Annotated in this window: 49 protein-coding genes, 6 tRNA genes, 3 pseudogenes and 1 riboswitch (2 of these 59 running past the window's edge); of the genes and pseudogenes, 39 read left to right on the top strand and 19 right to left on the bottom strand. The window is 67.1% G+C overall.

Annotated features, from left to right (window positions below):
* The 10 genes and pseudogenes from QF031_RS11870 to QF031_RS11825 form a co-directional block, all read left to right on the top strand.
* Positions 1-9 carry the final stretch of a class I SAM-dependent RNA methyltransferase gene (locus tag QF031_RS11870; RefSeq protein ID WP_307428093.1) on the top strand. It extends 1,374 nt beyond the left edge of the window, so the window shows 9 of its 1,383 coding nt (coding positions 1,375-1,383); its start codon lies beyond the left edge, outside the window; the stop codon is at positions 7-9.
* Between the two features lie 166 nt (positions 10-175).
* A complete protein-coding gene (locus QF031_RS11865; RefSeq protein WP_307428090.1) occupies positions 176-3,001 on the top strand; it encodes an aconitate hydratase in 2,826 nt (941 codons plus the stop codon).
* Between the two features lie 142 nt (positions 3,002-3,143).
* Positions 3,144-5,117: a 1-deoxy-D-xylulose-5-phosphate synthase gene (dxs, locus tag QF031_RS11860; RefSeq protein ID WP_307428087.1), complete on the top strand. Its 1,974-nt coding sequence runs from the start codon at positions 3,144-3,146 to the stop codon at positions 5,115-5,117.
* Entirely contained in the window at positions 5,114-5,734 is a 621-nt protein-coding gene (locus QF031_RS11855; protein ID WP_307428084.1) for a DUF402 domain-containing protein, read from the top strand. The genes dxs and QF031_RS11855 overlap by 4 nt, the downstream gene beginning before the upstream one ends.
* Positions 5,731-6,291 carry a hypothetical protein gene (locus QF031_RS11850; protein ID WP_307428081.1) on the top strand — a complete coding sequence of 187 codons (561 nt, stop codon included), beginning with the start codon at positions 5,731-5,733 and terminating at the stop codon, positions 6,289-6,291. Before QF031_RS11855 ends, QF031_RS11850 begins: the two co-directional genes overlap by 4 nt.
* Before the next feature lie 9 nt (positions 6,292-6,300).
* Positions 6,301-7,278 (top strand): aldo/keto reductase, encoded by a 978-nt coding sequence (locus tag QF031_RS11845; RefSeq protein ID WP_307428077.1) that lies wholly within the window; start codon positions 6,301-6,303, stop codon positions 7,276-7,278.
* Positions 7,279-7,284: 6 nt separating this feature from the next.
* A pseudogene (locus tag QF031_RS11840) lies at positions 7,285-8,317 on the top strand (nucleoside hydrolase).
* Between the two features lie 199 nt (positions 8,318-8,516).
* Positions 8,517-9,323 (top strand): annotated as a pseudogene (locus QF031_RS11835) (ECF transporter S component); the annotation flags it as partial.
* Between the two features lie 147 nt (positions 9,324-9,470).
* Positions 9,471-10,256, top strand: a complete 786-nt coding sequence (locus QF031_RS11830) for an energy-coupling factor transporter transmembrane component T (RefSeq protein WP_307428070.1) — start codon at positions 9,471-9,473, stop codon at positions 10,254-10,256.
* Between the two features lie 211 nt (positions 10,257-10,467).
* The gene (locus QF031_RS11825) at positions 10,468-11,988 is read left to right on the top strand and encodes an ABC transporter ATP-binding protein (RefSeq protein ID WP_307428067.1); all 1,521 of its coding nucleotides are present in this window, start codon (positions 10,468-10,470) and stop codon (positions 11,986-11,988) included.
* Positions 11,989-12,034: 46 nt separating this feature from the next.
* Here QF031_RS11825 and QF031_RS11820 read toward each other — a convergent pair whose 3' ends face one another.
* From QF031_RS11820 to QF031_RS11780, 9 genes are all read right to left on the bottom strand, one after another.
* Entirely contained in the window at positions 12,035-14,209 is a 2,175-nt protein-coding gene (locus QF031_RS11820) for a 3-hydroxyacyl-CoA dehydrogenase NAD-binding domain-containing protein (protein ID WP_307428065.1), read from the bottom strand.
* Entirely contained in the window at positions 14,206-15,501 is a 1,296-nt protein-coding gene (locus tag QF031_RS11815) for a thiolase family protein (RefSeq protein ID WP_307428060.1), read from the bottom strand. Before QF031_RS11815 ends, QF031_RS11820 begins: the two co-directional genes overlap by 4 nt.
* 121 nt (positions 15,502-15,622) lie before the next feature.
* Complete coding sequence (locus QF031_RS11810; protein ID WP_307428058.1) at positions 15,623-16,957, bottom strand: HRDC domain-containing protein; 1,335 nt, start codon at positions 16,955-16,957, stop codon at positions 15,623-15,625.
* Between the two features lie 12 nt (positions 16,958-16,969).
* Positions 16,970-17,659, bottom strand: a complete 690-nt coding sequence (locus QF031_RS11805; protein ID WP_307428055.1) for a DUF3000 domain-containing protein — start codon at positions 17,657-17,659, stop codon at positions 16,970-16,972.
* A gap of 58 nt (positions 17,660-17,717) precedes the next feature.
* Entirely contained in the window at positions 17,718-18,815 is a 1,098-nt protein-coding gene (locus QF031_RS11800) for a threonine aldolase family protein (RefSeq protein WP_307433318.1), read from the bottom strand.
* A 40-nt stretch (positions 18,816-18,855) separates the two neighbouring features.
* Positions 18,856-19,575, bottom strand: coding sequence for an SDR family oxidoreductase (locus tag QF031_RS11795; RefSeq protein WP_307428052.1), 720 nt, complete (start codon positions 19,573-19,575; stop codon positions 18,856-18,858).
* Positions 19,576-19,583: 8 nt separating this feature from the next.
* Positions 19,584-20,951 carry a DUF6421 family protein gene (locus QF031_RS11790; RefSeq protein ID WP_307428049.1) on the bottom strand — a complete coding sequence of 456 codons (1,368 nt, stop codon included), beginning with the start codon at positions 20,949-20,951 and terminating at the stop codon, positions 19,584-19,586.
* A gap of 195 nt (positions 20,952-21,146) precedes the next feature.
* Positions 21,147-21,662: a peptide-methionine (R)-S-oxide reductase MsrB gene (gene msrB / locus QF031_RS11785; protein WP_307428047.1), complete on the bottom strand. Its 516-nt coding sequence runs from the start codon at positions 21,660-21,662 to the stop codon at positions 21,147-21,149.
* Positions 21,663-21,676: 14 nt separating this feature from the next.
* Positions 21,677-22,168: a hypothetical protein gene (locus QF031_RS11780; RefSeq protein ID WP_307428044.1), complete on the bottom strand. Its 492-nt coding sequence runs from the start codon at positions 22,166-22,168 to the stop codon at positions 21,677-21,679.
* Positions 22,169-22,327: 159 nt separating this feature from the next.
* Here QF031_RS11780 and QF031_RS11775 point away from each other — a divergent pair, with 159 nt between their 5' ends.
* From QF031_RS11775 to QF031_RS11765, 3 genes are all read left to right on the top strand, one after another.
* Entirely contained in the window at positions 22,328-23,599 is a 1,272-nt protein-coding gene (locus QF031_RS11775) for an alpha/beta hydrolase family protein (protein ID WP_307428041.1), read from the top strand.
* Between the two features lies 1 nt (position 23,600).
* On the top strand, positions 23,601-25,175 hold the full coding sequence (locus QF031_RS11770; RefSeq protein WP_307428038.1) for a succinic semialdehyde dehydrogenase: 1,575 nt from the start codon (positions 23,601-23,603) through the stop codon (positions 25,173-25,175).
* A gap of 132 nt (positions 25,176-25,307) precedes the next feature.
* Positions 25,308-26,117: an SDR family oxidoreductase gene (locus QF031_RS11765; RefSeq protein WP_307428034.1), complete on the top strand. Its 810-nt coding sequence runs from the start codon at positions 25,308-25,310 to the stop codon at positions 26,115-26,117.
* A 14-nt stretch (positions 26,118-26,131) separates the two neighbouring features.
* Here QF031_RS11765 and ybaK read toward each other — a convergent pair whose 3' ends face one another.
* Genes ybaK through QF031_RS11750 form a run of 3 tightly spaced genes read right to left on the bottom strand, consistent with a single transcriptional unit; the run spans position 26,132 to position 28,063 of the window.
* Positions 26,132-26,644: a Cys-tRNA(Pro) deacylase gene (gene ybaK, locus QF031_RS11760; protein WP_307428031.1), complete on the bottom strand. Its 513-nt coding sequence runs from the start codon at positions 26,642-26,644 to the stop codon at positions 26,132-26,134.
* Between the two features lie 9 nt (positions 26,645-26,653).
* Positions 26,654-27,106: a SufE family protein gene (locus tag QF031_RS11755; RefSeq protein WP_307428028.1), complete on the bottom strand. Its 453-nt coding sequence runs from the start codon at positions 27,104-27,106 to the stop codon at positions 26,654-26,656.
* 30 nt (positions 27,107-27,136) lie between these two features.
* Entirely contained in the window at positions 27,137-28,063 is a 927-nt protein-coding gene (locus QF031_RS11750; protein WP_307428025.1) for a sulfurtransferase, read from the bottom strand.
* 215 nt (positions 28,064-28,278) lie between these two features.
* Here QF031_RS11750 and zapE point away from each other — a divergent pair, with 215 nt between their 5' ends.
* On the top strand, positions 28,279-29,316 hold the full coding sequence (zapE, locus tag QF031_RS11745) for a cell division protein ZapE (RefSeq protein ID WP_307428021.1): 1,038 nt from the start codon (positions 28,279-28,281) through the stop codon (positions 29,314-29,316).
* Positions 29,317-29,441: 125 nt separating this feature from the next.
* On the opposite strand, the gene QF031_RS11740 is transcribed toward zapE, so the two are convergent.
* From QF031_RS11740 to QF031_RS11715, 6 genes are all read right to left on the bottom strand, one after another.
* On the bottom strand, positions 29,442-29,705 hold the full coding sequence (locus tag QF031_RS11740; protein ID WP_307428018.1) for an antitoxin: 264 nt from the start codon (positions 29,703-29,705) through the stop codon (positions 29,442-29,444).
* Between the two features lie 144 nt (positions 29,706-29,849).
* Positions 29,850-29,924, bottom strand: a tRNA-Val gene (locus QF031_RS11735).
* A gap of 34 nt (positions 29,925-29,958) precedes the next feature.
* Positions 29,959-30,031 (bottom strand) — tRNA-Gly (locus QF031_RS11730).
* Positions 30,032-30,085: 54 nt separating this feature from the next.
* Positions 30,086-30,157 (bottom strand) — tRNA-Val (locus QF031_RS11725).
* Between the two features lie 36 nt (positions 30,158-30,193).
* Positions 30,194-30,264: transfer RNA gene (locus QF031_RS11720), tRNA-Cys, on the bottom strand.
* Between the two features lie 47 nt (positions 30,265-30,311).
* Positions 30,312-30,384: transfer RNA gene (locus QF031_RS11715), tRNA-Gly, on the bottom strand.
* Between the two features lie 305 nt (positions 30,385-30,689).
* Between QF031_RS11715 and QF031_RS11710 the strand changes: the two genes are divergently transcribed.
* The 14 genes and pseudogenes from QF031_RS11710 (at position 30,690) to hisF (ending at position 42,162) form a co-directional block, all read left to right on the top strand.
* Positions 30,690-30,761 (top strand) — tRNA-Val (locus tag QF031_RS11710).
* Between the two features lie 104 nt (positions 30,762-30,865).
* Positions 30,866-31,726, top strand: a complete 861-nt coding sequence (locus tag QF031_RS11705) for a cytochrome (RefSeq protein WP_307428015.1) — start codon at positions 30,866-30,868, stop codon at positions 31,724-31,726.
* An 88-nt stretch (positions 31,727-31,814) separates the two neighbouring features.
* Positions 31,815-32,418: pseudogene (gene def, locus QF031_RS11700) on the top strand (peptide deformylase).
* A complete protein-coding gene (gene fmt, locus QF031_RS11695; RefSeq protein ID WP_307428012.1) occupies positions 32,415-33,335 on the top strand; it encodes a methionyl-tRNA formyltransferase in 921 nt (306 codons plus the stop codon). The pseudogene def and the gene fmt overlap by 4 nt, the downstream one beginning before the upstream one ends.
* Complete coding sequence (locus QF031_RS11690) at positions 33,332-34,987, top strand: RsmB/NOP family class I SAM-dependent RNA methyltransferase (protein WP_307428008.1); 1,656 nt, start codon at positions 33,332-33,334, stop codon at positions 34,985-34,987. Before fmt ends, QF031_RS11690 begins: the two co-directional genes overlap by 4 nt.
* Positions 34,988-35,110: 123 nt before the next feature.
* Positions 35,111-35,788 carry a ribulose-phosphate 3-epimerase gene (rpe, locus tag QF031_RS11685; RefSeq protein ID WP_307433315.1) on the top strand — a complete coding sequence of 226 codons (678 nt, stop codon included), beginning with the start codon at positions 35,111-35,113 and terminating at the stop codon, positions 35,786-35,788.
* A gap of 39 nt (positions 35,789-35,827) precedes the next feature.
* Positions 35,828-35,977: riboswitch (FMN riboswitch) on the top strand.
* A 190-nt stretch (positions 35,978-36,167) separates the two neighbouring features.
* A complete protein-coding gene (gene ribD / locus QF031_RS11680) occupies positions 36,168-37,307 on the top strand; it encodes a bifunctional diaminohydroxyphosphoribosylaminopyrimidine deaminase/5-amino-6-(5-phosphoribosylamino)uracil reductase RibD (RefSeq protein ID WP_307428005.1) in 1,140 nt (379 codons plus the stop codon).
* Entirely contained in the window at positions 37,307-37,981 is a 675-nt protein-coding gene (locus QF031_RS11675) for a riboflavin synthase (RefSeq protein ID WP_307428002.1), read from the top strand. Before ribD ends, QF031_RS11675 begins: the two co-directional genes overlap by 1 nt.
* Complete coding sequence (ribB, locus tag QF031_RS11670; protein ID WP_307427999.1) at positions 37,978-38,778, top strand: 3,4-dihydroxy-2-butanone-4-phosphate synthase; 801 nt, start codon at positions 37,978-37,980, stop codon at positions 38,776-38,778. The genes QF031_RS11675 and ribB overlap by 4 nt, the downstream gene beginning before the upstream one ends.
* Entirely contained in the window at positions 38,775-39,509 is a 735-nt protein-coding gene (gene ribA / locus QF031_RS11665; protein ID WP_307427995.1) for a GTP cyclohydrolase II, read from the top strand. Before ribB ends, ribA begins: the two co-directional genes overlap by 4 nt.
* A 33-nt stretch (positions 39,510-39,542) precedes the next feature.
* Positions 39,543-40,031, top strand: coding sequence for a 6,7-dimethyl-8-ribityllumazine synthase (gene ribH / locus QF031_RS11660; RefSeq protein ID WP_018770776.1), 489 nt, complete (start codon positions 39,543-39,545; stop codon positions 40,029-40,031).
* Between the two features lie 104 nt (positions 40,032-40,135).
* Positions 40,136-40,399, top strand: a complete 264-nt coding sequence (locus QF031_RS11655) for a phosphoribosyl-ATP diphosphatase (RefSeq protein WP_009358176.1) — start codon at positions 40,136-40,138, stop codon at positions 40,397-40,399.
* Between the two features lie 84 nt (positions 40,400-40,483).
* Positions 40,484-41,344 (top strand): ATP phosphoribosyltransferase, encoded by an 861-nt coding sequence (gene hisG, locus QF031_RS11650; protein WP_307427993.1) that lies wholly within the window; start codon positions 40,484-40,486, stop codon positions 41,342-41,344.
* A gap of 41 nt (positions 41,345-41,385) precedes the next feature.
* The gene (gene hisF, locus QF031_RS11645) at positions 41,386-42,162 is read left to right on the top strand and encodes an imidazole glycerol phosphate synthase subunit HisF (RefSeq protein ID WP_307427989.1); all 777 of its coding nucleotides are present in this window, start codon (positions 41,386-41,388) and stop codon (positions 42,160-42,162) included.
* 69 nt (positions 42,163-42,231) lie between these two features.
* On the opposite strand, the gene QF031_RS11640 is transcribed toward hisF, so the two are convergent.
* Positions 42,232-42,876, bottom strand: a complete 645-nt coding sequence (locus QF031_RS11640) for a TIGR03085 family metal-binding protein (protein WP_307427986.1) — start codon at positions 42,874-42,876, stop codon at positions 42,232-42,234.
* 112 nt (positions 42,877-42,988) lie between these two features.
* Between QF031_RS11640 and hisI the strand changes: the two genes are divergently transcribed.
* The 11 genes from hisI to pyk all read left to right on the top strand — a co-directional run.
* On the top strand, positions 42,989-43,465 hold the full coding sequence (gene hisI / locus QF031_RS11635) for a phosphoribosyl-AMP cyclohydrolase (RefSeq protein WP_307427983.1): 477 nt from the start codon (positions 42,989-42,991) through the stop codon (positions 43,463-43,465).
* A 110-nt stretch (positions 43,466-43,575) separates the two neighbouring features.
* Positions 43,576-45,138: an anthranilate synthase component I gene (locus QF031_RS11630; RefSeq protein WP_307427980.1), complete on the top strand. Its 1,563-nt coding sequence runs from the start codon at positions 43,576-43,578 to the stop codon at positions 45,136-45,138.
* Positions 45,138-45,818: a Trp biosynthesis-associated membrane protein gene (locus tag QF031_RS11625; RefSeq protein WP_307427978.1), complete on the top strand. Its 681-nt coding sequence runs from the start codon at positions 45,138-45,140 to the stop codon at positions 45,816-45,818. Before QF031_RS11630 ends, QF031_RS11625 begins: the two co-directional genes overlap by 1 nt.
* A 104-nt stretch (positions 45,819-45,922) precedes the next feature.
* Complete coding sequence (locus tag QF031_RS11620; RefSeq protein WP_056333411.1) at positions 45,923-46,210, top strand: HGxxPAAW family protein; 288 nt, start codon at positions 45,923-45,925, stop codon at positions 46,208-46,210.
* Positions 46,210-47,031 (top strand): indole-3-glycerol phosphate synthase TrpC, encoded by an 822-nt coding sequence (gene trpC, locus QF031_RS11615; protein ID WP_307427976.1) that lies wholly within the window; start codon positions 46,210-46,212, stop codon positions 47,029-47,031. Before QF031_RS11620 ends, trpC begins: the two co-directional genes overlap by 1 nt.
* Positions 47,032-47,137: 106 nt before the next feature.
* Positions 47,138-48,469 (top strand): tryptophan synthase subunit beta, encoded by a 1,332-nt coding sequence (gene trpB, locus QF031_RS11610; RefSeq protein ID WP_307427973.1) that lies wholly within the window; start codon positions 47,138-47,140, stop codon positions 48,467-48,469.
* An 11-nt stretch (positions 48,470-48,480) separates the two neighbouring features.
* The gene (gene trpA, locus QF031_RS11605) at positions 48,481-49,332 is read left to right on the top strand and encodes a tryptophan synthase subunit alpha (RefSeq protein ID WP_307433313.1); all 852 of its coding nucleotides are present in this window, start codon (positions 48,481-48,483) and stop codon (positions 49,330-49,332) included.
* A 3-nt stretch (positions 49,333-49,335) separates the two neighbouring features.
* A complete protein-coding gene (gene lgt, locus QF031_RS11600; protein WP_307427970.1) occupies positions 49,336-50,502 on the top strand; it encodes a prolipoprotein diacylglyceryl transferase in 1,167 nt (388 codons plus the stop codon).
* Positions 50,503-50,763: 261 nt separating this feature from the next.
* A complete protein-coding gene (gene gltB, locus QF031_RS11595) occupies positions 50,764-55,377 on the top strand; it encodes a glutamate synthase large subunit (RefSeq protein ID WP_307427968.1) in 4,614 nt (1,537 codons plus the stop codon).
* A complete protein-coding gene (locus tag QF031_RS11590; protein ID WP_307427965.1) occupies positions 55,370-56,827 on the top strand; it encodes a glutamate synthase subunit beta in 1,458 nt (485 codons plus the stop codon). The genes gltB and QF031_RS11590 overlap by 8 nt, the downstream gene beginning before the upstream one ends.
* A gap of 64 nt (positions 56,828-56,891) precedes the next feature.
* On the top strand, positions 56,892-57,447 hold the 5' end (the start) of the coding sequence (gene pyk / locus QF031_RS11585; protein ID WP_307427961.1) for a pyruvate kinase. It continues 950 nt past the right edge of the window; the window shows 556 of its 1,506 coding nt (coding positions 1-556); the start codon lies at positions 56,892-56,894; the stop codon falls past the right edge of the window.

Raw genomic sequence — 57,447 nt, 5'->3', positions numbered from 1 at the left:
GGTCCGTGATGCCGCCGGGGTTTTCGACTACGATGGCGGTAGTAGTCCCACGTCGCGCCCGAATTCTCGGCCGGCCGTGTGCAATTTTCGGGCCCTGGAAACTACTTAGGGCGTCCTAACTAGCAGGCGGTCAACCGCGCGACAAAGATGAAACTGTTGCGAGAGGAGTCCTGCGATGAGCACTGTGGACAGCTTCGGTTCAAAAGGCAAACTTAATGTAGCCGGAACCGAATACGAAATTTTCCGGTTGAACTCCGTTGAAGGTGCAGAAAACCTTCCGTTCAGCCTCAAGGTATTGCTTGAAAACCTGTTGAGGACCGAGGACGGCGCGAACATCACTGCCGATCACGTTCGCGCTTTGGCAGGCTGGGATCCCAATGCGGAGCCCGATACAGAAATCCAGTTCACGCCGGCACGCGTGATCATGCAGGACTTCACCGGCGTTCCCTGCGTGGTTGACCTTGCCACCATGCGTGAAGCGGTCAAGGAACTGGGCGGTGACCCCAAGCGGGTCAACCCGCTGGCACCGGCCGAAATGGTCATCGACCACTCCGTCCAGATCGACGCCTTCGGCAACGCCGGCGCACTGGAACGCAACATGGAGATCGAATACCAGCGCAACGGTGAGCGTTACCAGTTCCTGCGGTGGGGCCAGACTGCGTTCGACGACTTCAAGGTCGTTCCGCCGGGAACCGGCATCGTGCACCAGGTCAACATCGAATACCTGGCCCGCACCGTGATGACCCGCGAAGTGGACGGCGCCCTCCGGGCCTACCCTGACACCTGCGTGGGCACCGACTCGCACACCACCATGGTCAACGGCCTGGGCGTCCTGGGCTGGGGCGTAGGCGGCATCGAAGCCGAAGCCGCCATGCTCGGCCAGCCCGTCTCCATGCTGATCCCGCGTGTTGTCGGTTTCAAGCTGAGCGGCAGCATCCCCGCCGGCGCCACCGCCACCGATGTCGTCCTGACCATCACCGAAATGCTGCGCAAGCATGGTGTCGTGGGCAAGTTCGTCGAGTTCTACGGCGAAGGCGTGGCTGCGGTGCCGCTGGCCAACCGCGCCACCATCGGCAACATGAGCCCGGAATTCGGCTCCACCGCTGCGATGTTCCCCATCGACGACGTCACGCTCGAATACCTGCGGCTCACCGGCCGTTCAGAGCAAAGTGTTGCCCTTGTCGAGGCGTACGCCAAGGAACAGGGCCTCTGGCACGATCCTTCCCGCGAGATCAAGTTCTCCGAGTACCTTGAGCTGGACCTCTCCACCGTTGTGCCCTCCATTTCCGGTCCGAAGCGGCCCCAGGACCGCATCGTGCTCACGGAGGCCAAGGACGAGTTCCGCCACGACCTGCTGAACTACGTTGCCCACGATGCCGACGCCGGCACGGTCGACGAATCGCTGGAGGAGTCGTTCCCCGCTTCAGACGCGCCTTCGTTCACACAGCCTGATTCGCACGTCACGGACACGGACCGGATTCCGCCCGTCTACTCCGCCGCCCATGGCGCTGCCGGCCGCACCTCCAACGCCGTGACAGTGAAGACCGAAGATGGCCGTGAATTCGAACTGGACCACGGTGCCGTTTCGATCGCCTCGATCACCTCCTGCACCAACACGTCCAACCCGTCCGTGATGCTGGCCGCCGCACTGCTGGCCCGCAACGCCGTGGACAAGGGCCTGACCTCGAAGCCGTGGGTCAAGACCTCCGTCGCCCCCGGCTCCAAGGTTGTCACCGACTACTACAACAAGTCCGGCCTGACCCCGTACCTGGAGAAGCTTGGCTTCTACATCGTCGGTTACGGCTGCGCCACCTGCATCGGCAACTCCGGCCCGCTTGACGCCGAGATCTCCGAGGCCATCCAGGCCAACGACCTTTCGGTCACCGCTGTCCTGTCCGGCAACCGCAACTTCGAAGGCCGGATCAACCCGGACGTCAAGATGAACTACCTGGCGTCCCCGCCGCTGGTCATCGCGTACGCCCTGGCTGGCACCATGGACTTCGACTTCGAAAACGATGCCCTGGGCCAGGACGAAGCCGGCAACGACGTGTTCCTGAGGGACATCTGGCCGAACCCGACAGAGGTCCAGCAGGTCATCGATTCCTCGATTGACAAGGAAATGTTCGCCCGCGGCTACGAAGGCGTCTTCGAAGGTGACGACCGCTGGAAGGCGCTCGACACGCCGGCCGGCGACACCTTCGCCTGGGACGAGAAGTCCACCTACGTCCGGAAACCCCCGTACTTCGAGGGCATGCAGGCTCAGCCGGAGCCGGTCAAGGACATCACCGGTGCCCGCGTGCTCCTGAAGCTCGGCGACTCCGTCACCACCGACCACATCTCCCCGGCCGGTTCCTTCAAGTCCGACACCCCCGCCGGCCAGTATCTGCTGGCCAACGGCGTGGAGCGCAAGGACTTCAACTCCTACGGCTCCCGCCGTGGCAACCACGAAGTGATGATCCGCGGCACGTTCGCGAACATCCGCATCAAGAACCAGCTCCTGGACGGCGTTGAAGGCGGCTTCACCCGCGACTTCACCCAGGCCGATGGCCCGCAGGCCTACGTCTACGACGCCGCCCAGAACTACCAGGAAGCCGGCACCCCGCTGGTGGTCCTGGCAGGCAAGGAGTACGGTTCCGGTTCGTCCCGCGACTGGGCCGCCAAGGGCACGGCGCTGCTGGGCGTCAAGGCCGTCATCGCCGAGAGCTACGAGCGCATCCACCGCTCCAACCTCATTGGCATGGGCGTCCTCCCGTTGCAGTTCCCGGCAGGCGAGAACGCCGCCAGCCTGGGCCTGACCGGTACGGAAACCTTCTCGGTTGAGGGCGTTACCGCCCTGAATGAGGGCACCACGCCCAAGACCCTGAAGGTCACCGCCACCGCCGAGGACGGCTCCTCGAAGTCGTTCGACGCCGTCCTGCGCATCGATACCCCGGGCGAAGCGGACTACTACCGCAACGGCGGCATCCTGCAGTACGTGCTGCGCCAGATCTCCGCCAACTAGCGGGCTCTGCCAGCAGGCAGCATCCTCCCCGAAGCCCCGGCCGGTCACCGACCAGCCGGGGCTTCGGCTTTGCAAGTAAGCTTTGCTTTTGAGGCGAGGCGTTAGAGTTAAACGGCACGTCTACCACCCGAAGGAGGGGTCATTGGGAATCTTGGACACCATCCGGAATCCGCAGGACCTGAACGAGTTGACCGAGGAACAGCTGGAACAGCTGGCTTCGGAGATCAGGGATTTCCTGATCACGAACGTCTCCCAAACGGGCGGCCACCTCGGACCCAACCTCGGCGTCGTCGAACTGACGCTGGCCGTGCACCGCATCTTCGAATCTCCCCGTGACAGCATCGTCTTCGATACCGGACACCAGTCCTACGTCCACAAGCTCCTCACCGGGCGCCAGGACTTCAGCACCCTCCGCCAGGAGGGCGGACTCTCCGGCTACCCCGCCCGGGCCGAGTCCGAACACGACATCGTGGAGAGCTCGCACGCGTCGTCGTCCCTGTCCTGGGCCGACGGCATCTCCCGCGCCCGCCAGCTCACGGGCGAAAGCGACCGCCACGTGGTGGCCATCGTGGGTGACGGTGCCCTCACCGGCGGAATGGCATGGGAGGCCATCAACAACATCGCAGCGGACAAGAAGCGCCGCGTGGTCATCGTGGTCAACGACAACGGCCGGTCCTACGCGCCCACAGTGGGCGGATTCGCCGACTACCTTGCCTCCCTGCGCCCCACCATCGACTCCTTCCGTGCCGCCCCGGCCTACGAAGGCGCGCTGGACTGGTGGAAGAAAAAGCTACAGAACGGCGGCCCCGCAGGCCAGTTCACCTACAAGAGCCTGCACGCCATGAAAAAGGGCATCAAGGACTGGTGGGCGCCGCAGGGCATGTTCGAGGACCTCGGCATGAAGTACATCGGCCCGGTGGACGGGCACAATCTCCAGGCCATGGAGCTTGCACTCTCCACCGCCAAGAATTACGGCGGCCCTGTGATCGTGCACGCCATGACGGAAAAAGGCCACGGCTACGCCCCCGCCCGCGCCCATGAAGCGGACCAGTTCCACGCCGTCGGCATCATCGACCCTGAAACCGGCGAGCCCACCGGGAGCGGCGGCGCACAATCGTGGACGTCTGTGTTCGCGGACGAGATTGCCGCCATCGCTGACGACCGCGACGACATCGTGGGCGTCACCGGCGCCATGCTGATTCCGGTGGGCCTCCACAAGTTCGCCGCCAAGCACCCCAAGCGGGTCATCGACGTCGGCATCGCCGAGCAGCATGCGCTGACCGCCGCCGCGGGCATGGCCTTCGGCGGGCTGCACCCCGTGGTGGCCGTTTACGCCACGTTCCTGAACCGTGCGTTCGACCAGCTGCTCATGGACGTCGCCCTCCACAAGGCCGGCGTCACCATCGTCCTGGACCGCGCCGGCGTCACTGGGCCTGACGGCGCCAGCCACCACGGCATGTGGGACATGGCCATGGTGCAGATCGTCCCCGGCCTGCACCTGGCGGCGCCACGTGACGCCACCCGGCTCCGCGAGGAGCTGCGCGAGGCCGTGGCCATCAGCGACGCACCCAGCGTGGTCCGTTTCTCCAAGGGATCCGTCGGGCCGGCAGTCGAGGCGCTGGAACGGCTGGGCGATGGCGTGGACGTCCTTGCCCGCCGCCCCTCCGGCTCCACCGAAAATGACGTGCTGATCGTCAGTGTCGGCGCCATGTCCGAGCTGGCCCTGGACGTTTCCAACCGGCTCGGTGCCCAAGGCATCAGCACCACCGTGGTGGACCCGCGCTGGGTACTCCCCGTCCGCCGCTCCATCATTGCGCTGGCCTCGCACCACCGGCTGGTGATCTGCATCGAAGACGGCGTACGGGCCGGCGGCGTCGGCTCCCGCATCCGCCAGGAGATGCGCGCCGCCGGCGTGGACACCGCGCTGAACGAGGTGGGACTTCCCGTCGAATTCCTGGAGCATGGCACCCGCAACCAGGTGCTGGAGCGCGTTGGGCTTACCGCCCAGCAGATTACACACGACGTCGTGGCACAGGTCCTGGGCACGAAGGTACCGTTTGCGCGGCCCCTGCCCGGACAGCAGCACCCCACCACCGGCAGCCTTCCGATCCTGTGAGGGACGAGGATGAACTGAAGTACCCCGCCCCTGCGGGGGAGTCCGGACCGGTTCTGCACACCACCACAACACGCGTCCCCAACGGACTGGAGCCGGGCCACCTGGTGGTCTCCCGGAACCGCAAGTGGAACGGCAAGGCCCACTGGGTGGTGCCCGGGCGGTACCTCGGCGAAGACCAGCACGGCTGGTGGATCTTCCAGGGCACCAACGAGTTCTGTTCCCGCCCCGGCGCCGCCTTCTACACCCGTTCCGACGCCGTCCTTTTGGTACCGCGCGAGGGCGACTGGGTGGCCACGTTCTACGACTCAGCCCATCCTGGCGGTGTCCGTGTCTACATCGACCTTGCGGTGGGCCACGAGTGGACGCGCATCAGGCCCGCCGTGACCGAGTTCCATGTGATTGATATGGACCTGGATGTCATCTGGACCGCAAGCCGCGGGGTCTTCATCGACGACCAGGATGAGTTCGCGGAGCACAGCGTCTCCATGCACTACCCGGAGCGGCTGATCCAGGACATCCAGGCCGCCGCGGACGATCTTTACCATGCAGTCAAGGCGCAGCAAGCGCCGTTCGACGGCACCGACGTCGACTGGTTTACCAAAGGACGCAACATATGAGCGGCATTGTCAGGGTGTACAAGCGCGACGACGAGGGCGCCCTCCAGTTCAGGGAGGCCTGGTTCGACGAGGAGTACTCCCAGTTCGTCATGAATTTCGGTGCCGTGGGGCACCAGAGCAAGACGGAGGAGACCGACGTCCCCGATGCCGCTTCCGCCGACGGCCTCCTGGACGCCTTTGCGGCCCAGTGCGCGGAGGACGGGTACGCCGAGATCCCCAACGAGGAGCAGTTCTGGGTGGTGGCCCAGTTCGCCCTCAAAACCCGGGAAGGCACGGAGCGGGACCGCTACCTGGAGCAAAAGGCCAAGGACGCCCTGATCAGCCACCTGGCATGGCGCGGCCTGGGCACGGTGGAGCGGTCGGAATTCACCGACTACAAGCTCAACGTCTTCTGCCTGTGCCCGGATGTGAACAAGGCAGTTAACGCCATCAAGGTCTGCATCCGCGGTGAGGACCTGGACTTCACCAAGCTCAGCATCGGCGCCGCACCCTACAGCGACCCGGACCATTACAAACTCAAGCACTCAGCCAAGCCCAACAGCAGCTTCAGCCTTTAGGAGACGTCATTGACCAGTTACCGCCGCCTCGGAAAGTCAGGCCTCACCGTCTCCACTGTGGGCCTGGGCTGCAACAACCTGGGCCGGGCACATACCGCCACTGAGTCGCAGGACGCCACCGACGCCGTCGTCCATGCAGCAATCGACGCCGGAATCACCCTGTTCGACGTGGCGGACACCTACGGACGGGAACCCGGCCTCAGCGAGACCATGCTCGGCAAAGCCCTCGGGCGCCGCCGTGGAGACGTGGTCCTGGCAACCAAGTTCGGGATGGATGCCAAGGGCGCCAACGGACCGGACTTCGGTGCCCGCGGCTCCCGGCGGTACATCATCCAGGCGGTGGAGGCCTCGCTTCGGCGGCTGGGTACCGACTGGATCGACCTGTACCAGTTCCACACTCCGGACCCGCTGACTCCCATCGACGAGACCCTGGCGGCGCTGGACACCCTGGTCAGCAGCGGCAAGGTCCGCTACATCGGCCACTCCAACCGCTCGGGCTGGCAGATCGCGCAGGCCGAGTATGTGGCCCGTGAACTGGGGACGGCCCGCTTCATCTCCTCGCAGAACCACTACAACCTCCTGGACCGGCGCGCCGAGCTCGAAGTGACGCCGGCCGCGGAAGAGTTCGGCCTGGGCGTGCTGCCGTACTTCCCGCTCGCCAACGGGCTGCTCACCGGCAAATACGCGCCCGGCCACGCGCCTGAAGGGTCACGCCTCAGCCACACCCGCACCAACCTGGTGAACGACGCCGACTGGGACCAGTTGGGCGAGTTCAGCGCCTTCGCCAAGGAACGCGGCCTGACGGAGATCGAGGTTGCCTTTTCCTGGCTCGCCGCCCAGCCCTCGGTGGCCAGCGTCATCGCCGGCGCCACCAGGCCGGAGCAGGTCAGGCAGAATGCGGAGGCGGCCGACTGGGTTCCAACCGCGGAGGACCTTGCCGTCCTGGACGATATCTTCCCCGCGGTGCCCAAGGTGGCACTCTTCTAGGCCGCCGTGCCCGCCTACCTGCTGGACGTTGATACCGGCATCGACGATGCCCTGGCGCTTGCCTACCTTGCCGCGCTCCCGGACACCGAGTTCGTGGCAGTCACGGCGACGCCGGGCAACGTCGACGCCGACCAGGTGGCCCGCAACACCCTGGCGCTGCTGGAGCTGTGCGGCCGGCCAGGGGTGCAGGTGGCGGTGGGTGCCCGGAAGCCGCTGTCCATCCCGCTGCTCACCACCCCGGAGACCCACGGCCCCCAGGGCATCGGCTACGCGGTGCTGCCTGCACCGTCAGGGCAGCTCAGCCCCCGGAACGCGGTGGACCTCTGGATCGAACATGCCAGGGCCAGGCCGGGCGAGCTCACCGCACTCATAACTGCCCCGCTCACCAATTTCGCCCTGGCATTGCGGCAGGAACCGGAACTTCCCGACCTCCTGGCCAAGGTGGTGATTATGGGCGGTGCCTTCTATCACCAGGGCAACACCACGCCCACGGCCGAGTGGAACACCCATGTGGACCCGCACGCCGCCAAGGAGGTCTATGCGGCGTACCGGGGCCGGCCGCTGGAAAAACTGCCCGTCGTCTGCTCCCTGGACACCACAGAACGCATGGAGCTGCACCCCGCCCACGTCAGGGCACTGGCAGAGGCGGCCGGCGCTTCCGTCCCGGACGCTGGTGCTCCCCGAGGATTCCGAGGGGCTGCCCAGCACCTCTGACAACATGCTGGTCAGGCACCTCTCGGACGCCCTCCGCTTCTATTTCGAGTTCCACCGGCACTACGACCAGGGGTACCTGGCCCACGTCCATGACTTTTTCGCCGCCGGTGTCGCCGCCGGCACGCTCGAGTACACGGCCCGCCCCGCCACTGTCGACGTCGAAACCGACTCACCGCTCCTGGCGGGAACCACCGTGGCCGACTTCCGCGGGCTCTGGGGCGCACCCCCCAACGCCCGGATCGTGTCCGCCAACAACCCGGAACAGGCCTTTGGCGAGCTGGTGTCCGCCGTCGGGAAGCTGGCGCGCCGCATGGGAAAACCCTAGTGGGATAGTCCGGGCGGGATAAATTGCGGAGCCGGCTCACGGCTGATCCTGTGTAGGACGCTGCCCCGAGAATGGCCGGTAGAATAGGCTCCGGACCGGCCCGGCGCAGTCGCCGCCGGCTGCTGCCGAGGTGACATAGGCAGCCATCTTCCCGCCCGGTACTGCCGGGACACTGCCTGCACCCAAAGGAACATTCCCCATGTCATCGCCCTCTTTGACGCTTCCGCCACAGGAACGCCGCCCGGTCCGGCGCCGGTTGCTGGAAATCCTCGGCGCCCTGGCCATCGCCGCCACCTACCTCTACCTGGTGCTCAACCAGCCGGCAGACATCACCGGAGGCCCGGGCAGCGCGTCGGCCCTCATCGCCCTCACCGGCTTCCTGGCCGGGGCGGTCCTGCTGATCGCCGCCGTCCTGCCCACCTTGCCGGCGTCCACCCTTGTGCTGATTCCGGTGGCACTGGTCCTGAACATCGTGCTGGGCCAGTTCGTCGGCAGCACGCTGGTGCCCTTCTACCTGGACGCCATCGGTACCGTGCTGATCGCCGTCCTCGCCGGTCCGGCAGCCGGTGCAGCCACCGGGGCCCTCAGCAGCATCGTCTGGTCCTTCTTCAACCCCACGGTGCTGCCGTTCGCCGCCGGCGCCGCCCTCATCGGATGCCTGGCAGGACTGGCAGCCCGCTACGGCCTCTTCCGCCGTTTCTACCTGGCTCCGGTCGCCGGCTTCGTCACCGGCATCATCGCGGGCGTGGTGTCCGCGCCAGTGGCGGCCTTCGTCTTCGGCGGGACCTCCGGCGTTGCCACGGGCGCGATCGTGAGCGCGTTCCGGGCCATGGGCGATACCCTCCTGGCCGCCATCACCAAGCAGGCATTGATCTCGGATCCCATGGATAAGGCGATCGTGTTCACGATCGTGGCCGTCCTGGTCTATGCGCTGCCCCGCCGGGCACGCCAGCAGTTCCCCTTCATCCGGCGCCACCGGGTGCTGGCCGGCAACACCCCGGAAGCAAACGCCGGGCAGGCTACTGTCGCGGCCGGCAGCGGTCCGGCGGCGAAGATGCAGGCGGAAGCTGCCGTGCGGGATCAGGCCAACGGGACCGCACCCGCGGCAGGCCACACATCGCATGGGTCAGCCCCGAAGGACTGACCGGACCCCGTGACAGCATTCCGGGCCGGCAGGACGGCCCAAACCAGGCGGGGCCGGCTTAATCCCCTGACCTGGCTTGCGGCTGCCGGCAGCACGGCGGCCATCACGACGGCGGCCGCAAGCTGGCAGCTGTCCGTGGCCGTGGTTGCCGCGTGCCTTTGCCTGTCGCTGGCAGGCGGCACGGGCCGCCGGGTGCTGCCGGCCGCCGCAGCAGTCCTGGTCCCGCTGGGACTGTCACTGCTGGTGCTGCACGGACTGTTCTTTCCGGAGGGTCGGACCGTCCTGGCAGAGTGGGGACCTGCCCGGGTCACAGCAGAAGGCCTGGGCTTCGCGGGGCAGCGGATCCTGCTGCTGGCCGCCGTTGTCATGGCCCTGCTGCTGTTCTCCTTCAGCGTCAGTGTTCCTGACCTCGTTGCGGCGTTATCCGCCCGCGGCGTGCAGGGCCGGTTCGCTTTCGTGCTGGCCTCCACGCTGACCCTGCTGCCTGCCATCGCGGCGCGCGCACACCGGATCCGGCAGGCCCAGGAATCCCGCGGGCTGGTGGTCTCCCCCGGCCTGGCATCCAGGATCGCGGCGTTCCGGGTGCAGGCCGTTCCCCTTGTCCTGTCCCTTATCGAGGACGCCGGCACCAGGGCGGCCGCCTTGGAAGCCCGGGGACTGAGCAATGCCGGTCCGCGGACCAGCTACCGGGAGGTTCCTGATTCCGGCCCGCAACGGACGGCGCGTGCAGTCCTGGTGCTGGCGGCCCTGGCAGCGGTGGTTCTCCGCCTGGTGCAGGCAGGCGCGGGTGGCTGAGCACATGGTCACGGGCGGCCCCTTGAAACCTGGCAGTAACAGCAATGCAGGCAATGACAGTGATGCAGGTAATGACAGCAATGCAGGCAATGCCAGCAATGCCAGTAATGCTTGCAATGCAGGCAATGCAGGCAATGCCAGCAATGCCTGTAATGCTTGCAATGCAGGCAATGCAGGCAATGACAGTGATGCCGGTAATGGAACTGCGCCTGTGCTCGCAGCCGGGATCCGGCGCTTCACCTTCCACGACGGGCACGCCCCGGCCCTGCATGACCTTGCAGTTTCCTTTCCGCCGGGCTCCTTCACGGCCGTCCTCGGCGCTTCCGGGAGCGGCAAGTCCACCCTGGGCCGCCTCCTGGCAGGCTGGCTGCCGCCGGGCGGCTACGGAACCCTGTCGGGCTTCCTTGAGTTGGACGGCACGCGGCTGGAGTTCGACGGCGGCCAGGGGGACCCGCGGATCAACCCGGCCGGGTGGGGCCGCCAGGTGGGCTTCGTCCCGCAGGACCCCGCCACCGTCCTGTCCACCGTCCGGGCAACGGTGGCGGAGGAGCTGGCGTTTGGCTTGGAAAACGCCGGGGTGGAGCGCGGCAACATGGTGGCGGCCGTGGAGCGCACCGCTGGCCTGCTGGGACTCGCCAGCCTGCTGGACCAGGACCCGGCACGGCTCTCTGGCGGCCAGCAACGCCGCCTGGCCATTGGCTGCGCGATCATCGCCGGGCCCCCGGTACTGGTCATGGATGAGCCCTTCGCCTCCCTGGACGCGGCAGGGATCAAGGAGCTTGCGGCCCTGGTACGTGACCTCCTGAAGCGCGGCACCGCCGTCGTGATCCTCAGCCAGACGGTGGATCCGCTGCTGCAGGAGGCGGACACCTGGGTGGTGCTGTCGGACGGTACGGCCACCGCAAGCGGGCCACCTGCCGGCCTGGACACGGGATCGCTGCCGCCGGCCATCCGCCGCCCTGGTTCCCTGCCGGCTGGGACGCCGCCACTTGGGACGCCGCCACCTCCGCAGGCTGCGGCGGTAGAACCGGGGCCGCCCGCCCTGCAGCTGCAAGGCGTGTCCTTCGGGTACGCGGTGCCGGCCCGGGGCAGGAAACGCCGGAAAGCAGCGGCACAGGACGCCCGGACCCTGGTGCTGGAGGACATTAACTTAGCCGTCCAGCCGGGTGAGATCGTGGCGGTCACCGGACCCAACGGTGCCGGAAAATCCACCTTCCTGCGGCATCTCAATGGCCTGCTGCGTCCCACGTCCGGGAGTGTTGCAGTCCGCGGCACCGACATCGCCGGAGCTCCGGTGGGAACGACCGCGGCCTCGGTGGGCCTGCTGTTCCAACAGCCGCGTGATCAGTTGTTTGAACGGACCGTGCTCCGGGAGGTCGGCTTCGGGCTGGACCGCCTGGTGGGCCCGGCAACGGCGAAGGAACGAGCCGCCGCAGCCCTGGCCGCTGTGGGCCTGGCTGGCGCGGCTGACGATCACCCGGCCGAGCTTCCGGCCTCCGCCCAGCGCCTCCTGGCCCTGGCCACCGTCCTGGCGCGCAGGCCGGTGGTCCTGGCGCTTGATGAACCCACTGTGGCTCTGGACGGGGACGGGCTGGCCCTGCTCGACGCCGCCGTCCGCTCGGCAGCGGCGGAGGGCGCCGCCGTCGTGCTTGTCACCCATGACCTGGGCTACGCACGTTCGGCGGCGCACCGCATCCTGGCCCTCGACGGCGGACGGCTGGTGCCGGCCTAACCGTCCCTGCCCATCTGTCTGCGCGGCATTCCCCTCGGGGTCCGGCCTACTGCTGCGGCTGGCCGTCCGCCGGGGACGCGACGCCGGGCGCCAGGAAACGCTTACCGTTGATCCGCTCGGCGGCGCCCACCCGGTCAAGGTACGGCGTGATGCCGCCCAGGAACATCGGCCAGCCCGCACCAAGGATCATGCAGAGGTCAATGTCCTCAGGCCCGGCCACGACGCCCTCGTCCAGCATCAGGCCGATTTCCTCGGCCAGGGCATCCTGGACGCGGCGCAGCACCTGCTCTTCGGTGGAAGGCGTGGTGCCGAAGGACATCAGCTCGAGCGTGGAGGCCGGGACGGCGCGGGAACCGTCGGGGCTGTTTTCCCAGAGCGCCTTGACGTTGTTGTCGATGAGCTTTTTCAGGTTGGCGGAGACTGGGAAGCGGTCGCCGAAAGCGGTGTGCAGCGATTCCTGGACGTGCTGGGCCACGGGAAGGCCAACCATGGCCAGCAGCGTGAATGGGCTCATGGGAAGGCCCATGGGCCGCAGCGCGTTGTCCGCCACGTCTGCCGGGGTCCCTTCGTCGAACGCGGCCGTCACTTCCCCCATGAGCCGGAGCAGGATGCGGTTGACCACGAACGCAGCGGCGTCCTTGACCAGCACGCCGGTTTTCTTCAGGGCTTTCGCAAGCTCGAAAGCGGTGGCCAGCACGGCGTCATCGGTCCGCGGGGCGCGGACGATCTCCAGCAGCGGCATGACGGCCACCGGGTTGAAGAAGTGGAAACCCACCAGCCGCTCAGGGTGCTGCAGGTCGGCGGCCATTTCCGTCACAGAGAGGGATGACGTGTTGGTGGCCAGGACGCACTCCGGCGCAACAATCCCTTCGAGTTCGGCGAACACCTGCTTCTTGATGTGGAGTTCTTCGAAGACGGCCTCGATCACGAAGTCAGCATCCGCGAAGGCTTCCTTGGACACCGATCCGGTGACCAGCGCCTTGGTGCGGTTGGCTGCGTCCTGGCTGACGCGCCCCTTGGCCAGCAGCTTGTCCACCTCGGCATGGACGTAGGCAACGCCCTTGTCCACGCGCGCCTGGTCGATGTCGGTCAGGACCACCGGTACCTTCAGCTGCCGGGCGAAGAGCAGCGCCAGTTGGCCCGCCATGAGCCCGGCACCGACGACACCTACCTTGGTGACGGGGCGGGCCAGCTTGCGGTCGGGGGCGCCGGCCGGGCGCTTGGCGCGCTTCTGCACCAGGTCCAGGAAGGCGTAGACGGTGGAGCGGAACTCGTCCGTCTGCATGAGGTCGGCCAGCGTTGCGCATTCCAGCGCGGCGGATTCCGCGGCTGTCATGGTCCGGTTGGCCTCGAGGAGTTCCAGGACCTTGGCGGGGGCGGGGGAGGCGTTGGAGGTCTTGCCTTCAACGAACTTCCGGCCGGCGTCAACGGCCGCGGTCCAGCGGGCTGCGCTGTCCGGGGCGGAGGGGTCGACGGCGTTGGGCCGCTCCGGGACGACGTCGCCGGAGATGATTTCCGCGGCCCAGGCAAGCGATTGTTCCAGGAAGTCGGCGGGTTCGAAGACGGCGTCGGCGATGCCCATGCGGAAGGCCTGGGCGCCGGAGAGGGTCCGGTTGTTGCTCAGCGGGTTCTCGATCATGACCTTGACGGCATTTTCCGGACCCACAAGGCGGGGAAGGATGTAGACGCCGCCCCAGCCGGGCACCAGGCCAAGGAAACCTTCGGGCAGCGCCAGGGCGCCCGCACCGGTGGACACGGTGCGGTAGGTGGACTGCAGGGCGATTTCGAGGCCCCCACCGAGGGCTGCGCCGTTGATGAAGGCGAAGCTGGGGACGCCCAGGTTAGCCAGGGTGGCGTAGACGTCATGGCCCAACTGCGCCATCCACAGTCCGTGCTCGCGCTTCTCCAGCGACTTCACCGCGGAAAGATCGGCTCCAGCCACCAGGTAGTGCGGCTTGCCGGTGACGCCGACGCCCACGATTTCGCCCCGCGCGGCACGGTCCCGCAGGCCCTCCAGCACGGTGCCCAGCTCCACCAGGGTGTTGGGTCCCAGTGTGGTGGGCTTGGTGTGGTCCAGGTCGTTGTCCAGGGTGACCAGGGCGAAGGTGCCCGGGCTTGGTTTCCCTGCCGTGCCGGGGAGGGTGATGTCCTGCACGTAGGAGTGGGTCACGGTTTCGTTGGGGAAAAGGTCGGCCAACTTGCGGAAATCTGCGGCGCTCATGCCAGGGCTCCTTCGGAAACGTCAGCGGCGGCGGAAACATCAGCGGCGGTGTGGCCGGAGGGGTTTCCACTGTAGTCGGGGTGGTGCGGGTTTTCCCAGATCACGGTGCCGCCCATGCCCAGGCCCACGCACATGGTGGTGATTCCGTACCGGACGGTGGGATCTTCCTCGAACTGGCGGGCCAGCTGGATCATCAGCCGGACGCCGGAGGAAGCGAGCGGGTGGCCCACGGCGATGGCGCCGCCGTACCGGTTGACCCGGGGGTCGTCGTCGGCGATGCCGTAGTGGTCCAGGAAGCTCAGGACCTGGACGGCGAACGCCTCGTTGATTTCGAACAGGCCGATGTCGTCGATGCCCAGTCCCGCGTTCTGCAGCGCCTTCTCGGTGGCCGGCACGGGGCCGATGCCCATGACTTCCGGCTCCACGCCTGCGTAGGCGTAGCTGACCAGCCGCATCTTCACGGGCAGGCCCAGCTCTGCGGCGGTGTCGGAGGATGCCAGGACGGCTGCGGTGGCGCCGTCATTGAGGCCGGCCGCGTTCCCGGCAGTGACCCGGCCGTGGGCGCGGAAGGGGGTGCGAAGGGCAGCGAGGTCGTCGACCGTGGTGCCGGGCCGGGGAGGTTCGTCCTTGCTGTGGACGGTCCAGCCCTCGCCGGGCTTGCGGGCAGCGACGGGAACCAGGTCCGGCTGGATCCGGCCATCCTGGTAGGCGGCTGCCAACTTGTCCTGGGAGGCCACCGCGTAGGCGTCGGTGCGCTGCTTGGTGATGGCCGGAAAACGGTCGTGCAGGTTTTCTGCCGTGTTGCCCATGTTCAGGGCCGCCGGATCAACCAGGCGTTCGGACATGAACCGCGGGTTCGGGTCCGCTCCGGAGCCCATGGGGTGGTGGCCCATGTGTTCCACGCCGCCGGCGATCACCACGTCGTAGGCGCCGAAGCCGATGCCACCTGCCGTCGTGGTGACGGCGGTCATGGCCCCGGCGCACATGCGGTCGATGGCGAAGCCGGGGACCGTGCGGGGGAGGCCTGCCAGCAGCGCGGCGGTCCGGCCCAGGGTGAGGCCCTGGTCGCCGGTCTGGGTGGTGGCGGCGATGGCCACCTCGTCGATCCGTTCCGGCGGAAGGGACGGGTTGCGGCGCAGCAGGCCGCGGATGCATTTCACGATCAGGTCGTCGGCCCGGGTTCCGGCGTAGATTCCTTTCTCGCCGGCCCTGCCGAAGGGTGTGCGGACGCCGTCCACAAAGACGACGTCGCGGACAGTGCGCTGGGATGCGCCGCTTCCGTGCTGGCTCACGTGTAACTCCTCATCGAGACGTAACGCGCCGGGCGCATGCCGGAGGCGGCAGCGGCCTGACGTGGGTCACCTCGATGTTACTCGTGAGTAACTTAGCAAGCAAGGGCTGGAATCGGCGGAGTTACTGGCCGCTGGCTGCGGTGGCTGCCTTCGACTCCTTGGGCGGCAGCGGCTGCGGGTCCAGGAAGGCACCCGCGATCAGGGGAGCAGAGAGTTCCACCTGCCACTTCCGGGCACCGAGCGTGAGCAGCTCGGCCGAAATCGACTCTTCCGTGACCTCCGCCGGGGGCCGCCAGGCCACCCGCCGCAGGTAGTCGGGCGTCAGGAGGTTTTCCAGCGGCAGGTCCAGTTCCTCAGCCTTGGCCTGGAGCAAGGGCCGGGCCGTGGCCAGGCGGGCGGCGGCTTCCGGATCACGGTCCGCCCAGACCCGCGGAGGGGGCGGTGCGTTGGTGGCCAGGTGCAGCGGCGGCAGTTCCTCGAGCGTGCGGGCTGTGGAGATGCAGCGCAGCCAGCGGGGAGCTTCACGCTGGGCGGCGCGCCCATGGAAACCCTTGGTGGTGAGCAGCTGCGGAACCGTGGCGGGCATGGCCTTTGCCGCCGCAACGAGGGCGGAATCGGGAAGCAGCCTGCCGGGGGCCACGTCACGCTTTTGCGCCAGTGCATCGCGTTCCAGCCAGAGCTCGCGGACGGCGGCCAGCTGGCGACGGTCCCGGATCTGGTGCAGGCCGGACGTCTTGCGCCACGGGTCCACCCGCGGGGGAGCGATGCCCGCGGCCAGGATGGCTGCGAATTCCTGCTCGGCGTACTCCAGTTTCCCGTTGGCCTGCAGCAGCTCGATGAGTTCCTCGCGCAGTTCGGCCAGGACTTCGACGTCCAGTGCGGCATAGCGCAGCCACGGCTCCGGGAGGGGCCGGGTGGACCAGTCCGCGGCGGAGTGTTCCTTGGCCAGCCCGAACCCCAGCAGCTGCTCGATGACTGCGGCCAGGCCCACGCGGGGCAGTCCGGCCAGCCGCGCGGCGAGTTCGGTGTCGAAGAGTTTGTCCGGCCACATGCCCAGCTCGGAAAGGCAGGGCAGGTCCTGGCTGGCGGCGTGCAGGATCCATTCGACGCCGCGCAGGGCGTCGTTGATGATGTCCAGGTTCCCGAACGGCTCGGGGTCGATCAGCCAGGTGCCGGCCCCCTCACGCCGTATCTGCACCAGGAAGGCGCGCTGGCCGTAGCGGAAACCGGAAGCACGCTCGGCGTCCACGCCGGCGGGTCCGGTCCCGGCGGCGATGGCGGCAGCGCACCGCTCCAGGCCGGACTGGGTTTCGATGACCAGCGGGACGCCCTCCCGGGGAGCGTCAAGGTCGATGATTTCGGGGATGGGGCTGTCGAAGCCCTCCACCGTGATGTGGGGTGCGGCAGCAGCAGCCGGGACGCCGGCTGTGGTGTTTTCCGGAGTGTTTAGGGTCATGATGCCCCCAGTTTACCGGCCGGTACCGTAACCGTTCGGCTGGCTTCGGCGCCGGGGCGGGAGCGCAGTGACCCCGTCGGGCAGCGGCGGGAGCCCGGCGAAGGTACACACCATGTCGGACCACGCCTCAAGGTGGGCCTGGACGTCGGAAGAATCCGGGGTCCAGGAGGCACGGAGTTCGATGTCGATCGATCCCGGGCGTTCCGCAAGGGTGCCGAAGCTTTCGGAGAGGACCCGGGTGGCGGTCCCGCCCGCCGCCCGGTAGCCGGCATTGTGGTTCTCCAGCGCCTCCACCAGCCAGGTCCACGCCACTGTCCCCAGCATCTGGTCGTTGCCCATCTCCGGTTCCAGCTCGGCCCGGATGTAGGTGACGATGCGGAACTCCCCGTCCCACACGGCCGAGCCCTCCGGATCGTGAAGGAGGATGAAGCGCCCCGTGGCAAGTTCCGTTTCGTCCTCATCGGACGCTGGGGTGGCTGTTCCGGAGGCAGCAGCGAAGGCCAGCGCCGCCGGCCCGTGCATGGGGGTGGCAGGGGTACCGGCGCTGGGCGCCATCACTTCGGCGCCCAGCGCGACGGCGAAAGGAGCCAGGCGGGCAGGGGCAGGAATCTCCGCGAGGCGCAGTTCCTTGCGGCACCGGGCTTTCCTGAGGGTTCCCAGGGCATGGAGAAAATCCGGGGGAACCTGGTCAAGTGCGTTCACCTTGGCAGATTACGGTGCGGGGCGGGGCGGGACAGGAAGGCTCGCCGTCGGCGGACGGTCAGCCGGCCTGCCCGTCCCGGTAATCCCGAAGTTCGTGGCGGATCGCGGCGGCAAAGGCATCAACATCCTCCTCCGTGGTGTCAAAGGAACACATCCACCGGACTTCCCCTGTGGCTTCGTCCCAGTCGTAGAAGCGGAAGGAACTGCGCAGCCTGTCCGCGATGCCGGGCGGCAGGATGGCGAAGACGCCGTTCGATTCGGTCTTCTGGGTGGGCCGGACGCCGTCGATGCTGTCCACGGCGGCACGCAGCCGGGCGGCCATGGCATTGGCGTGCGAGGCCGACCGCAGCCACAGGTCGCCTTCCAGCAGGGCGATGAACTGGGCCGACATGAACCGCATCTTGGAGGCAAGCTGCATGTCCATCTTGCGCAGGTAGACCAGGCCGTGCGCCGCCTCGGGGTTCAGCGCCACCACCACCTCGCCGAAGAGCAGGCCGTTCTTGGTGCCGCCGAAGGACAGGATGTCCACCCCGGCGTCCCTGGTGAAGGCGCGCAGGGGCACACCGAGGTGGGCAGCCGCGTTGGCCAGCCGGGCGCCGTCCATGTGCAGCTTCATGCCTTTGGCGTGCCCGTGGTCGGCAATGGCGCGAACCTCTTCGGGCGTGTAGCAGGTGCCCAGCTCGGTGGTCTGGGTGATGGAGACGGCCAGCGGCTGGGCGCGGTGTTCGTCGCCCCAGCCCCAGGCCTCCCGGTCGATCAGTTCGGGGGTGAGCTTTCCATCCGGCGTGGGAACGTGCAGGAGCTTGAGGCCGCCGATGCGTTCGGGGGCCCCGTTCTCATCCATGTTGATGTGGGCGGTAGAGGCGCACACCACGGCACCCCAGCGGGGGAGCAGGGACTGCAGTGACAGGACGTTCGCGCCGGTGCCGTTGAAGACCGGGAAGCATTCGATGCCAGGGCCGAAGTGCTCAACCATCAGTTCCTGCAGCCGGGCGGTGTAGTCGTCTTCGCCATAGGAGACCTGGTGCCCTTCATTGGCCGCGGCAAGGGCGGCCAGGACTTCGGGGTGCACGCCGGAATAGTTGTCCGAGGCAAAGCCGCGCACGCTGGGATCGTGCAGCCGCAACGCCGCGCCGGTTTCTACTGTTGTCGTCATAGGGTTGCTCACGCTTTCAGTCTAGGTACAGTCACGGCGGTCAGTCCGCCAGCCGCAGGCGTGCACCGTTGAGCTCGGTGGACGGAGCGCCGAAAAGCCGGACGACGGCGGCAGCCAGGTCAGCGACGTCCGTCGCCCCCGGGAACTTCCGCTCGGGGTGGGCGCGGCGGAGTTCGTCGTCCACCAGGGCTTTGACCACCAGCACGGTGGCGGCCGCGTTGCCGCCGCCGGCTTCGGAGATTCGGCGGAAGCCGTCCGCCATGGCCATGGTCCAGGCTTCCGCCGCAGCTTTCGCCGCCACGTAGCTGGCCACCGCTGCGGCGGGCTTGTCCACTGCTGTGGAGGACACCATCGCGAACCGTCCGGCGGTGGAGGCGGCAATATCGTCGAAGAAGACGCGCGATACGTTCCGCAGCGTGGTGACGGCGCCGCGTTCCAGGAAGTCCCAGTCGTCATCGGACTGGTCAGAAATTCCCTTGGCCCCGCGCCAGCCGCCCACCAGATGGATGACGGCATCCACCGACCCGAAGGTCACGCTGAGCTGCTCCCGGAGCTGCCGCACGCCGTCGAAATCCGCGAGGTCGCACGTGAAGGGGGTGACGCCGTCGCCCGCCTCCTTCGCCGCGGCCCTGATCCTGGCCTGGTCGGAGCCCACTGTGGCCACTCGATGCCCTGCGGAGGCGAGGGCGCGGGCCACGGCGATTCCGGACGCGCCGCTGCCGCCGGTCACCAGGACACGGGCCGGCTTGGACCCGGTCACCGTGCCTGTCACAGTGCGGAGCGGCCGGTAATGCCGGCGGTGGACTCAATGACCGGGCGCATTTTCTTCTCCAATGCCTCGTAGAACATGGACAGCGGGAATTCGTCATCCAGGACCTGGTCCGTGAGGCCGCGGGGTGTTCCCGCCAGCGGCAGCGCGTCGGGGCCCTTGGCCCACACGGAGGCCGGGTTGGGTGTGACGGTAGCCGACACCAGCTGGTAGGCCGCCAGCCAATGGGCGGTCTTGGGCCGGTCGATGGAACGCCAGTACAGTTCATCGATGCCGGCTCCCAAAGCGATGACGGCGTCCGCCACCTCATCCCAGTCGATGGTAAGCCGCGTGTCCGTCCAATGCAGCACGTGCTGCTGGTGCAGCCAGGCGAAGAGGAGCTGACCGCCCAGGCCGTCATAGTTGCGGACCCGGCTGCCGGTAATGGCGAAGCGGAAGATGCGGTCGAAGATGATGGCGTACTGCACCAGCTTCGCGTGCCGCCGGGTTTCGGGGTCGGCGTCGTCGTCCTTTTCGATCCGGACCGACTCGCGGAAAGCGGTGAGGTCGCAGCGCAGTTCCTCCAGCGAGTACAGGAAGTAGGGCATCCGCTGCTTGATCATGAAGGGGTCGAACGGCAGGTCTCCGCGCATGTGCGTCCGGTCGTGGATCAGGTCCCACATCACGAACGTTGCCTCGGTGAGGTCCTGGTCCGCGAGCAGTTCCGCGGCTCCCTCCGGCAGCTCCAGCGAGGTGATCTCCGCGGCGGCTTTAAGGACACGGCGGAACCTTGCGGCTTCGCGGTCGGCGAAGATGGCGCCCCAGGTGAAGGTGGGGGTCTGGCTGACGGCCACCGTCTCGGGAAACAGGACGGCGGAGTTGGTGTCGTAGCCGGGGGTGAAGTCGACGAAGCGGATGGGCACGAACAGCTTGTTCGAGTATTCGCCGGCCTCAAGCCCTGCGATGAACTCCGGCCAGATGACCTCGACCAGCACGGCCTCCACCAGGCGGTTGCTGCTGCCGTTTTGGGTGTACATGGGGAAGACCACCAGGTGCTGCAGGCCGTCGTGGCGCTGCTCCTGGGGCTGGAACGCCAGCAGGGAAGACAGGAAGTCCGGCACGGCGAAGCCGCCGGCTGCCCAGGCTTCGAAGTCTGCGCAGGCGGCTTGGAGGTAGGCGGCGTCATGCGGGAAGGCGGGGGACAATGCCCTGATTGCGGTGACGATGGTGTCCACATGCCCGGCTGCTGCCGCGTGGTGGGCGCGCTCGGGAACGGATCCGTCCTGGACCTGGAGGGCCTGCAGTGCCGTGGCGGCGGCCTTGAGCCGGAGCCAGTCGAGGTTCTGTGCGGAAATCCCGGTGACCGCGGTGGTCAGCATCTCTGTCATCGTCGGCTGCCTTTCTGGTTGCTTGCGTCTCTTTGGCGAGCGTAACAAGCAACCAGAACGACTTATGCCCACAGGGCGCATGAGTAAGAAAGACTTAGTCTCGGTGTGAGCCCGGATGGAATGAGACCAGCCCCCGGCTGTGGGAACAACGCACGGGGGCTGGCTTGCGGTACTGCGCTCAGTTGTGTCGGCGGGCTAGCTCTGGGACCCGCTTCCGGCGTCATCCGTGCTGTCATCCTTGCTGACCAGCCGGAGGGAAACGGAGTTGATGCAGTAGCGCTGGTCGGTGGGCGTGCCATAGCCCTCGCCCTCAAAGACGTGGCCCAGGTGGGAGTCGCAGGACCCGCACCGCACTTCGATCCGCTCCATGCCCAGGGTCCGGTCGTGGATGTAGCGGACGTTCCCCTCGGCCAAGGGAGCCCAGAAGGAGGGCCAGCCGCAGTGGGAGTCGAACTTCTCATTGCTGGTGAACAGTTCGGCGCCGCAGGCCCGGCACTGGTAGACGCCCTCGGTGTGGGTATCCCAGTACTCGCCGGTGTAAGGCCGTTCGGTGCCGGCCTGCCGGAGGACGTGGTATTCCTCCGGGGTCAGTTCCTCCCGCCACTGGGCATCGGTTTTCTCGACGGCGCGCCCAGGGGTGGTGCTTTCCTGGCCGCCGCCAACCGTGTCCGTTGCCTTGTTACCGAAGATGCTGTTTCCAAAGATGCTCATAGCATTCCCAACGCTCAGGAGTCGCCGATAAATCCCGAGCCGGCGTACAGATGCAGCACAGGGACGCCGAGCTGGTCCTGGGCCTTGTTGGCCCAGTCCGTGTGGAAGGTATCGGCCACGGCGTGCGGCCTGGTGATCACCACGGCCTGGGACGCCCCGGTCTCCCGGACCTTCGCCACCAGGCTGTCCACGGCCCTGCCGTCCACCACCTGGCCGGTTACGCCGGAACCCAGTCCCGCCAGCGCCGCGAGTGAGGCCGTAAGGGTTTCGTCCGCCTGTGCGCCTTCGACGACGGCGTCCGGGTTGCGTGCCGCGAGGTCCCGGAATGCCTTGGCAACGTCCAGCAGGGACAGGTTTTCAAGGAAGTCCACCAGCAGGTGCCGCTCCGTGTTGGCCGGCACCAGGACCAGCAGGGGGCTGTCCCCGCCATCCACCAGCCGTTCAATATTAAGGCGGTCTTCCGCGCCCAGTGGTTCTTCGGTCAGGATGACGATGGGATCACTCATGGCCTTAGCCTAGCGCCGGTGGGGGACGCCCGCACCGCGCTCCCGGTGCACACCCGCAAGCCGTGCGGCGACGTGCCGGTCCCGCCCTGGAATGCGGGTATCGGCCGCAGGGCCGGTAAGAATAGTCCCATGGCACCTTTCCGGCGAGCGAGCCCTGCAATGACTGCACCCACCCGGGACTCCGGCGGAATGTCGCCGGGGGCAAAATGGGCTATCGGCGGGGCCATCGCCGGCGGCTCGGTGGCAGGCCTGCTGGGGGCAGGGTCCTCCGCGCTCGCCGTCTACTTTGCCCGCCGCGTGATCACCCCTGCCCGGCAGCGCGCGGCGGACAAGGAAGTGCTGGCCGTGATCCGGGACGGCCAAAAACAGCAGCTGATCCTGGCTGCGGACGATGACACCACGGTGGATGGGGTCTACGGGTTCTTTTTCGACGGCGGCAAGGGCCACGCCCGGATCGGCCGCATCGTTTCCTACTCGCCTGCCGAGCGGACGGTCCTGCGCGAGGTGGAGGCCGTCTACAGCGGTGACCTCTCCGCCGCCCGCTGGGGGTGGTGGAGCGGCGCTATCCACCCGGACCCGGCCGCCGTCGGAATTCCTGCCGAAGATGTGCTGATTCCCGTTGAGCGGGGCGAGGCGCCCGCCTGGCTGGTCCGTGCCAAAGGAATGGCCCGCACGTGGGCCATCATGGTGCACGGGCGCGGTGCCACCCGGCAGGAGGTCCTCCGGGCAGTGGGCCCGGCCCTGGAGCTGGGACTGACCAGCCTGCTGGTGTCCTACCGGAACGACGGACTTGCGCCGTCGGCCGACGACGGACGGTACGGGCTGGGCTCCACGGAATGGCAGGACATTGAGGCTGCCATCGAATACGCACTGGCCCAGGGCGCCGAAGAAGTGGTGCTGTTCGGCTGGTCCATGGGAGGAGCCATCTGCCTGCAGACAGCAGACCTCTCCCGGTACCGGCACCTGATCCGGGCCATGGTGCTCGACGCGCCGGTCATCGACTGGGTTACGGTCCTGGCGCACCACGCGCAGCTGAACCGGATCCCGTCGCTGGTGGGCAGGTACGGGCAGCTAATGCTTGGCCATCCGCTGGGGCGCAGGCTCACCGGGCTGTCCGCGCCGGTGGACCTGAAGGTCATGGACTGGGTGTCCCGGGCCGTGGAGCTGCGCACGCCCACCCTCATCATCCACAGCGTTGATGATGAGTACGTACCGTATGGACCCTCCGCGCTGCTGGCCGAGCGGAACCCGGAGATGGTGACGTTCGAAACGTTCAACCATGCCCGCCACACCAAGGAATGGAACGTGGATCCCGAACGCTGGGAACGGCTGGTGAAGGCCTGGCTGCGTCAACAACTGGCGCCACGGCTCGACCCGGGTTCGAGGCCCCTTCCGGAAGCACCGGCCCACCGCACTGCAGCGGGGGCGTGACGTGGCGAAACCGCGTGGAACCGGCGCAGTCATTGACCGGGGACGGCTCCTGGCGGCGGAGCTCCCGCAACTAGTAGCGGCCGCAGCAGGCAGGCCAACGCAGGCGTCCCATGCCCCCTTTGACGGCACGCTGGTAGGCGAAGTACCGGTATGCACCACGGCCGACGTCGGCGCCGCCGTAGACCGCGCCCGGAAGGCACAGCACCAATGGGCGGGCCTCCCGGCTGGTGAACGCCGGGCGGTAGTCCGGCGTTTCCGGGAGCTGCTGCTGGTCCGGGAGCAGGACATCCTGGACATGGTGCAGGCTGAGAGCGGCAAGTCCCGGCTGAGCGCCTTCGAGGAGTTGGCGGACGTTGTCCTGACGGCAAACTATTACGAGCGCAGCGCCGAAAAGCACCTGAAGCCGCGCCCCCGGAAGGGCGCCGCCCCCGTCCTGACCCGCACCACCGAATACCGCGTGCCCAAGGGCGTGGTAGGTGTCATCAGCCCGTGGAACTATCCGTTGACCCTTGCGGTCTCCGACGCCCTACCAGCCCTCCTGGCCGGAAACGGCATCGTCCTGAAGCCGGATTCGCAAACGCCCTTTACGGCCCTGCTGATGCTCAAACTGCTCCGCCAGGCCGGCCTGCCCGCGGATCTCTTCCAGATCGTCACCGGCCCCGGCACCGCAATCGGCCCTGCCTTGATTGAGCGCGTCGACTTCCTGATGTTCACCGGCTCCTCCCAGACCGGCAAGACGGTGGCCAGGCAGTGCGGTGAGCGGCTGATCGGCTACTCGGCCGAACTCGGCGGCAAGAACCCCATGCTGGTGCTAGCCGACGCGGATGTGGCCAAAGCCGCCAGCGGCGCAGTGCACGCCTGTTTTTTCAATTCCGGGCAGCTGTGCGTCAGCATCGAACGGATCTACGTCCACGCCGATGTGTACGACAGCTTCCTGGCGGCATTCACAGCCGACGTGAAGGCAATCCGGATGGGTGCGGGACCGGACTGGGACATCGGCATGGGGTCCCTCATCAGCGCCGCGCAGGTGGAACGGGTGGACCGCCACGTCCAGGACGCAGTGGCCAGAGAGAGGTCACAACTGCTCGCCGGCGGACGGCGGAGGCCGGACCTCGGGCCGTTGTTTTACGAACCTACTGTCCTGGCCGGGGTCACTCCGGACATGCTCCTCGCCCGGGAGGAGACGTTCGGACCTGTTGTTGCGGTCTACCGGGCAGCGGACGACGACCAGGCCGTGGCACTTGCCAACGATTCCGACTTCGGGCTGAACGGCAGCGTATGGTCCGCCCGCCGCGGGGAAGAGGTGGCCCGCCGGCTCCTGACCGGCACCGTCAACGTCAATGAAGGCTACGCCGCCACGTGGGCCTCCCACGATGCGCCCATTGGCGGGATGAAGGACTCCGGCGCCGGCCGCCGCCACGGCCGGGAGGGGATCCTGAAATATACCGAGCCGCAAACCATTGCCGTGCAGCGGCTGCTCCGGGTGGCGCCCCCTCCCGGCATGTCCAACAGGACTTATGCACGGATCATGAAAGCTGCAATCACGCTGATGGGCCGCTTTCCCCGAAACCGGTAATCCGCAGACAGGCACGGGTAAACCCGGCCGCCGGATGGCGGTGCGGCGGTAGCGCGTGGTGCCGCATAAGCAGGGCCAGGACCAGGACAAACCAAACCAGAGCACGTACCGCCAAACACCAGGAGAACTGACATGGCCAGAGGGACCCGGCTTTCCGGCGCAACACTGTTGATTACGGGCGGGGGAAGCGGACTGGGCCGCCGCATGGCGCTTGGAGCGGCCCGGCGTGGAAGCCGGGTGGTCATCTGGGACGTGGATGCTGAAGCGGGAGCGGCCGTGCGCGACGAGATCCGGGCCGCTGGCGGGTCCGCCGAGGCCCAGGCCGTGGACGTTACCGACCGTGCGGCGGTTAGCGCCGCCGCCGCTGCCGCAGGCCCGGTGGACGTGGTGGTCAACAACGCCGGAGTGGTCAGCGGGCAGCAGTTCCTCGACGCAACCGATGAAGCCATCGAACGGACCATGAAGGTCAACGTCATGGCCCTTTACTGGGTGACCCGCGCATTCCTCGGCGGGATGGCAGACCGGCGCCGGGGGACGGTGGTGACCGTTGCCAGTGCTGCCGGACTGGTGGGCGTCGCCCGACAAACCGACTATTCTGCCAGCAAGTTCGCGGCCTTCGGCTTCAACGAGTCGCTGCGGGCAGAACTCCGCGCCGGAAAGGTGGGCGTCAACACGCTGGTGGTGTGTCCCTACTACATCGACACCGGCATGTTCGACGGTGTGCAGACCCGCTGGCCTCGGCTCCTCCCCATCCTTGAGGAAGAGGATGTGGCAGCCAAAGTCCTGGAGGCCATCGAGGCCGGCCGCCGGAAGCTGGTCCTGCCGCCCCTCGTGAACCTGCTTCCGGTCCTCCGGATCCTGCCGGTCAGCCTCTTTGACCGGCTCATGGACGTGCTGGGAGTCAACCAGACCATGGACCACTTCACCGGCCGAACCAGGTAGTCCCACTTAGCCTGCTACGGCCGGGGGCTGCCAGCCGTGAGCGAGCTGATCGGGGCGGTGACGGCGCCAGTCAGGTGGACCAGGTCCGCCGGGGCGAGCTCAATGTCCAGGCCGCGCCTGCCTCCGGACACCAGCATGCTGTCCAGGCCCAGGGCGCTGGAATCCAGCACTGTGGGAGACGGCTGGCGCTGGCCTAGCGGGGAAATGCCGCCCAGCACGTACCCGGTGCGGCGCTGGGCTGCCGCAGGATCGGCCATGGCAGCCTTCTTGGCTCCCAGCGCGCCGGCCATGGCCTTCAGGTCCAGGCTCCCGCTCACCGGGACGATGCCCACGGCGAGCCTGCCCTCAACCTCTACCATCAAGGTCTTGAAGACGCGGGAGGGATCGATGCCCAGTGCTTCCGCAGCTTCGGCACCGTAACTCGCCGCGGAGGGATGATGGGTGTACGGATGCAGCACAAAGGGAACCCCGGCCGCGGTCAGGGCCGCTGTGGCCGGGGTTCCCTGGGATGTGTTCTTCCGCGCCATCGACGCGCGTCAGGCCTGGGCTTGGGACGCGGCGGCCACCTTGCGCTTGATCCTGCCCAGCATGGCGGTCATGCCCCGCATGCGCAGGGGGGTGATGGCGCGGGTGAGTCCCAGCAGTTCCGGCATGTCGTCCGGCACCGACAGGATCTCGTCCGCTGTCAAACCGTCCAGGCCCTCGTGCAGCACCCCGGCGAAACCGCGCGTGGTGGGCGCCTCAGGCGGTGCCTTGAAGAACAGGCGGACGGCGCCGTCGTCGTTGGTTCCCGTCTCAACGGTGAGGAACAACGGCGACTGGCACTCCACCACCTGCTCAAGGAGCTCAGGGTGGTCCTTGAGCCGGTCGGGGAGTTCCGGCAGTCCTTCCGAGAACTCCAGCAGGAGCTGCAGCCTCTCCGGTTCGGACAGGGCCTGGAAATCGTCCACGATGGCCGCCAGGGCGGAAGGCAAGGCTTGAGTAGTCATCGGTCCAATTCTACGCGGGGGAGGGCTGTCTCAGGCTCCGACGGCGACAGGCACGGAACCGCGCTCGGCGCCCTTGACGATGGGAACGCGTACGGCGTTGCCCCACTCGGTCCAGGATCCGTCGTAGTTGCGGACGGAATCGAAGCCCAGGAGGTACTTCAGGGCGAACCAGGTGTGGCTGGAACGCTCGCCGATGCGGCAGTAGGCCACGACGTCGTCGCCCTCGGTCAGGCCGGCCTCGCCCAGGTAGATGGCCTCCAGCTCTTCCCTGTTGCGGAAGGTGCCGTCGGCGGCAGCGGCACGTGCCCACGGGATGGAGGCGGCGGTGGGGATGTGGCCGCCGCGCAGTGCGCCCTCTTCCGGGTAGGCCGGCATGTGGGTGCGCTGGCCGGTGTATTCCTCGGGGGAGCGGACATCGATCAGGGGACCGGTGCCCAGGTGGGCCAGGACGTCATCCTTGAAGGCGCGGATCGGGGCATCGTCACGCTCAACCACCGGGTAGTTTCCGGAAGCGGGAGCAGGCCGGTCCTTGGTCAGTTCGCGGCCTTCGGCAACCCACTTGTCGCGGCCGCCGTCCAGCAGCCGGACGTCCCGGTGGCCGAAGAGTTCGAAGACCCAGAGGGCGTACGCTGCCCACCAGTTGGATTTGTCGCCGTAGATGACCACGGTGCTGTCACGGGAAATGCCTTTCGACGCGGCGAGTTCGGCGAAAGCTTCACCGTTAACGTAGTCGCGGGAAACTTCGTCGTTCAGGTCCGTGTGCCAATCGATCTTGACGGCGCCCGGGATGTGGCCGGTCTCGTACAGGAGCACGTCCTCGTCGGATTCCACTACGACGAGATCGCCGGCCGCCACTGCGCCGCTTTCGACGGCGGCCGCGAGCCACTCGGTGGAAACGAGCCGCTCGGGGTGGGCGTAGGCTGCGAACTTCTCATTCTGTTCAACCGGGTAGGGCATGACTGGGCCTTTCAGTAAGAGCACGGGAAACCGCGGAACATGCATTGGAATCTGTTCCCACACTAACCAGCGCCCGCAGGCTTGTCCGTATTCCGTTAATAGGGCGAAATGTTGCCTTCGTCACGCCGAGGGGCGGCGGGACGGCGTCCCTCCCGGGTTGGGTGTGCATTGCCGGTATCCTTTCTGGGGACCAACCACCAGCAGAACGGACCACCTTGGTACAGATCGAACAGCTTGCCGCCCGCACTCCGGCAGTTTCGGTGGATGAACTCCTCAAGGGTTTCTACCCATCGCCGCGGTTTGGGGAGGTTTCCTTTTCGAGCTACCGCCCGGACCCCAGGCAGCCCAGCCAGGCCGCGGCGGTGCGTGCGCTGGAGGGATTTGCCGACGGCGTGGGGTCCGGTAACGGGGGCGGGCTCTTCAAGAAGTTGTTCGGCAAGAAGGACGAATCCAGGGCAGGTATCTACCTGGACGGCGGCTTCGGCGTGGGCAAGACCCACCTGCTCGCGTCCCTGTGGCACGCAGCGCCTGGCCCCAAGGCTTTCGGCACCTTCGTGGAGTACACCAACCTGGTGGGTGCCCTGTCCTTCCGCAAGACCGTGGATGCCTTGAGCAGCTACCAACTGGTCTGCATCGACGAATTCGAACTGGACGATCCGGGCGACACCGTCCTGATGTCCCGGCTCATGCGGGAACTGGCCGATGCCGGCGTCAAGCTTGCCGCCACCTCCAACACCCTGCCGGGATCCCTGGGCGACGGCCGTTTCGCCGCCGTGGACTTCCAGCGCGAAATCCAGGTCCTGGCGGACCAGTTCGAGGTTATCCGCATCGATGGCGAGGATTTCCGGCACCGTGGCCTCCCCGCAGCACCGGCCCCGCTGCGGAACAGCGAACTCAACGCCCACATGAAGGCGGAGTTCGACGGCAAGACCGTGGCCCAGGACGAGTTTTCCACCCTCATCCACCACCTGGCCGGCGTGCACCCCAGCCGCTACCGCCAGTTGATCCACGGTATCGACGGCGTCGTGTGGCGCAACGTGGAAACCATCACCGAACAGGCTGTGGCGCTGCGTTTCGTGGTGCTGGCAGACCGGCTCTACGACAAGGACGTTCCCATCCTGGCCAGCGGTGTTCCGTTCGACAAGCTGTTCACCGAGGAAATGATGACCGGCGGGTACATGAAAAAGTACTTCCGCGCCGTCTCCCGCCTCACCGCATTGGCCCGCGAAGGCCAGAACCACGAACCTTCCTAGCGCGTCCCCGGGCCGCCTTGACTGCGGACGGGTTCGGCGGGATTAAACGCCAAAGGCGCGGGCGCCGCCTCACGGCGGGACCCGCGCCCCGTTGACGTGCTAGGGCAAAGCCCTGGCCAAATCCTTTACGGAGCCCTGTCTACCGGTGGAACCGGATTTCCAGGAGCTGCCGGGGGAACGTGCCCGGCGGCAGGTGCCTGGCCCGGGTTTCCGTTCTTGTCAATGAGCTTGGAAGCGCCATCCTGGACCTTATTGACGTGGCCGGAGTACTTGCCTCCGGTTTTCTTGTCAACCAGATCGCCGGCCTTGCTGATGCCGTTCTTGATGGCCTGCTCGTTGCCACGGATGAGACCTTGAGCCTTGCCCTTTAGGTCGCCAATTAAACCCACGAGCACCTCCCTTCAATCGCGGAGCCAGGTCGCTCCTCGCGCATTCGATCTTATCGGGGCGGAGACGGGGTGCCAAGGGAATCGCGTTCGCCTGCAGCGGATGCGCGGAAACGACAAAAGCAGCCCCGGAGAGCTGCTTTTTCTTGGTGGGCGATACTGGGATCGAACCAGTGACCTCTTCCGTGTCAGGGAAGCGCGCTACCGCTGCGCCAATCGCCCGGAACCGGAAGACCGGTAAGTGGGATACAAAGAGAGCGGACGACGAGATTCGAACTCGCGACATCCACCTTGGCAAGGTGGTGCTCTACCAGCTGAGCTACGTCCGCATGTGCAGGATGTCCCGGTAAACCGGTGGTACTGCGGGCAAGTTTCCTTGCCAGTGGGCGATACTGGGATCGAACCAGTGACCTCTTCCGTGTCAGGGAAGCGCGCTACCGCTGCGCCAATCGCCCATTGAACCCGAAAATCGGAATCCAAGGTTTTCACCGAGGTGGGTACGGGATTCGAACCCGTGTATACGGCTTTGCAGGCCGCTGCCTCGCCTCTCGGCCAACCCACCGTGTTAGCGTCAATTCCGAAGAATGTTTGCTGTGACAGTGTCCTGCGAGCGGACGACGAGATTCGAACTCGCGACATCCACCTTGGCAAGGTGGTGCTCTACCAGCTGAGCTACGTCCGCATTTTGGAGGGTTGATTCCCTGCCGTTTCCGGCATTTCCTCGCGTTCCAACGAGTAAAAACAATATAGGAGGTTCCGGGAATCTCCAAATCGCTCCGGCTGCCTGAGGTCGCATGACCCCTACTCCCGCGTGATTCCAGGGATCGGGCTAGTTACAGCCGTGTAATTCACGACGCCGGGACTTGGTTTGCCGGGCAGGGGTGCAATGGTGCGGGGTGGGGAAGTCCCTGGACCAGCGGTGTGGCCGGGTGCGGCATCTTCGATTTTTGAATTGGGGCAGAGGTGGGCTAGCATTCAAATGCATCGGGGCGATTGGCGCAGTGGTAGCGCGCTTCGTTCACACCGAAGAGGTCACTGGTTCGAACCCAGTATCGCCCACCGCAGAGGTCCGTTTCCGCTCATCAGCAGCGGAGACGGACCTTTTTCGTGTGCGGCTCCGGCCCCCGGAGCTTTTGTCTGCCCCCTGTGAAAGAGTCTTTTGTATGACTGATCCGCTTCTCGCCCACGCCACCGAATATGGCCGGATGTACGCACGGTCCACGTCTGAGCAGTTCTCCGTACCTTCAATCACCACCGTGATCAGCCAGCAGCCCCACGGACTCGACGGCTGGTTCGGGTATATGGGTGCCAGCAGCCTGGCCAATGATCCACTGCTGTCGGACTGCCTGGGGAGCCCGGCCAAAATCAAGCAGGCCGTCAACCGGGCGGCCAAGGCTGCCGAAGCCTACCGGGACGATGCCGCCAGGCGCGGAGACCGCGTCCATAATTACTGCGAACAGGTGGCGCTGCGGGCGCTGGGACGCCCCCATGCCATGAAGGAGGCACGTGAAGCCCTGGCCGCCAACGGGGAGGAAGCCTTCGCCGTCCGCTTCGATGAATGGTGGGAGCTCTTCCGGGTGGAGCCCATCGCCCCCGAAATCACGGTGTGGAACAACTCAGTGGGGTACGCCGGAACCCTTGACCTCGTCGCCAGGATCAACGGACGTATCTGCCTGATCGATTACAAGACCAAGGGCACCACCCGGGACGGCCTGGTCAAGCCCCTGGACGACAAAGTGGTCATGCAGTTGGTGGCCGGGATGAAGGCAGAAGAGAGCCTCGTCGATGCTGAGGCCGGAACCTGGGAGCCCTGGAAATTTGGGGAAAACCCGGTCCTGCTGGCCGTCGCCATCGGCGAGACCGAGGTCCGCCCCGTCCGCGCCAACCCTGAAGTCCTCAAGCACCACTGGTGGAAGTTCTGTGCGTTGCGCCGGGTGTGGGAGTTGTCCGCAGACACCATCAGTGCCGGAACGGCGCTGCTGCCCATCGCACCTCCGCCGCTGGCCCACACCCGCAGCGCCTAGCTGCATGCATCGGGCTCAGTGCCGCCACCAGGACTGCACCTAAACTGGATAAGTTCCAATTGCCGCCAACCGTGAGGACAAACAGCGCATGGCTATTCTGAATATCCGCATCATCGGCGATCCTGTGCTGCGCACAGTTGCCGATCCCGTGACGGAATTCGGACCCGAGCTTGCCAAACTGGTCGCCGACATGACCGAGACCATGGAGGACGTGGACGGCGGCCGGCCTTGCCGCGCCCCAGGTCGGCGTCAGCAAGCGCGTCTTCACCTACCGCATCGACGGCGTCGAAGGGCACATCATCAATCCGGTCCTGGAAAACAGCGATGACTACCAGCCGGACCACGTGGAAGGCTGCCTCTCCATCCCGGGTCTTGGCTTCCCGGTCCGCCGCTTCCGTGCCACAAAGGTCACCGGTGTGGACATGCACGGCAACCCTGTCTCCATCGAGGGGGAGGGGATGCTGGCGCGCTGCTTCCAGCATGAGAACGACCACCTGGACGGCATTCTCTACACGGACCGGCTGGAGGGCGAGGACCGGAAGGCGGCATTGCGGTCCATCCGGAACGCCAACTACGACGCCGTCACCGAGCGCACCACTGCCAAGCGGGCCAAGAGCGTGGGGTCGAGCTTCGGCGGAGCAAGCTTCGGTGGCAGCAGCACTTCGGGCTCCAGCTTCGGCGCAGCCGGGTGAGGGTCCTTTTCGCGGGGACGCCCGCCGTCGCAGTCCCATCCCTTGACGCGCTTGTAAAGGCCGGCTTTGACGTCGTTGCGGTCCTGACCCGTCCCGATGCACCGGTGGGACGCAAACGCGTGCTTACGCCGTCACCGGTTGCGCAGCGCGCCGTTGAACTGGGCATCGAAGTCATCTACGCGGCACGCCTGGACGCGGAGGCCATCACCAAAATCTCTGCTGTGCAGCCGGACGTTGCGGCAATCGTCGCCTATGGCGGACTGGTTCCCCCTGCAGCACTGCGCATACCGCGGCACGGCTGGGTCAACCTGCATTTCTCCCTGCTGCCCGCCTGGCGTGGCGCGGCGCCGGTCCAGCGGTCGGTCATGGCAGGCGACGATGTCACCGGTGCCGTTACCTTCCAGCTGGAGGAAGGACTGGACACCGGCCCCGTTTTTGGCACGCTGACCGAGGCCGTCAGGCCGCAGGACACTGCCGGAGACCTGCTGGAGCGGCTGTCCCACAGCGGCGCCGTCCTGCTGGCGCAGACACTGTCCGCTATCGACGCCGGACAAGCATCCGCGCAGCCGCAGGCCGGCGACGTCTCGCTGGCACCCAAACTGACCCTGGAGGACGGACACATCAACTGGTCCCATCCTGCCCTTGCCATCAACCGGCAGGCGCGGGGAGTCACCCCTGAGCCCGGCGCCTGGACCCTGTTGGACGGGCAGCGGGTCAAGCTTGAGCCTGTGCGGCTCCGATCGGATATCGCAGGACTTGCCCCCGGCTCAGTGGCCTTGCAGGGGAAAACCGTGGTGGTGGGAACAGGCTCGCACGCCGTGGAACTTACCCGGGTCCAGCCTGCCGGGAAAAAGATGATGGCCGCGGCCGACTGGGCACGCGGCATGGCTTCTCTGGAAAGCGTGGTGTTCGAATGAGCGGCTCCGGCGGCAACACAGGTGGACGGAATACCGGCCGGCCCAACGCTGACGGAGGGGGAAGCGCCGGAGGATACGGCCGCGGCGGCAAGATCGGACAGGGCGGCAGCGGCGCGCCCGCCGGCAGCGGCCGCGGCAACGGCGGACCCCGGGACGCCAGCAGGAGGGACGCCAAAGGCCGGGAACGCAACCGCGGACCGCAGCGGGGCTATACGGAGCAGGCACCGTCGCAGCGGACCAGGCGCGCCGATCCCGCCCGTCTGGTGGCCTTCGAAGTGCTGCGCGCTGTGGCAGAGGAGGATGCCTACGCCAACCTGGTGCTGCCCGCGCGGATCCGGCATCACCACCTGGACAAACGGGACGCCGGGTTCGCCACGGAACTGAGCTACGGCGCCCTGCGCGGCCAGGGTACCTACGACGCCATCCTGGCACGGTGCGTGGACCGGCCCCTGGCCCAACTGGACCCCGCCGTCCTGGACGCCCTCCGCATCGGCGTGCACCAGCTGCTGGCCATGCGGGTTCCGGCGCACGCGGCGCTGGACCAAACCGTGGGGCTGGCGCGTGCTGTTATTGGGGCCGGCCCCTCCGCTTTGATCAACGCGGTCCTGCGCAAGGTGGCGGCGCACTCCCTCGAAGAGTGGCTGGATCTGCTGGTGGAGGGTGAAACCGACCAGACGAAGATCGCTGCGCTTCGGTTCGCCCACCCGGAATGGATCGTCCGCGCCATGCGCCAGTCACTCGTGGCCCACGGCCGGTCCGCTGCCGAGATCGACGACCTGCTGGAAGCAGACAACGCCGCCCCCGTGGTCAACCTGGTGGCCCTGCCCGGCCTGGGCAGCCTGGATGAGGCGCTCGACACCGGCGCCACTCCGGGCGAGCTGGTGGAAGGCTCGGCTCTTTCCAGCGGCGGCGACCTGGGCCGGCTGGCGTCCGTGCGCGCCGGAACCACGCGCGTCCAGGACGTCGGTTCCCAGCTGGTGGCCAGGGCCCTGGCGGCCGTGGACCTCGGCCCGGCATCGGAGGATGCAGGCGCTGCATCGGCCGCTGCGGACCAGGAAGCGTGGCTCGATCTTTGCGCCGGCCCGGGCGGCAAAGCTGCACTCCTTGGCGCACTGGCACACCAGCGGGGCGCCACGCTCCTGGCGAACGAACCTGCTCCGCACCGGGCTAAGCTCGTCAGCCAGGCGTTGTCGGCCGTGCCGCACGGCAGCTGGCAGGTCCGCACCGGTGACGGCCGGGAGGTGGGGGCAGAACAGCCGGAACGGTACACCCGCGTACTGGTCGACGTTCCCTGCACCGGTCTCGGAGCACTGAGGCGCAGGCCGGAGTCCCGGTGGCGGCGCTCACCCAAAGATATCGCGGACCTTGGCCCGCTGCAGCGCGAACTGCTGTCTTCCGCGCTGGCCGCAGTCCGCCCTGGGGGAGTGGTGGCCTACGTGACCTGTTCACCGCATCCGGCCGAAACCACCGCCGTTGTGGCGGACGTCCTGCGCAAGCGCGACGACCTGGAACTCCTGGACGCCGGGGCCGCCCTTGATGCCGTCAGCCTGACGGGCAAGCTCGACGCCGGCCACGAACTGACGGCCCAGCTGTGGCCCCACCTCCACCACACCGACGCCATGTTCCTGGCCCTGATTAAGAAGAAGGCCTGAAACTTTGCGCCTGCGCGCAACCGGTCCGTCCTGTCCTTCGCGCCGGGACGGGCTTCGCAGGGGCAGCCCATGAGGCCAATACGTTTCCACGAGACCACCGCACCTTCAGCGAAAGGCACACCCTTGACGCAATGCTGCATCCACCCGAGCATCCTCTCCGCCGACTTCGTCAACCTTGAAGCCGAACTCCAGCGGATCAGCAATGCCGACGCCGTGCACGTGGACGTCATGGACAACCACTTCGTCCCCAACCTGACCCTCGGGCTGCCCGTCGTCCAGCGCATCCAGGCCGTCAGCCCGGTTCCACTCGACGCCCACCTCATGATTGCCGATGCAGACCGCTGGGCTCCCGGGTTCGCCGACGCCGGCCTCGCCTCTGTCACGTTCCACGCCGAGGCATCGATTGCACCGATCAAACTGGCAAGGGAACTTCGCAGCAGGGGAGCCAAGGCGGGCATGGCCCTGCGCCCCGCAACCCCCGTGGAGCCCTATCTGGACATGCTGCCGGAGCTGGACATGCTGCTCATCATGACGGTCGAGCCGGGCTTCGGGGGGCAAGCGTTCCTGGACGTCACTCTGCCCAAGATCCGCAGGGCCCGCGCGGCCGTGGACGGCTCGGGGGCGGCCGTCGCCATCCAGGTGGACGGCGGCATCACCGAAGAAACCATCGCCCGCGCCGCCGAAGCCGGCGCCAACGTCTTTGTGGCCGGGTCCGCTGTCTACGGCGCCGACGATCCCGGTGCAGCCATCGACCTCCTGCGCGAGAAGGGCTCGCGCACGTTACGTGCGGCGACGGAATAACCGGAAGCCCCTGCCGGTTGTGGCACAATAACAACACACATACGTGCTCCGGGGTCGGTGTAAGTCCGAACCGGCGGTGACAGTCCGCGACCCGCGAGCCGGTGTCCTCTGCAAGAGGATCCCGGCGGACGGTTGAACCGGTGGAATTCCGGTACCGACAGTTAAAGTCTGGATGAGAGAAGCACGTACAGCTGTATCTGCGCAGCCATTGGGCCGCGCAGCGTTCTGCTGTCGTAATCCCCGGAGCCATCGCGGTTCGACAGGGAAGGAACGACACGCAGATGAACCCCCAGCGATGGCTCTTCAACGCCGAAACTCCTGCTGCCTTGATGGCAGGTCCACATCACAGGTCCGCCGCGCAGCCAGCAAAGTCCGACGCATGACGGGCGCCGTGGAACTGCAGCCCGCCGCCGGGGTGGTCACCGCCTTCACCGCCGACGAAACCCGGGCCATGGAGCATGCCCTCCAAGCAGCCCTGCAGGGACCGCGCGGCGCAAATCCGCTGGTGGGCGCCGTCGTCGTGGGCCCCGACGGGCGGGAGATCGTAACGGGGTACCACCGCGGTGCGGGCACCGCACATGCCGAAGCCGATGCCATTGCCCAGGCTGCCGCCGTCGGCCTTGATCTTGCTGGCTGCACCATGGTGGTCACGCTGGAGCCCTGCAATCACGTGGGCCGCACCGGCCCGTGCACCGAGGCCATCATCGCTGCCGGGATCACGGACGTGGTGTATGCCGTTGACGACCCCCATGACCCCGCTGCGGGCGGCGCCGCAACCCTGCGCGCCGCCGGCATTCGGGTCCGGAGCGGCCTGGGCGCCGACGAAGCGCTGGACCTGAACCGCCAGTGGTTCGAGGCAGTGGCCACCAAGCGCCCCTTTGTCACCCTCCACATCGCCCAGACCCTGGACGCCCGGATCGCCGCCGAAGACGGCACCAGCCAATGGATCTCCAGCCCCGAGTCCCTCGCGGACAACCACGGAATCCGCGGCCGGATCGACGCCATCCTGGTGGGCACCCAAACCGTGCTCGTGGACAACCCCCGCCTGACGGCCCGGGACGCCTCCGGCAACCCAACGCCCAAGCAGCCCGTCCGGGCCGTCATGGGCCTCCGCGGGATTCCGGAGGTCGCCGCCATCCACGGCGATGACGGCCTGGCCGTCCACCTTCCCACCCGTGACCCGCGCGAGGCGCTGTCCATGCTGTACGAATCCGGCACCCGGCACGTCATGGTGGAAGGCGGTTCCAGCATCCTCAGCTCCTTCCTGGCGGCCGGCCTGGTGGATGAGCTCATCGTGTACGTGGCACCCACCCTGCTGGGATCCGGCACCCCTTCGTTGAACGGACTGGGCATCACCAGCCTGCCCGACGCCCAGCACTGGGAATGGGACCCGTCCGACGGCGGCGCGGTCCGCACGCTGGGCCGGGACCTTCGACTCCACCTCAGACCGCAACGAAAAGTTGCACTCGACCACCAACCAACCCGCGCTTGCGCGGGGCAAGCCCAGGGAGGCTACTGATGTTCACTGGAATTATTGCGGAGCAGGGGCAGGTGCTGTCCGTGGAGCGCGACGGAAACACCAGCGCCACCCTCCGGCTGCACGCGCCCGGCTCGACGGACGGCCTGGCGCTGGGCGGCTCCATCGCCGTGAACGGGGTCTGCCTCACGGCGACCGCCATTGACGGCAAGGAGTTCAGCGTGGACGTCATGGGCGAAACCCTGGTCCGCAGCACCATCGGCGAGCTTGCTGCCGGGGACAGCGTCAACCTGGAGCGCTGCGTTCCCGCCGGCGGCCGCCTGGACGGGCACGTTGTGCAGGGACACGTGGACGGCGTCGGAGTCCTGCTGGAACGCGAACCCCAGGGCAACTGGGAGCGCCTGCGTTTTGGCGTTCCCGCCAACCTGGCCCGCTACATTGCCGAGAAGGGTTCCATTGCGATCGACGGCGTCTCGCTCACCGTCACGGCGGTCAGCCCGGCCGCAGAGCAGGAGCCCTGGTTCGAAGTGGGGCTGATCCCCACCACGCTCGCCGAAACCGGGCTGGGCACCAAAACCACCGGCAGCCGGGTGAACCTCGAAGTTGATGTCCTGGCAAAGTACACCGAACGCCTGCTTGCCTTCCGCGGCGACGATGCGCCGGCGGATGCAGCAGCCGGTGCCGGCGAAGCTGCCATCGCGGGAGGTGCACGGTGAACGCCGCAGTACGCCTGGAACCGGCTGTCGCTGGAGCTTCAGCCACCAACCCCGCCACCGGCGTCCCCGCTGTCAGGGACCCGGCCGCCGGAGCCCGGGTTCCTGAAGGACGCGTGTCCGCGCCCGCCAGGGGTCTGTCCTCCATTGAAGACGCTGTGCGCGCCATGGCCGCGGGCCGGCCAGTCCTCGTCGTGGACAACGAGGACCGGGAAAATGAAGGCGACATCATCTTCGCCGCCCAGCACGCCACGCCGGCGCTGATGGGCTGGACCATCCGGTACAGCTCCGGGGTCATCTGCGTGCCGTTGACAGGGGACCGCGCCGACGCCCTGGCGCTGCCTCCCATGACGGCCGTGAACCAGGACGCAAAAGGCACCGCCTACACCGTGTCCTGCGACGCCGCCACCGGTGTCAGCACCGGGATCTCCGCCACGGACCGGGCCCTGACCGCGCGCATCCTGGCGGACCCGCAGGCTGGTCCGGCGTCCGTGACCCGGCCGGGGCATATTTTCCCGCTCCGTGCAGTTGACGGAGGTGTGCGGGAACGCCAGGGCCACACCGAGGCCGCTGTGGACCTGTGCCGCCTGGCTGGCCTGGAGCCGGTCGGGGTGATCGCGGAAGTGGTGTATGACGACGGTGAGATGATGCGCCTGGACGGGCTCCGTTCGTTCGCAGCGGAACATGGATGCCCCCTGATCTCCATCGAGGACCTGGTGGCGTATGTTGAAGCCGGGGCCGGGGGAGTCCCGCAGGAGGAAGCCCGGGAGGTTCCGGGCGAAGAGAAGGAGAAGCGATGACGGCAGCGGCAGCCAGCGACGACAGCCACCAGGACGGCCACCGGAAGCCCCACGCGGTGTCCGGTGAAGCGCCCCATCCCGTCAGTGGAGGGCCCGTGGTGCAACTCCCCACCGCTTTTGGCGACTTCGTGGCGCAGGCGTGGACGGACCTCGTCACCGGCGTGGAGCATCTGGCCGTCAGTTCCCCCAATGCTCCCACCGACGGAAAAGCTCCACTTGTCCGGCTGCATTCCGAGTGCCTCACCGGGGATGTCTTTGGCTCCTACCGGTGCGACTGCGGGGAACAGCTTGCCTTTGCGCTGGAGCTGATCCGGGACAACGGCGGAACCCTGCTCTACCTCCGCGGCCAGGAAGGCCGCGGCATTGGCCTGGCCAACAAGATCAAGGCCTACGCGCTGCAGGAAGCGGGCTTTGACACCGTCGAAGCCAACGAGCAGCTGGGCCTTCCCGTTGATGCCCGCTGCTACAAGGCCGCGGCCCAGATCCTCGCCGAGATGGGCCTGCATGAAGTCCGGCTGCTGAGCAACAACCCGGACAAGCAGAACAGGCTGGCCAAGGCCGGGGTGACGGTCGTGGAAATGGTTCCCACAGAGGTCCCCTCCCGCGAACAGAACATCCGGTACCTGCGCACCAAGAAGGACCGCATGGAACACCGGCTGGTGCTGGACACCCAGGTGGCTCCCGTGCCTGTGACGGCCCCCGAAACCCCCTACGACCACGAACAAGACTGACGTCTTCACGAACGAACGGAACACAACAAACCCATGAGCGGACACGGCGCCCCCGACATCGACCTCAGCACCCTCAACCCAGCTGAAACCTCGCAGCTGAAGCTGGCCATCATTGCAGCCAGCTGGCACACCCAGATCATGGACGGGCTCCTGGACGGCGCGCTCCGGGCTGCCAAGGATGCCGGCATCGCCGAGCCCACGGTCCTGCGGGTTCCCGGCAGCTTCGAGCTGCCGGTCGCTGCCGCGCGGCTGGCACCGCACTTTGACGCCGTCGTTGCCCTCGGCGTCGTCATCCGCGGCGGAACGCCGCACTTTGACTACGTCTGCCAGGCCGCGACGTCGGGCCTCACCGACGTCAGCGTCTCCACGGGCGTGCCGGTGGGCTTCGGCGTGCTCACTTGCGACAACGAACAGCAGGGCCTGGACCGCGCCGGCCTGCCCGGCTCCAAGGAAGACAAGGGCCACGAGGCCGTCACCGCGGCACTGGCCACCGCCGTCGTCCTCAAGCAGTACCGCAGCTAAGCGGCACCTCGCTGCACGGGCGCGGTGTGTATTCCCTCACATCGCGCCCGTCATGCAAGGGCCCGGGAAGCGCCCGCACGGCCGCAGCAAGTAGGCTGGAGGGCGTGAAGAATTTCGAGACGCTGTTCGCTGAGCTCAGCGAGAAGGCAGCCACCCGCCCGGAAGGCTCCCGCACCGTCGCTGAATTGGAGTCCGGTGTTCACGGCATCGGCAAAAAAGTCGTTGAGGAAGCAGCCGAAGTATGGATGGCTGCCGAATATGAATCCGATGAAGCCGCGGCCGAGGAAATCTCCCAGCTGCTGTACCACCTGCAGGTTCTGATGCTCGCGAAGGGCCTCACCCTGGAAGACGTCTACAAGCATCTGTAGCCACCGGTCCGGCGCACTGCCGCCGGGCCCGCTGTGGCCTGTACTGCCTGAAAACAAGACCTTCCACCCCAGAAAGACATTCCCATGCTGCGAGTAGCCGTCCCCAACAAGGGCTCCCTGTCCGAAGCCGCGTCCGCCATGCTCTCCGAAGCCGGCTACCGCCAGCGGCGCGACAGCCGCGAGCTGGTCATGGTGGACCCCGACAATGACATCGAGTTCTTCTTCCTCCGCCCCCGCGACATCGCGGTGTACGTGGGCCAGGGAACGCTCGACGTCGGCATCACCGGCCGCGACCTGCTGCTGGACGCCGGAGTGGAAGCCGAAGAGCTCCTGCCGCTGGGATTCGCCGCCTCCACCTTCCGCTTCGCCGGGCCCGTGGGCGACTTCAACTCCGCCGCCGAACTGGAAGGCAAGCGCCTGGCCACCAGCTACGACGGCCTGCTGCGCAGCTACCTGGCCGAACGCGGCATCAATGCCAAAGTGGTCCGGCTCGACGGTGCGGTTGAGTCTTCTGTCCGCCTCGGCGTCGCGGACGCGATCGCCGACGTCGTCGAAACCGGCAACACCCTCAAGGCCGCCGGCATGGAAATCTTCGGCGACCCCATCCTCAAATCCGAAGCTGTTCTGATCCGGCGCACCGGCAACGGCGGCGCCGCCAACGGCACGGCCAAGGAAATCGAAGTCCTCATCCGCCGCCTCCAGGGCGTGCTGGTGGCGCGCCAGTATGTGCTGATGGATTACGACATCCGCAAGGAACTCGTGGAGAAGGCAGCCAGCCTGACCCCCGGCCTTGAATCGCCCACGGTCTCACCTCTGCGCGACTCCGACTGGGTGGCCGTCCGGTCCATGGTGCCCAAGAAGGAAACCAACCGGATCATGGACGAACTGTACGACCTCGGCGCCCGCGCCATCCTGGTCAGCAGCATCCACGCCTGCCGCATCTGATCACCGGCGACCCCAGCAGCACTGAATATCCAGGAGTTCCCATGGCAGTAGCAGTCCGCGTCATTCCCTGCCTCGACGTCGACGCCGGGCGCGTCGTGAAGGGCGTCAACTTTGAGGGCCTCCGGGACGCCGGCGACCCCGTGGAGCTCGCCCACCGCTACGACAACGCCGGCGCCGACGAACTGACGTTCCTTGACGTCACAGCGTCCTCCGGCAACCGCGAGACCACCTTCGACGTGGTCCGCCGCACCGCCGAGGAAGTCTTCATCCCCCTGACCGTGGGTGGCGGCGTGCGCGGTGTGGCCGAAGTGGACAAGCTCCTGCGCTACGGCGCCGACAAGGCCTCCATCAACACCGCGGCCGTGGCCCGGCCCGACGTCATCGACGAAATCACCCGGCACTTCGGTTCCCAGGTGCTCGTCCTGTCCGTGGACGCCCGCCGCACCCGCCCCGGGTCCCAGCCCACGCCGTCGGGGTTTGAAGTGACCACCCACGGCGGCCGTACCGGCACCGGGATCGACGCGGTCGAATGGGCCAGGGAAGCAGCGCACCGGGGGGTGGGGGAGATCCTGCTGAACTCCATCGACGCCGACGGCACCAAGGACGGCTTCGACCTGGAGCTCATCAAACTGGTCCGGGCCGCCGTCAAGGTCCCCATCATCGCCTCCGGCGGTGCTGGGGAGCCTGCCCACTTCCCGCCCGCAGTCGCGGCCGGCGCGGACGCCGTCCTGGCAGCCTCGATTTTCCACTGGGGACCGGACAACATGATGCACCTGGTCAAGGACGCCATCCGCGACGCTGGCTTCGAAGTCCGCTAGGACCGGTGGATGGGCCCACGCCCGCAGGGTTCCCTGGCCGAGCTTGCGAGGTTAGGGGGCCGGTGGGGACTAAAGTCCTACTTCGGCGGACTGGAGGAGGGCGACGGCGTCTGGCTGGCCTTCGAAGGTGACCAGCGCGTGGCGGGTGCGGCCGTGGGCGTGCATCAGCAGTTCGCCCGGCTCGCCGACAATCGCCACGGAAACAGGAGCGCGCTTGGCCACGTGGCGGGGGCCGGAGGGGCGGACGAGGACAATGCCCAGGTCCACACCCCGGTAGAGGATGGCGGCCCGCTTCACGAGTTCGTCCCACAGCGCATCGGAGTAGGCCTCATCAAGTGCCCTGGGGGCCCACCGGGCCACGGCCCGACGGACGTCTTCAGTGTGCACGAAGTACTCGATCAGGTTGGCGCTTTCGTCCAGCGCCTTGATGCTCATCGGCGAGAGTGCCGGCGGGCCGGCACGGAAGGTGTTCACCAGCCGGGCGTAGTCCTCGGTGCCGTTGAGCTTGGCAGCCAGCTTGGCGGTTGCCTGGTCCGATGCTTTCGCCAGGCGCTTGATGACCAGTCCCAGCCCGACGGCAGCCTTCCGCTCGCGGAGGTACAGGTGCGCGGCAAGGTCCCTGGTGCGCCAGCCCTTGCACAGAGTGGGCGCATCAGGGCCGGCCGCAAGCAGGGTTTCGGCCAGGACTTCTCGGGACGGTTCGACGAAATGCATCACTTGGAAAACTAGCACGAGAGCTGTGGAGTTGGGCAGCACTGCAGCGGCCGGTGGCGTGCCGTTGTTCACAACAGGAGAGCGGGCCCTCAGAGGCACTAGACTTGACCCGATGTCTGAGCAGCCAACCCCCGTCCAAACCGCAGGATCAGCCGCGTCCCAGTCTCTGGTACCAGCGCTGTCGCCTGAGGAATCAGCGCCGCCGTCGTCCGTGCAAGCTGCTGCCCCGGCCGGCCCCCTTCCCCGGGAGCTTGCGGCCGCGCTGAAGCGCGACGCCGCCGGCCTGGTGGCCGCCGTGGTGCAGCAGTACGACACCCACGAGGTCCTGATGCTTGGCTGGATGGACGACGAAGCCCTGCACCGCACCATGACCACCGGACGCGTGACCTTCTACTCCCGCTCACGCCAGGAGTACTGGCGCAAGGGAGATACGTCGGGGCACGTCCAGTGGGTCAAATCCGTGGCCATGGACTGCGACGGCGACGCACTGCTGGTGCGTGTCGACCAGGTGGGTGCCGCCTGCCATACAGGCACCCGGACCTGCTTTGACGGCAGGGACCTGGACGTGGTGGCAGGCCAGGCGGGCTAAGCGGAACACGCTGCCCGGCCGGCTTCATCCCGGCTCCGGCCACCCAGCAAGCACACTCAAGGTGCCGGCGACGCCGGCCCTTTTCGAAGAAGAGGCGGACAAGCATAGCCATGCAGGACCTTGGAACCATCAGCCCAAGCCTTGAGGAGTTCCGGGAACTCGCCGGCCACAGCCGCGTCATTCCCGTCAGGCTCAAGGTACTGGCCGACGCCGAGACCCCCATCGGCCTGTACCGGAAGCTGGCGCAGGGCCAGCCCGGCACGTTCCTCATGGAATCGGCAGCGGTGGGCGGAGCGTGGTCCCGCTACTCCTTCATCGGCGCCAAATCGCGTGCCACGCTGACCACCAAAGACGGCCAGGCCCACTGGCTGGGAGAACCGCCTGCAGGCGTGCCGGTCAGCGGCAGCCCGGTGGACGCCATCCGCGACACCGTCGACGCCCTCCGAACCGACCGCTTCGAAGGACTGCCGCCCTTCACTTCCGGTTTGGTGGGTTTCCTGGGCTGGGAAACCGTCCGGCACTGGGAACGCCTGGTCAGCCCGCCCGAGGACGACCTGCAGCTGCCGGAAATGGCCCTGAACCTGGTCACCGACATGGCCGTGCACGACAATGTGGACGGCACGGTCCTGCTGATCGCCAACGCCATCAACTTCGACAACAGCTCCGAGCGCGTCGATGAGGCATGGCACGACGCCGTGGCCCGGGTCAAGGAACTCCTGGCAAAGGTCAGCGCCCCCGTGGTGCAGCCGGTCTCCGTGCTGGCGCCGGCCGCCCTGGACTTCGCGTCCAGCGTCCAGGAACGCTGGGATGAAGCCGAATACCTTGCAGCGCTGGACCGCGGCAAGGAAGCCATTGTGGACGGCGAGGTCTTCCAAGTGGTGATCTCGCGCCGCTTCGAGATGGAGTGCGATGCGTCCGCGCTGGACGTCTACCGCGTACTGCGCAACACCAATCCCAGCCCCTACATGTACATCTTCAGCCTCGAAGACGCTGAGGGCCGTGAGTACTCCATCGTCGGGTCTTCGCCGGAAGCCCTGGTGACGGTCACGGGCGAGGAAGTCATCACCCACCCCATCGCAGGGTCCCGCCCGCGTGGAAAGACCGTGGAGGCGGACAAGGCCCTCGCCGAGGAACTCCTTGCCGACCAAAAGGAACGCGCCGAGCACCTGATGCTGGTTGACCTGTCCCGCAACGACCTCTCCAAGGTCTGCGTGGCCGGCACCGTGGACGTCACCCAGTTCATGGAGGTGGAGCGCTTCAGCCACATCATGCACCTGGTGTCCACCGTGGTGGGCCGGCTGGCCCCGCAGGCCAAGGCCTATGACGTCCTGAAGGCCACCTTCCCGGCGGGCACCCTTTCCGGTGCCCCCAAGCCTCGCGCCCTGCGGCTCCTGGACGAGCTGGAACCGCACCGCCGCGGCATCTACGGCGGCGTGGTGGGCTACCTCGACTTTGCCGGTGACATGGACATGGCCATCGCCATCCGGTCCGCCCTGATCCGGGAAGGACGCGCGTACGTCCAGGCCGGCGGCGGGATCGTGGCCGATTCCGTGAACCCCACCGAGGCCCTGGAAACCGTCAACAAGGCCGCCGCCCCGCTTCGCGCGGTCCACACCGCAGGATCCCTCCACAACATCTCAGCGGAGTCCCTCCCCGGCGGGACGGATTCCTGATGCCGGATTCCGGAGCCGCAGCCGGCAACCAGCATCAGCCGGGGAAGCCAGGGGATGCAGGTAACGCGGGCGGGTCAGCAACGTCCCGGGCCGTGCCCGTGTGGGCGCGCAAGTCCACCCTGGTGCTGCTGGTCACCCTCCTGGCCCTGGCCGCCTTCGGCAGCACCACCCAGACCTGGATGACCGCCACCCTGGACCCCAACCAGGTGGGCCAGGCGGCAGCAACCCAAAACGCCATCCAGGTGCAGGGCAGCAAGGCCGCCACCACTGTCACGGCCCTGGCCCTGGTGGCCCTGGCCGGCGGGCTGGCAGCGGCCATCGCGGGCAGGATCGCCCGCTGGGTCATCACCGCCATCATTGTCCTTGCCTCAGCCGGCGTGGTGGCCGCAGCCGCCACCGTCCTGGCTGACCCGCTCGCCGCGGCGCAGGGAACCATCGCCGGTGCCACCGGTGTCTCCGGCAGCCAGGCGCACGTTGAGCTCACCGCCTTCCCCGTACTCGCCGTCGTCGCCGGTTGCCTGCTGGCCCTGGCGGCCCTGCTGATCCTGCCGGCCTCCCGTTACTGGAAGGCGCGCACCAAGTACGACGCACCCGGCGCCGCCGGAAGCCCTGCAGCGGTCGGCCCCGTTGACGAGATCGACAGCTGGGACCGGCTTTCCCGCGGCGAGGACCCCACCTAGGGCCAGGGCCGCAGCGGCCGGAGCCGGCGTGCAAGCCCGGCGGTACGCGGGCTGCACCCAAAAAATGGCAGAATGTAAGCAGTATCCATCCTGAGGAGATTTCCATGAGCAAAGCACCTGCGTCCGTTTCCAAGTCAGGCACCCGCACGGTTGCCCCCGGCGCCATTGACCACAGCCAGGAACTGGGCCACGGCAACAGCCCGGCCGCATGGACCTGCGTCATCGTCATGCTCGTCGGTGCGCTCATCGCAGCCATCGCCTTCGTCATCGCCAGCACCCCCATCTTCATCGGCGGCGCCGTGGTCATGGTCATCGGCCTGATCCTCGGTTACGTCATGCGCAAGGCAGGCTACGGCGTCGAGGGCAGCAAGCTGAAGAACTCCGGCCACTGATGGCGACTGTTCTCGATGACATCAACGCCGGTGTCAGGGAGGATATGGAAGCCAGGAAGCGGCTCGTTTCGCTGGCTGAGCTGGAGGACCTGGCCCAGGCCGCGGCGCCTGCCCGCGATGCCTGGGCAGCCCTCGGTGGGACCTCCCCAACCCGGGAACAGCTGAAAGTCATCGCCGAAATCAAGCGCCGCAGCCCGTCCAAGGGCGATCTCGCCAGCATCGGGGACCCGGCGTCGCTTGCCAGGCAGTACGCCGACGGCGGTGCGTCCGTTATCAGCGTCCTCACCGAGCAGCGCCGCTTCAACGGCTCCCTGGCCGACCTTGACGCCGTGCGCGCCGCCGTCGACATCCCCTTGCTCCGCAAGGACTTCACGCTCGACGAGTACCAAATCTGGGAAGCCCGTGCCCACGGCGCCGACCTCATCCTGCTCATCGTGGCCGCGCTTTCTGACGCCCAGCTCACCGACTTCAGCGCCCTGAGCCGGGAGCTCGGCATGAACGTGCTGGTGGAGACGCACACGGAAGAAGAGATCCAGCGTGCCGTCGCCGCGGACGCGCGGATTATCGGCGTGAATGTGCGCAATCTGAAAACGCTCGACGTCGACCGCTCGGTTTTCGCCTCACTGGCAGGGATGATTCCGGCTGAGGCCGTCGTGGTTGCCGAATCAGGCGTCCGCGACGCCGGGGACGTCACGCATTACGCCGCCAGCGGCGCCAACGCCATACTGGTGGGCGAGGCCCTGGTGAGCCACGCCACGCCGCAGGAACGGATCGCTGAATTCACTGCCGCGGGTGCCGCCGCCATAGCTGCCCGCGCTTGAGGCAACCTCCTGACGGGCCGGCCGCCGGCCCCGCAGGACCTCAGCATTCCCGGCCCCGTGCCGGGCTACAACACTCTGACCGCCAACTTCGAACAGGACAGGACTGATGGCTCAAGCACCCTCAGGAAACGCTGACAACACCACCGCGGAAGCATTCCTGCAGGGCGGATCCCTCCGCCATGCGCCGGGGCCGTACTTCGGCAACTACGGCGGTCGATGGATGCCAGAGTCCCTCATCGCAGCACTGGACGAACTCGAAGAGACGTTCAACAAGGCCAAGGACGATCCCGAGTTCCGGGCCCAAATCGCGGACCTGAACAAGAACTACTCGGGCCGGCCGTCCCTGCTGACGGAAGCCAAGCGCTTTTCCCAGCATGCCGGGGGAGTGCGGGTGTTCCTCAAGCGGGAGGACCTTAACCACACCGGGTCGCACAAGATCAACAACGTCCTTGGCCAGGCACTGTTGGCCAAGCGCATGGGCAAGACCCGCATCATCGCGGAAACCGGCGCCGGCCAGCATGGCGTGGCCAGCGCCACCGCAGCGGCCCTCATGGGGCTGGAATGCGTGGTGTACATGGGCGCCGAGGACTGCCGCCGCCAGGCGCTGAACGTTGCCCGCATGGAGCTGCTTGGCGCCAAGGTCATCCCCGTCACCAGCGGCTCCCAGACCCTCAAGGACGCCATCAACGACGCCCTCCGCGACTGGGTGGCCAACGTTTCCAACACGCACTACCTGCTGGGAACCGCCGCAGGCGCGCACCCGTTTCCGGCTATGGTCCGGTACTTCCATGAGGTGATCGGCGAGGAAGCCCGCGCCCAGATCCTTGAGCAGGAAGGACGGCTCCCGGATGCCGTGTGCGCCTGCATCGGCGGCGGCTCCAACGCCATCGGCATCTTCCACGGCTTCCTGGATGATCCCAGCGTGAAGATCTACGGATTCGAAGCCGGCGGCGAAGGCGTGGAGACCGGCCGGCACGCGGCCACCATCACTCTGGGCAAGCCCGGCGTGCTGCACGGCGCGCGTTCCTACCTCATGCAGGACGACGACGGGCAGACCATCGAGTCGCACTCGATTTCCGCCGGGCTGGACTACCCCGGGGTTGGCCCCGAGCATTCGTACCTGGCCGACATCGGCCGGGTCAGCTACGAGCCCATCACCGACAGCGAAGCCATGGAGAGCTTCCGCCTCCTGTGCCGGACCGAGGGCATCATCCCTGCCATCGAGTCCTCGCACGCGCTGGCAGGAGCCATCAAGGTGGGCCAGCGGCTCGCCGCCGAAGTTGCGTCCGCAGGAACAGGAACAGCCGCCGACAAGATCGTCATCGTCAACCTTTCCGGACGCGGCGACAAGGACGTGGCCACCGCCGCCGAATGGTTTGACCTGTTGGACAAGAATTCCGCCGAATCCGAAATCGGCAAAGAGGGGGAGCAGCTGTGAGCGGCGCAGACATGGCCAACCAGGCAGATACCAAGGGCACGGCAGCGACCACCAGCAAGGCCGCGGCGGCAATCGACAGGGCACGGGCCCAGGGCCGCGCCGCCCTTATCGCCTACCTCCCTGCCGGGTACCCCAGCGTTCAGGAATCCATCGCCGCCGGCATCGCCGCGGCCCGGAACGGCGCCGACCTGATCGAAATCGGCATCCCGTACTCTGATCCCGTGATGGACGGCCAGGTCATCCAGGCCGCCACCACCGAGGCGCTGGCAAAAGGCTTCCATGTCAGCCAGGTATTCGACGTGGTTGCCGGCATCACCAGCCAGACCGACGCGGCCGTCCTGGTCATGACCTACTGGAACCCCGTGGCCCGCATGGGCGTCGACGAGTTTTCCCGCAGGCTGGCCGAGGCCGGGGGAGCCGGGCTCATCACCCCGGACCTCATCCCCGACGAGGCCGGCGAATGGATGGAAGCCTCGGACAAGTACGGCCTGGACCGCGTATTCCTCGTGGCACCGTCCTCCACCCCGGAGCGCATGCAGCGAACGGTCGACGCGAGCCGCGGCTTCGTCTACGCCGTCTCCATCATGGGCGTCACCGGCGCCCGCACTTCGGTGAGCAGTGCCGCCAAGGACGTCGTCTCCGCCGCACATGGTGCCGGCGCGGATCGTGTCTGCGTGGGCCTGGGCGTGTCCAACGCGGACCAGGTGCGCGAAATTGCCGCCTATGCCGAAGGCGTCATCGTGGGCACCGCTTTGGTGAAGACACTTGGCGACGGCGGCGTGGACGCAGTCGCCGCCCTCACCAAGGACCTCAGCACCGGCCTGGCGCGCGGTAACGGCGTGGCGCCGGAAACCGGGGCCTAGGCCATGCAGGCACTCCTTCAGGCAGCCGCCCACGCGCCCGCCATGGCGCCCGCGAGCATCCCCAGCCCGGATTGGTCCGGCTTCGATATCCCCCTGCCGTGGGGCAGCCTGAGGATCCACGCATACGCGCTGTGCATCCTGGCCGGAATCATCGTCGGCCTGTGGCTGACGTCCGTCCGGTGGGCCAAGCGCGGCGCCCCTGAAGGCAGCGTCTGGGACATTGTTATCTGGGCCATCCCCTTCGGCATCATCGGCGGCCGCCTGTACCACGTGGTCTCGTCGCCGGATGCCTACTTCGGTCCCGGCTTTGACGGAACCGGGGACCTCTCACTGATCCCCCAGATCCAGCGAGGGGGGCTGGGAATCTGGGGCGCCGTCGTCCTTGGTGCCATCGGTGCCTGGATCGGATGCCGCCGCAGCGGCGTCAAACTGAGTGCCTTCGTTGACGCCGCGGCGCCCGGCCTTCTCCTGGCCCAGGCGATCGGACGCTGGGGCAACTACTTCAACCAGGAACTTTTCGGCGGTCCCACCACTTTGCCGTGGGGCCTGCAGATCGATGCGGACAACCCCAACTTCCCCGCCGGTATGCCCGCGGAGACACTGTTCCACCCCACCTTCCTCTACGAGTCCCTGTGGAACCTGGCAGGCGTCCTGATCCTGCTCGCCCTGGACCGGCGCTTCCACTTCCGTCGGAGCCGGCTCTTCTGGCTGTACGCCATGTATTACACCCTGGGCCGTGTCTGGATCGAGGCGATGCGCATCGACGACGCTGAACAGATCAGCATCTTCGGCATCACCACCAGGCTCAACGTCTGGACCAGCATCTTCGTCTTCCTCGCTGCCCTGGTTGCCTTCATCCTCCTGGGCCTCAAGGGCCGCCCGGATCCCGACACGGTGTACCTGCCGGGCCACGCACCGGCAAAGGGCGTGGAAGGGGCAGGGGATTCCGGGACCGGTCACGAAGTCCGTGATACGGACGACGGTGTCTCAGATAGTGATTCGCGTGGTAATCTCCCTGATAACCACAGCGGTTCCAGGCATGCTTCCGACCCCACGGAAGAAGCCGCGGCGGCACCGGCCGGCTCAAAGCCCGGAACGGATGCGACGGCTGCCGGACACTCCGGCAGCACAGCCACGGGACCCGCGTCGGAGGCCGGCACCGGAAAGTAGGACGCCGGCCAGGCAGGGCAGTAGAGCCACCGCTCGAAGAGCCCGAAACCACAATGTCGTGGAATGGGGCGAGTCCGGACAGTACAGAGATGCTGGCCGGTATTGCCTCGGGCAGGGGCCTGCGTAACCGTTAGTTCAGCAGGCCGTGCTGACCTACAATTTCCAGTAATCAACACTTTGTTGTGCCCTTTGCAGCGGCGCCGACGAGTGGGGCCAACGGTGTCCCTTCCATACGCACGATCAGGAGGAAGGACGTCTCCCATGACCCAAACTCTTAACACTCCCAGCTGGTCCGAACCGGATCAGCCTGAGACTGCCCTGTCGCCGTTCAAGCGCTTCGCAGCCATGCCGGAGGCCGCCGGGCTGTACAACCCGGAACAGGAGAAGGACGCCTGCGGGCTCGCTATTATTGCGACCCTGCGCGGCGAACCCGGGTACGACATCGTCGATGCCGCCCTGACCGCGCTGCGCAACCTCGAGCACCGGGGCGCCGTAGGCGCCGACGAGGGAACCGGCGACGGCGCGGGCCTGCTCATGCAGATCCCGGACGAGTTCTTCCGGGCCGTTACCGAGTTCGAGCTGCCCGCTCCCGGCCAGTACGTTGCGGGCACGGCATTCCTTCCTGCCGAGCAGCGGGAGGCCGACGCCGCCAAGGCAGGCATCGAGGGCCTGGCCGCCGACGAGGGCCTCAAGGTCCTCGGCTGGCGGGAAGTGCCGGTGGTCGCCGACCTGGTGGGTGCCATGGCCCGTGCCTGCATGCCCTACTTTTCCCAGCCCTTCCTGGCGTCTGCCAGTGGCGAGGAACTGGACCGCAACGAGCTGGACTCCCGCGCCTGGCGGATCCGCAAGCGCGCGCAGAACAAGTTCGGCGTGTACTTCCCGTCGCTGTCCTCCCGCACCATCGTCTACAAGGGCATGCTCACCACCGCCCAGCTGGAGCCGTTCTACCCGGACCTTTCGGACAAGCGCTTCAAGACCAAGCTCGCGATCGTCCACTCCCGCTTCTCCACCAACACCTTCCCGTCCTGGCCGCTCGCACAGCCGTTCCGGACCATCGCCCATAACGGTGAAATCAACACCGTCAAAGGCAACCGGAACTGGATGCGCGCACGCCAGTCCCAGCTTGCCAACCCGCTGCTGGGCAACTCGCCGGAAGAGCTGTACCCCATCTGCACCCCCGGCGCCTCCGACTCCGCGTCCTTCGACGAGGTAGCGGAACTGCTCTGGCTGTCCGGCCGTCCCATCACGCACTCGATCATGATGATGATCCCGGAGGCCTGGGAAAACCACGCCACCATGGATCCGGCCCGCCGCGCCTTCTACGAGTACCACTCGCTGCTGATGGAACCCTGGGACGGCCCCGCCGCCGTCTCCTTTACCGACGGCAACCTGGTGGGCGCCACCCTGGACCGCAACGGGCTGCGTCCCGGCCGCTTCTGGATCACCGAGGACGGCCTTATCGTCTTTGCTTCCGAGGTGGGCGTGATCGACGTCGAGCCCTCCAAGGTGGTCAAGAAGGGCCGCGTGTCCCCGGGCAAGATGTTCCTGGTGGACACCGAGGCCGGCCGGATCATCGACGATGAAGAGGTCAAGGCCGAGGTCGCCGCCGCGAACCCGTGGGCCGAGTGGGTCAAGGACAACCTGATCGACCTTAACGATCTGCCCGAGCGTGAGCACGTGGTGCACACGGCCGCGTCCGTGAACATTCGCCAGCGCACCTTCGGCTACACCACAGAGGAACTGAAGATCCTGCTTGGCCCGATGGCCCGCACCGGTGCCGAGCCGCTGGGTGCCATGGGATCGGACACTCCCGTGGCCGTGCTTTCCAAGCGCCCGCGCCTGCTCTTCGACTACTTCGTGCAGTCCTTCGCGCAGGTCACCAACCCGCCGCTGGACGCCATCCGTGAAGAGCTGGTCACCTCGCTGACCTGTGCCATTGGACCCAACGGCAACCTGCTGGACACCAAGCAGGTCCGCCAGCCGCAGGTCCAGCTGCCCTTCCCGGTGATCAACAACGACCAACTGGCAAAGATCGCCAACATCGAAAGCCCCGACGGCGACCGCTTGTCCATGAAGGTCCGCGGCCTCTACCGCCCCGAAGGCGGCGAGAACGCGCTCCGAGCCCGGCTCACCGAAATCTGCGAGCAGGTTTCCGGCGCCATTAACCGCGGCGTCCAGTACATCGTGCTGTCCGACCGCGACTCCAACGCCCAGTGGGCACCCATCCCGTCCCTGCTGCTGGTCAGCGCCGTGCACCACCACCTGCTGCGCAGCGCCAACCGCACCAAGACCGCCCTGGTAGTCGAGGCCGGCGACGTCCGCGAAACGCACCACGTTGCCGTCCTGATCGGCTACGGCGCCTCCGCCGTCAACCCGTACCTGGCCATGGAATCCGTGGAACAGCTCATCTCCGCGGGCGACGTCACCGGCGTCACCCCGCAGGACGGCGTCTACAACCTGATCAAGGGCTTGGGCAAGGGCGTCCTGAAGATCATGTCCAAGATGGGCATCTCCACCGTGGCCTCCTACACCGGCGCCCAGACCTTCGAGGCGCTGGGCCTGGGCCAGGAACTGGTGGACGAATTCTTCGCCGGCACGCACTCCCAGCTGGGCGGCGTGGGCCTGGACGTCATCGCTGCCGAGGTTTCCGCCCGGCACCAGATGGCCTACCCGGAGGGCGGTATCGAGCAGCCGCACCGTCCGCTCCTGGGCGGCGGCGAGTACCAGTGGCGCCGTGACGGCGAGCCGCACCTTTTCAACCCGGAGACCGTCTTCCGGCTGCAGCACGCCACGCGTGAGCGCCGCTACGACATTTTCAAGGCGTACACCAGGGGAGTGGACGACCAGTCCACCAACCTGATGACCCTCCGCGGCCTGCTCAAGTTCAAGAACGAGCGCCCCCCCGTTCCCCTTGAGGAAGTGGAGCCCGTCTCCAGCATCGTCAAGCGGTTCTCCACCGGTGCGATGAGCTACGGCTCCATCTCCCAGGAAGCCCACGAGACGCTGGCCATCGCCATGAACCAGCTGGGCGGCAAGTCCAACACCGGTGAAGGCGGCGAGGATGTGGACCGCCTGCTGGACCCGAAGCGCCGCTCTGCCGTCAAGCAGATCGCGTCCGGCCGCTTCGGCGTGACCAGCCTCTACCTGACCAACGCCGACGACATCCAGATCAAGATGGCGCAGGGTGCCAAGCCCGGCGAAGGCGGCCAGCTGATGGCGCAGAAGGTCTATCCGTGGGTTGCCCGCACTCGGCACTCGACCCCCGGCGTCGGACTCATCTCCCCGCCTCCCCACCACGACATCTACTCCATCGAGGACCTCGCGCAGCTCATCTACGATGCCAAGCGCGCCAACCCCTCGGCCCGCGTGCACGTGAAGCTTGTCTCGGAAGTCGGGATCGGCACCGTGGCGTCCGGCGTGACCAAGGCGAAGGCCGACGTCGTACTTGTTTCCGGACACGACGGCGGAACCGGCGCCTCGCCGCTGAACTCGCTCAAGCACGCCGGTGTTCCGTGGGAGCTCGGCCTGGCCGAGACCCAGCAGACCCTGATGCTCAACGGCCTGCGCGACCGCGTGGTGGTGCAGGTGGACGGCCAGCTCAAGACCGGCCGCGACGTTGTCATCGCGGCGCTGCTGGGCGGCGAGGAGTTCGGCTTCGCCACCGCTCCGCTGGTGGTGGAAGGCTGCATCATGATGCGCGTCTGCCACTTGGACACCTGCCCCGTAGGTGTTGCCACCCAGAACCCCGAGCTGCGTGCCCGCTTCAGCGGAAAGCCGGAGTTCGTGGTCAACTTCTTCGAGTTCCTTGCCGAGGAAGTCCGCGAGATCCTTGCCGAGCTTGGCTTCCGCAGCCTGGAGGAGGCGATCGGCCACGCCGAGGTGCTGGACGCCCGCGAGGCGATCAACCACTGGAAGGCCGACGGCTTGGACCTGGACCCGATCCTGCACGGCCTGGAGTTCGACGACGACGCGCCGCTGCGCAACATGACCGGCCAGAACCACGAGCTGGACAAGCACTTCGACCAGCGGCTGATTACCATGGCCACCGAAGCGCTGACGGACCGCAGCCCTGTGAAGATCACCGTGGATGTCATCAACACGGACCGTTCGGTGGGTACCATGCTGGGCCATGTCGTCACCAAGACCTTTGGTACCGACGTCCTGGCCACGGACACCATCGACGTCACGCTGAACGGCACCGCCGGCCAGTCTTTGGGCGCCTTCCTGCCCGCGGGCATCACCCTGCGGCTGTACGGCGACTCCAACGACTACGTAGGCAAGGGCCTGTCCGGCGGCCGGATTGTCGTCCGCCCGGACCGTACCAACGTCTTCAAGGCTGAAACCAATGTCATCGCCGGCAACGTGATCGGCTACGGCGCCACCAGCGGCGAGATGTTCCTGCGCGGCCAGGTTGGCGAACGCTTCCTGGTCCGCAACTCCGGTGCCACGGCCGTCGTCGAAGGCATCGGCGACCACGGCTGCGAGTACATGACCGGCGGCCAGACGCTGATCATCGGCCGCACCGGCCGAAACTTCGGCGCCGGCATGTCCGGCGGCACCGCGTACGTGCTGGACCTGCGGACCACCCGCGTCAACAAGCAGGCGCTGGAGTCCGGCGAGCTGCAGCTGCGCGAGCTGGACGCCGAGGACCGCGACATTGTCCACGGCCTGCTGGTCAAGCACGTGGAAGAAACTGACTCCCAGCTGGCGGCGCGCCTCCTCGAGAACTTCGACGACACCGCCGCCCGCATCACCAAGGTACTGCCGCGCGATTACGCGGCCGTGCTGCAAACCCGCCTCGACGCCATCGAAGAGGGCCTTGACCCCGACGGCGAAGAAGTATGGTCTCGAATCCTGGAGGTTACCGGTGGCTGATCCACGCGGATTTCTGAAAGTACGCCAGCGTGAAACCCAGCCGCGCCGTCCCGTTCCGGTCCGCATCATGGACTGGAAAGAGGTCTACGAGGCCCAGGAGAAGGGCACGCTGAAGGCCCAGGCCGGGCGCTGCATGGACTGCGGCATCCCGTTCTGCCACCAGGGCTGCCCGCTGGGGAACCTCATTCCCGAGTGGAACGACCTGATGTGGCGGGACAAGGGCGAGGAAGCAATCGAGCGCCTGCACGCCACGAACAACTTCCCTGAGTTCACCGGCCGGCTCTGCCCGGCGCCCTGCGAGGCGTCCTGCGTGCTGGGCATCAACCAGCCCGCCGTCACCATCAAGCAGGTGGAAGTTTCGATCATCGACGAGGCCTGGGACAACGGCTGGGTCAGCCCCCTGCCGCCCGCGCGCCTCACCGGCAAGACCGTTGCGGTGGTCGGCTCCGGCCCCGCCGGCCTGGCCGTCGCCCAGCAGCTCACCCGCGTGGGGCACACCGTCGCCGTCTACGAGCGGGATGACAAGATCGGCGGCCTGCTGCGCTACGGCATCCCCGACTTCAAGATGGAAAAGGAGCAGGTGGACCGCCGCGTCGAGCAGATGAAGGCCGAGGGCACCCGCTTCCGGACCGGCGTCTCGGTAGGCACCGACGTGACCTGGGAGCAGCTGCGCAGGCGCTACGACGCCGTCGTAGTGTGCACCGGGGCCACCGTCCCGCGCGACTTGCCTATCCCGGGTCGCGACCTGGACGGCGTCCACTTCGCCATGGACTACCTGGTGCCCGCCAACCGTGCGGTGGCAGGGGAGACCATTGAGAACCAGATCAACGCCCACGGCAAGCACGTGGTGATCCTGGGTGGCGGCGATACCGGTGCTGACTGCCTGGGCACGGCACACCGGCACGGCGCTGCCTCCGTCACCACCTTGGCCATTGGCAAGCAGCCGCCGTCGGAGCGTGCCGGCCACCAGCCGTGGCCCACGTTCCCCACCCTGTTCGAGATGGCCAGCGCGCACGAGGAAGGCGGCGAACGCACCTACCTCGCCTCCACCGTGGAGTTCGTAGGCGAAAACGGCAAGCTCACCGGCGTGAAGGTGGCCGAGACTGAGTTCGTGGACGGCAAGCGCCTCCCCAAGGCCGGCACCGAGCGGATCATTCCCGCGGACTTGGTGTTCCTGTCCCTCGGCTTCACCGGTGCTGAACCGGCCGGCATCACCGAGCAGGTGCACGCAGAGTTCGACGGCCGCGGCAACGTTTCCCGTGACGGCTACTACATGACCAACACCGAAGGCGTGTTCGTGGCCGGCGACGCCGGCCGCGGCCAGTCCCTGATCGTGTGGGCCATTGCCGAGGGGCGTGCCGCCGCTGCGGCCGTGGACAAGTACCTGATGGGAAGCACCATCCTTCCCGCACCCGTCGCACCGACGGACCGCGCCATCGCCGTCCTCTAGGGCTGCATCGAGGGTTCACCTCGCCGACAACTTAACCAATGCAAGAGACCAATAGGGTAGGTATATGAGACGCGCAAAAATTGTTGCCACGTTCGGCCCGGCAATTGCCAGCTACGACAACACCCTCGCGGTGCTGGAGGCCGGCGTTGACGTAGCCCGCATGAACATGAGCCACGGTGACTACTCCGTGCATGACAACACCTACGAGAACGTCCGCAAGGCAGCGTCCGACCTTGGCAAGGCCGTGGCCATCATGGCCGACCTGCAGGGCCCCAAGATCCGGCTGGGCCGCTTCGTTGACGGTCCGCACGCCCTGGCCGTGGGCGACATCTTCACCATCACCACCGAGGACGTTCCAGGCACCCAGGAGATTTGCTCCACGACCCTGAAGAGCCTCACCGAGGACGTCAAGGTGGGCGATGCCCTCCTGATCGACGACGGCAAGGTGGCGCTGCGTGCCATCGAGGTTGACGACGTCAAGGTGGTCGCGGAGGTGACCGTTGGCGGCATGGTGTCCAACAACAAGGGCATCAACCTTCCCGGCGTGGCCGTCAACGTTCCCGCCCTGAGCGAAAAGGATGAGGACGACCTTCGCTGGGCGATGCGCCGCGGTGTGGACA

Origin of the sequence: Pseudarthrobacter defluvii, assembly GCF_030816725.1 — a bacterium.
GTDB classification, from domain to species: domain Bacteria; phylum Actinomycetota; class Actinomycetes; order Actinomycetales; family Micrococcaceae; genus Arthrobacter; species Arthrobacter defluvii_A.
The sequence above is the reverse complement of the archived record's forward strand: the minus strand, read 5'-3'. Positions and strand labels throughout refer to the sequence as shown.

What these genes read in the sequence shown, in the direction of transcription:
- QF031_RS11865 (WP_307428090.1), top strand. Translation starts at nt 176, where the DNA reads ATGAGCACTGTGGACAGCTTCGGTTCAAAAGGCAAACTTAATGTAGCC.
- QF031_RS11850 (WP_307428081.1), top strand. Translation starts at nt 5,731, where the DNA reads ATGAGCGGCATTGTCAGGGTGTACAAGCGCGACGACGAGGGCGCCCTC.
- QF031_RS11820 (WP_307428065.1), bottom strand. Translation starts at nt 14,209, where the DNA reads ATGAGCGCCGCAGATTTCCGCAAGTTGGCCGACCTTTTCCCCAACGAA.
- QF031_RS11810 (WP_307428058.1), bottom strand. Translation starts at nt 16,957, where the DNA reads ATGACCCTAAACACTCCGGAAAACACCACAGCCGGCGTCCCGGCTGCT.
- QF031_RS11800 (WP_307433318.1), bottom strand. Translation starts at nt 18,815, where the DNA reads ATGACGACAACAGTAGAAACCGGCGCGGCGTTGCGGCTGCACGATCCC.
- QF031_RS11790 (WP_307428049.1), bottom strand. Translation starts at nt 20,951, where the DNA reads ATGACAGAGATGCTGACCACCGCGGTCACCGGGATTTCCGCACAGAAC.
- msrB (WP_307428047.1), bottom strand. Translation starts at nt 21,662, where the DNA reads ATGAGCATCTTTGGAAACAGCATCTTCGGTAACAAGGCAACGGACACG.
- QF031_RS11780 (WP_307428044.1), bottom strand. Translation starts at nt 22,168, where the DNA reads ATGAGTGATCCCATCGTCATCCTGACCGAAGAACCACTGGGCGCGGAA.
- QF031_RS11775 (WP_307428041.1), top strand. Translation starts at nt 22,328, where the DNA reads ATGACTGCACCCACCCGGGACTCCGGCGGAATGTCGCCGGGGGCAAAA.
- QF031_RS11765 (WP_307428034.1), top strand. Translation starts at nt 25,308, where the DNA reads ATGGCCAGAGGGACCCGGCTTTCCGGCGCAACACTGTTGATTACGGGC.
- ybaK (WP_307428031.1), bottom strand. Translation starts at nt 26,644, where the DNA reads ATGGCGCGGAAGAACACATCCCAGGGAACCCCGGCCACAGCGGCCCTG.
- QF031_RS11755 (WP_307428028.1), bottom strand. Translation starts at nt 27,106, where the DNA reads ATGACTACTCAAGCCTTGCCTTCCGCCCTGGCGGCCATCGTGGACGAT.
- QF031_RS11750 (WP_307428025.1), bottom strand. Translation starts at nt 28,063, where the DNA reads ATGCCCTACCCGGTTGAACAGAATGAGAAGTTCGCAGCCTACGCCCAC.
- QF031_RS11705 (WP_307428015.1), top strand. Translation starts at nt 30,866, where the DNA reads ATGACTGATCCGCTTCTCGCCCACGCCACCGAATATGGCCGGATGTAC.
- QF031_RS11690 (WP_307428008.1), top strand. Translation starts at nt 33,332, where the DNA reads ATGAGCGGCTCCGGCGGCAACACAGGTGGACGGAATACCGGCCGGCCC.
- ribD (WP_307428005.1), top strand. Translation starts at nt 36,168, where the DNA reads ATGACGGGCGCCGTGGAACTGCAGCCCGCCGCCGGGGTGGTCACCGCC.
- QF031_RS11675 (WP_307428002.1), top strand. Translation starts at nt 37,307, where the DNA reads ATGTTCACTGGAATTATTGCGGAGCAGGGGCAGGTGCTGTCCGTGGAG.
- ribA (WP_307427995.1), top strand. Translation starts at nt 38,775, where the DNA reads ATGACGGCAGCGGCAGCCAGCGACGACAGCCACCAGGACGGCCACCGG.
- ribH (WP_018770776.1), top strand. Translation starts at nt 39,543, where the DNA reads ATGAGCGGACACGGCGCCCCCGACATCGACCTCAGCACCCTCAACCCA.
- hisG (WP_307427993.1), top strand. Translation starts at nt 40,484, where the DNA reads ATGCTGCGAGTAGCCGTCCCCAACAAGGGCTCCCTGTCCGAAGCCGCG.
- hisF (WP_307427989.1), top strand. Translation starts at nt 41,386, where the DNA reads ATGGCAGTAGCAGTCCGCGTCATTCCCTGCCTCGACGTCGACGCCGGG.
- QF031_RS11640 (WP_307427986.1), bottom strand. Translation starts at nt 42,876, where the DNA reads ATGCATTTCGTCGAACCGTCCCGAGAAGTCCTGGCCGAAACCCTGCTT.
- hisI (WP_307427983.1), top strand. Translation starts at nt 42,989, where the DNA reads ATGTCTGAGCAGCCAACCCCCGTCCAAACCGCAGGATCAGCCGCGTCC.
- QF031_RS11630 (WP_307427980.1), top strand. Translation starts at nt 43,576, where the DNA reads ATGCAGGACCTTGGAACCATCAGCCCAAGCCTTGAGGAGTTCCGGGAA.
- QF031_RS11625 (WP_307427978.1), top strand. Translation starts at nt 45,138, where the DNA reads ATGCCGGATTCCGGAGCCGCAGCCGGCAACCAGCATCAGCCGGGGAAG.
- QF031_RS11620 (WP_056333411.1), top strand. Translation starts at nt 45,923, where the DNA reads ATGAGCAAAGCACCTGCGTCCGTTTCCAAGTCAGGCACCCGCACGGTT.
- trpC (WP_307427976.1), top strand. Translation starts at nt 46,210, where the DNA reads ATGGCGACTGTTCTCGATGACATCAACGCCGGTGTCAGGGAGGATATG.
- trpB (WP_307427973.1), top strand. Translation starts at nt 47,138, where the DNA reads ATGGCTCAAGCACCCTCAGGAAACGCTGACAACACCACCGCGGAAGCA.
- trpA (WP_307433313.1), top strand. Translation starts at nt 48,481, where the DNA reads ATGGCCAACCAGGCAGATACCAAGGGCACGGCAGCGACCACCAGCAAG.
- lgt (WP_307427970.1), top strand. Translation starts at nt 49,336, where the DNA reads ATGCAGGCACTCCTTCAGGCAGCCGCCCACGCGCCCGCCATGGCGCCC.
- gltB (WP_307427968.1), top strand. Translation starts at nt 50,764, where the DNA reads ATGACCCAAACTCTTAACACTCCCAGCTGGTCCGAACCGGATCAGCCT.